This is a genomic window from Streptomyces sp. rh34 (genome assembly GCF_002551245.1).
Classification (GTDB): Bacteria; Actinomycetota; Actinomycetes; order Streptomycetales; family Streptomycetaceae; genus Streptomyces.
The window spans coordinates 1-50,439 of the sequence record NZ_NTGZ01000021.1; the positions used below are offsets into that span (position 1 = coordinate 1).

Here is a 50,439-nt window from a genome sequence, read left to right on the forward strand (position 1 = left end):
CTCGCACGCGGGCCAGGGGACGCGCAGCGTCTCCTCCACGCCCCGGCGCCGGGCCGACTCCAGCACGGCCCCGCGGTCGGGCGCCCGGTAGGCGATCCAGCCACCCCAGGTGCTGGCGGCGAGGTCACCGCCGGAGGGACCGGGGTCGATCCGCGCCGTCGCGAGCAGGGCCAGCCGGAACCGTGCCTCGGGCGGCAGTTCCATCCCGCGGTACGCCGCCGTGGCCTCGACGGTCGCCACGGTCACCGCTCCGCTGGAGCCCAGGCCGTACTTCCTGCCCCGGTCGTGCAGCCGGCTGCCGATCGTGATGTGCAGCGCGGACGCGGGCAGCCCGCGCTCGGCTCGCAGCCGGTCGGTGACCTCGACGGCCGACACCACGTGCGCCAGGGCTTCGTGCGCCAGCCGGTCGTCCCCCGGGCCGAGGCCGGTGAGCCGGTCACCGTGCCACCGCAGCCGCACCTCTTGAGTGAGCAGGTCCGAGGTGACCACGACATCGGCGCCCGCGCTGCCGGCGGCGGTCACCGTGGCGGAGACCTGCCGGTCGACCGCCACCAGGATCGCCGGGTTGCCCGGCTCCACGACCGCGTACTCCCCGGCGGCGAACAGTTTGCCCGGCGCGTGCCGGGTCACGGTGCGGGTCATGGTCACCGGACCCCGCTGTGCAGGCGGGCACCCGGACCGCGACCGGTGACGGCCACCCGGCACGACGCGGCGGCACGCACCGCCCCGGCGACCCGGTCCGCGTCGACACGCCGGCACAGCACCTTGACGTTGGGTCCCGCGTCGATCGTCGCGTAGGCCGGCACACCCGCCTGCCGCAGCTCCAGCACCGCGTCGAGCACGGTGAGGGAGGCAGGCGACAGGTAGCGCACCGCCGGGCGCGCGGCGAGCATCGTGGCGTGCATGCCGAGTGCGTTGCGTTCGGCGATCTCCCCGACCGCTTCGAGGTCTCCGCGCGACAGGGCCTCGCGCATCCCGGCCAGGTCCGCCCGGCTCGACTCGGCCCACGGCCGGTACAGCGGTGACGTCTGGACGGTCCGACTCATGGCCACCCGGCTGGAGATCGCCTTGGGGCCGGTGTCCAGCAGGGCGATCACCAGCGCCGGATCGAGTCCGGCGGGGACCTGCTCGGCGTAGGAGGCGAGGTCCCGGCCCCGGTCGTCCCCCGCGTCGTCCTCCGGCCCCGCGTACCAGACCGCGAACCCCCCGAAGACCGACCGGGCGGCCGAACCCGATCCGCGCCGGGCCAGTCGCGAGAGCCCGGTGGCGTCCAGCCGGAGCCCGTACGCGGCCGCCGAGGCCACGGCCAGGGCGGCGAAGCCGCTCGCGGAGGACGCCAGGCCCGCCCCGGTCGGGACCGAGTTGAGGGTGGTCACGACAGCGCGTTCGGTCCTCCCCGCCCGTGCCCGCACCAGGTCCAGGAACGCGGTGACGCGGCGGTGGAACCCGCCGTCGGCCGGTTCGCCGTTCAGCGTCACCTCGTCCGTCGGCACGGTCGGGTCCGGCCGTACGGAGGTGGTCGTCGGGAAGGCGTCCAGCGTCAGCGAGAGGCTGTCGGTGACGGGGAGGATGAGCCGCTCGTCGCGCTTGCCCCAGTACTTGACCAGGGCGATGTTCGGATGAGCGACCGCGGTGGCGCCGTCGTCCAGGACGCGGGCGTCAACGGGCATGTCCGGTGAACCTCTCGATCGGCACGACCCAGGTCTGCACGGCCCCGGCCTCACGCAGCCGCCGCTCGACCCGCTGGGCGTGCTCCGGCCCCTCGGCCGAGGCGATCACGCAGCCTCCCAGACCGCTGCCGCTGATCTTGGCGCCCAAGGCGTCCGCAGCGAGTGCCGCCCGGACCAGCGCGTCGATGCGGTCGGTGCTGAGTCCCACTCCGGCGAGCAGCTCGTGACAGGCGGTCAGCTGTCCCCCGAAGGCCGCGGCCCGGCCGTCGGCGAGGTCGCGCACGGCCCCGCGTGTCAGCTCCGTGGCCGCGGCGACGAATTCCTCCCCCGCTGCCGGGTCGCTCTCGAAGCCGCGCCTCAGCAGTTCGACGGCGTCCTTGGTCCGGCCGGCGACGCCGCTGTCCGCGACGACGATCCGGCCGTCGAACCCGATCCGCGGTTCGCGGGCGACGCCACCGGAGAGCAGCACTGGATACGGCGAAGCGGTGGCGAGGGTGTCGATGCCGCTCGCCCGGCCGTGCGCCACGTTCTCGGCGACCTGCACGAGGTCGAACACGGTTCCGGCGTCGAGTTCGACGCCGAAGAGGTCGGCGAGCGCGAGGACCACGGCCCGTGCGCACGCGGCGCTGGAGCCGAGCCCCCGGCCGGTCGGGATCACACAGTCGATGAGCACGTCCAGATGCGGGCGGTCGGTGATAGCCGCCGCCCGTTCGAATTCCGCCACCAGACTCCGGAGTCCGTCGGCGCCCTCCAGCACCACCGGTCCGGATGCCCCCGCCACGGTGAACGTGACGTCGCCCGCGGCGGCGGAGGGGTGCGAGGACTGTGCGGCGCTCGCCGTGACCGTCAGCTCCGCGACCGGAAGGGCCAGCGCCGGGGCCCCGTAGACGACGGCGTGCTCCCCCAGCAGAATCACTTTCCCGTGGGCACATCCGATGCCGAACTCTCGGCTTTTCGAGTTGCCCGGCGCGCCCTGTGCCGAGGTCGGCAAAGTCAACGCACTCAACTCCTTTTTCCCTGCGTCGAATTTCTCTGTCGAGAATCCATGACCGGATAGGGGCGGGCAACAGATCCATGGAATCGCCGGAAATGCGCGCATGACGTTCCCCGAAGGGGCGCGACTGAAGAGGCGAGTATTCCGGCGGATCAGCCGGCGAAAGCGGCACCGAGGTGGAGCGGCCGTTCCCCGGTCCGCCGGGGCGGCCGGGCCGGCGGGGTCGCCGCCGGCGCCGATCCACCGGCCACGGTCTCAGCGCCCCCCGAGGACGAAGAGGGCCAGGGCCACGTTCGTGAAGCCCATCGCCACACCGTGGTACGGCAGCGACAGCGCGTGCTTGCGCACGGCGGCGAGCGCTTCGTCGAACGAGCCGCGGGTACCCCGGGTGACCGTCCACATGAAGCGCTGCGTGACCCCCCAGACAACGGCGTAGAGGACCAGCCCCCAGGTGAAGCCGAACTCGAACCAGGCCGCGCCGAGGACGAGGAGCGCGCCGAGGGCCAGCATCGCCGACTGCACCACCATCGCCCCGCGGATCCCCAGGGCAAGGACATAGGTACGGATGCCGAACTGCTGGTCCTCCAGGTAGTCCTCGGCGTGGTTGGTGACGAACGTGCCCGTCAGCGCCAGCGACAGGCCGATGATGATCACGACACTGCCCCATTCCAGGCCGTGCTCGAAGGACCGCAGCGCGAACATGCCGGGGATGAAGACGCAACCGAACTGCAGGGTGGGCAGCTGCCGGATCCCGGCGCTCTTGAGATGCAGCGGGGGCAGCGAGTACTGGATGCCTGTCAGCCAGCCGGCGAACGCGATCGCCACCAGGTCCCAGTGGCCGGTGCGGACGGCGAGGAAGACCGACGCGCCGAGGTAGAGGGCTGTCGTGACCGCGATGTGGACGATGACCTTGCGTACGCCCAAGCCGTAGACGGCCTGGGGCTGGCGGGCCTTGTACGTGGCGTCCAGCCGGCGGTCGGCCAGCGCGTTCAGCATGTCCGCGAGCTGCATGTGGGTGACGCAGAACAGGAAGGCGACGATCGCGTTCACCGAGGCGAGTTCACCCCAGGTACGGGCTCCCAGCACGGTCGGCACGAGGCCGATGACCATGTGGATCGGGAGGAACTCGATCCGGCGGATGACGAGGGCGTACTTGAGGCGCGTGCCCAGGGGGGCACGTTCGACGGGCACGCCGCGAGAGTCGGTGAATACCTCGGCGAGTTGTGAGCCGAGTGTGGTGGCGCTCGTGCTGGACACGGAGTGCGTACCCTTCTCGTTCGGAACGAAAGAAGCAGGCGCTGGGACGGAGGGCCTGCCCGGGTGAGCGGGGCCGGCGTCGGTCACGACCGTTCGACGGCCGCGCGGTAGTCATCGGTGATGGTGCGAAGTTCGGCGGAGACGTCGCCGTCCAGGCGTTCGGCGAGCGCGCGTTCGGAGCGGTCCATCGCGCGGTTGGCTTCCACGATCGCGGTCGTGGCCGGCCGGCGGGCCGCCTCGTACCGGTGGAGCGCGGCGGCGGGATCACCGCCCCCGGACAGCTCGGCCGCCACGGCGACACCGTCGAGGACGGCCTGGCTCGCGCCGTTCGCGCCGATGGGATACATCGGATGGGCCGCGTCACCGAGGATGGTGACCCGCGAGTCGCCCCAGGTGGGCAGCGGGTCGCGGTCGACCATCGGGTAGTGCAGGATCTCGGGGCTGGCCGCGAGCGTCCCGCGGATGTCGAGCCAGTCGAACTCCCAGTCCGCGAAGTGCGGCAGCAGGTCCTCCAGACGCCCCGGCTCGACACCGGAGCCGGGGTCGCCGCCCTCGACAGCGGCCAGGCAGACCCAGTTGAGCAGGACGGTACCGCGCTCGGCGTGCCGTCGGGAGCACGGGTAGGCGACGAACCGGCCGGCCCGGTCGTCGGCGGCGATGATCATCGTCCGCCCGTCGATGAACGCGGGCAGCTCGGTCAGCCCTCGCCACATCCGCACCGCCGTCGTGCGCAGGGGCGGTTCGTCCGGGTGCAGTTGGGACCGCACCGCCGATCGCAGTCCGTCCGCGCCGATCAGCACGTCGGCCTCGGCCACCTCCGCCTCGCCGGACGGCGTGGTCGTGTGCACGAACACCCGGTCTCCGGCCTGGTGGAATCCGCGCACCTCGGTCGCGGTGCGGATCGCCCGGGCTCCGAGCCGCTCCTTCACGGCTTCGAGCAGCAGCATCTGCAACTCGCCCCGGTGGAGGGAGTACTGCGGCGCCGCATGACCCGCCGCCGCACCTCGCGGTTCGGTCCACAGGGTGGCCCCGCGGTGGTTCAGGTACCGGTGCTCGCGGGTGGGTATCCCCGTGGCCGCCAGAGCGTCACCGAGACCGAGTCCGATCAGCTCGGCGACCGCTGTCGGCTGGATATTGATGCCGACACCGAGCGGCCGGATCTCCGCGGCGGTCTCCAGGACGGTGGCGGGGAGTCCTCGTGCGTGCAGTGCGAGCGCGGCCGTGAGGCCTCCGATGCCCGCGCCGGCTATCACGATGGCGGTCTGTGCAGCCTTGCTCATGGCGGCTGTCACCCTTCTGCCCGGGGCGGGCGTGGGACGGGTCAGGCGGCGGTGACCGCCGAGACCACCGAGTACACGGCCGGCGCGGGCTTCCCGAGCGCGCCCGTGCGTCGCGCGTATTCCTGCGCGGCGGGGTCGGCGAGGGTGGTCTCGATGTCCTGCGCACTGCGCCACTGGACGTAGTTCACGACACGGCTGCCGTCCTTGGACGCGAGGATGTGCGCGGACACGAATCCGGGGCGGTGGCGGAAGACCTTCTCAAGTCCCTCGTTGAGTACGGTGACGAGTTCTTCCTGTTTCACCGGATCCACCTCGAAGACATTGACCAGAGTTACGAGATGGCCGCTCGGGCGAATTGTCGTCTCACTCATGACGCCCAAAATATCGACGGCCAAAAGCCTTGGACAACAGCTGCGTTGACTCATGCGGAATGCGCGTCGGGGGTAATTCGACCGAGTCGGCGCGGCCGGCGGAGCGGAAGTTCCGCCGGCCGCGCCCTGCCCTGGCTCAGACCGCCACGGGCACTGTCCGGCCGTCGAGGGTGAAGCCCTCGTAGTCGGCGGCGACGATCTCGTTCAGCCGCTGCCGGTAGGCGCCCAGGCCGCCGAAGAAGAACAGCGTGCGCCGCTTGCGGCCGGGAATGTTCGTGCCGAAGATCCAGGACTCGGTCTGCGCGAACAGGCTGTGCTCCGCCATCTCCCGGCACTGCGTGGTCCAGCCCTCCTCCGCGGCGGCGGTCGCCTCTATGCGGGTGATCCCGCGCTCCTCCGCCGCGCCGACCAGCCGCGCGATCCACTCGACCTGGGTCTCCAGTCCGGGCGGCAGGTTGCAGAAGACGCTGTTGGGGCCGAAGACCATGAACAGGTTGGGGAATCCGTTCATGGCGATGCCGAGGTAGCTGCTCGGAGCGTCGCCCCAGTGCTCCTCCAGCCGCACGCCGTCGCGCCCTCGTATGGCCACCTGGTGGTAGCCGCCCTCCATGGCGTCGAAGCCGGTGGCGAAGACCAGGACGTCCAGTTCGTGCTCGTTTCCGTCCTCGGTGACCACACCGGTCGGTGTGATCCTCGCTATCGGGGTCTCCTTGGTGGACACCAGGGTGACGTTGTCGCGGTTGTAGGTCTCGTAGTAACCGCTGTTGCAGATCGGCCGCTTGGCGTAGAAGTCGGTCGGCATGAGCTTGCGGGCCGTCTCCGGGTCCCGCACGGTCTGCTGGATCTTCGAGCGGATGAAGGAGGCGGCGGCTTCGTTGGCCGCCGGGTCGAAGGGAAGGTCCGCGAACGTGCCGAACATGAACCGGAAGCCGTTGCCCGCCTGCCACCCCTCCTCGAAGACGCGCTCGCGCTCGGCGGCGGAGACGCTCATCGCCGGCGTCAGGCTCTCCTCGAATCCGCAGCCGACCCGGGAGTCGAAGACCTGTTCCCAGATCTCGTCGTAGTTCTCCCGGACCTCCGCCAGGTACTCCTCGCTGAGCGGCCCGTCGCCGGAGGGAACGACGTACTGCGCGGAACGCTGGAAGACCGTGAGGTGCTCGACCGTCCTGGCAGCCGCGCAGATGAACTGCGTACCCGTGGAACCGGTGCCGACGACCCCGACGCGCTTGCCCGCGAGGTCCAGGTCCGCGGGCCAGGCTCCCGTGTGCACGATCGGGCCGGCGAAGGTCTCACGGCCCGGGATGTCGGGGAAGTTGGCGGTCGACAGCGGTCCGAGCGCGCTGACCACGTACCGCGCGGTGAACTCCTCGCCGCTGTCGGTCCGCGCGGTCCACAGCTGGGTCGGCCCGTCGTACGTCAGCGACTCGACGGCCGTGTCGAACTGGATGTCCTTGCGCAGGTCGTGCCGGTCGACGACCGCCTTCAGGTAGGCGAGGATCTCCGGCTGTGTGGCGTAGCGGGTCTTCCACTGCCACTCCCGCAGCATCTCCTTGTCGAAGGAGTAGCGGTAGACGATGCTGTCGACGTCCGCGGCCGCGCCCGGGTAGCGGTTCCAGTACCAGGTGCCGCCGACGTCGCCGGCCTTGTCGAAGGCTCGTACGGTGAGGCCGGCCTCGTCCCGCAGTTTGTGCAGCATGTAGATGCCGGCGATTCCGGCGCCGATGACGATGGAGTCCAGGTGGGTCGGTCGGTCCTTCATGGCTGCCTTTCGAAGCTTCGACGGGTGCGGGCGTGGGTGCCGAGGATCACGGCTGGAGCCTGGTGACATGCCATCCGGTGGCCGTCCGCTCGTATCGCAGACGCCGGTGCAGGCGGCTCTCCGCGGCGGACCAGAACTCCACGGAGTGCGGCTGGAGCCGGTATCCGACGAAGCGCTCCGGTCGCGGCAGCGGGACGTCCTCGGCCGCGAGCCGATCGGCTTCCTGCCGCAGCTGCCGGGGATCGTCGAGCGACTCGCTCTGCCTGGAGGCGGCGGTCATCGGGTGCAGACCGGCCGCGCGGCCGTGCCAGAGCCGGTCGTTCTCGTCGTCGTCCAACAGGGCCACGGGGCCCGAGAAGCACAGCTGCCGTGCGGTCTCCCGCCAGTAGAACAGGCCCGACGCCCATCCCGTCGTGGCGATCTCACGGCCCTTGCGGCTGGTGCTGTGCGTGGTGAACAGCAGTCCCTCGGTGGACGCGTCGCTGACGGCGACCATCCGGTTGGAGGGGCGGCCGGAGCTGTCGGTCGTGGCCAGGGCCAGGGCGTACGGTTCGCGGACACCACCCTCGATGGCCCCTCGCAACCAGGCGAGGGCCGGCTTCATGGGTTCGGGCGGCGGGTTGTCGTATTCCGGGAAGTCGAGGTCGACGACGCCGGTGATGCTTTCCAGTTCGCTGCTCACTTCTCCCCCGTCAGACGCGGATGGTGCCCTCGGCGGCGACGACCCCGTGGCCGCCGACCCGTACGCGGGCGATCTCTCCACCAGTGCCGACCGTCGCCTCGGCGACCATGATCGAACGCCTGCCGAGTCGGACCCCTTGGTGGATCTCGATGGCCCTGCCGTACGGGACCAGTCCGTGCCGGGCCAGGTGGATGGCGAGCGGACCGGCCGCGGAGCCGGTGGCCGCGTCCTCGACCACGCCGTACGCGGGCGAGAACATCCGGGTCTGCCAGTGCTCGCCGTCCGGGGCGAAGCAGTTCGCGGCCATGTCCTCGAACGCGGCCAGCGCCCGGTGGTCGGGGCGCAGGGCGTCCAGCGCGGCAACGTCGGGAAGGCCGACGAACACATGCCGGGGGCCGTTGCGGTAGATCTCCACCGGCAGGGTGGAGGAGTCGAGGCCCAGCGCCGCGAGCAGGGCGTCGGCGTGCTCGTAGGGGCGCCACTCGGGGATCGGCTGCTCCATCGAGGCATGCGCCCCGTCTCCGCCGGGAGCGCGGACGACCTCGAAGGGCACGACGCCCATCGCGGTCTCCAGCCGCAGCCGGTCCCTTCCGTGGTCCAGGGCGACCGCGACGGCGGTCCCGAGCAACGGGTGCCCGGCGAAGGGCAGTTCGTTGACGGGGGTGAAGATCCTGACCCGCAGGTCCGCGTCACCGGTGGTGGGCGGCAGCAGGAACGTCACTTCGGAGAGATTCATCTCCTGCGCTATCCGCTGCATCCGATCGGCGGTCAGGTCGCTCGCTCCGAAGAAGACCGCGACCGGATTGCCCCGGAGGGGCTCGTTCGCGAAGGCGTCGACGACGACGTACCGATGGGAGGCGCCGCGGCCGTGGCCGGACCCTCGCACCGCGGCCTGGACCTCGAACCGCTCGCGGTGCGTCACGGGAGCGCCGATCAGCTGTGCGGCCTTGTTCTCCGGAAGGTCGGCGGGACGCTCGCCGTCCCAGACCATGACCGCGCCCCAGCGGTTGCCTGCCCGGTCGGCGATCCAGAACTTCTCGTGCAGGCCGCTGACCTGCTTCCACTGTTCGACGACGCCGTCCTCGCGCAGGTGTCGCTCGAGGTCGTCCACCGTGGTGAAGGCGTCCTGAAGATCCCACCAGGCGATCTCCAGGTTCATGAGGTTCGTCCGTTCCCTTGGATTCATTCGCCCAGTACCCATTCCGTCATGTCAGTGAGGATGCGAGGCCCGTCGACCGTGAGCAGCGACTCCGGGTGGAACTGCAGCGACGCGAACCGGTGGCCGCGCAGCGCGTGTACCTCCCCGGTGTCCGGATCGCCGCAGATCTCCACCGGCACGCCCGCCTCCGTGTCCCGGCGGTCGGCGGCGGCACGGGCCTCGAAGGTGTTGTAGAAGGCCACGCGTTCGGGCTTGCCGAAGAGACTGATCCGCCGCTGCACGCCCTGGTTGGGCCGGGCGCGCCGCAGCACGGGGAGGCCGAGCCGCCGGCAGAGCACCTGATGGCTCAGGCAGACGGCCAGCATCGGACGTCGCCCGGCGAGCAGTTCAGCGATGACCGCGTCCAGGGCGGCGACCTTCGGATCGCCGGGGTCACAGGGATCACCCGGCCCAGGACCCAGGATGATCATGTCGTGGTCGCGGGTCTCGTACGGTTCGTCGAAACGCCGCACCGTGACGCCGAGCCCCAGCGCGCGCAGTTGGTGTTCGAGCATGGAGGTGAAGGTGTCCTCGGCATCGACGACCAGCACCTTGTGCCCGTCCAGCACGGTGGAGCGGGCGTATCCGACGGCGTCGGACGTGGTCCAGAAGCCGGCGATGCCCTCATTGCGCCGGCTCAGGGAGGAGAGCACCTCGGGGTGGGCGGCGAACCCTCGGCGGGGCTCCGTCTCCCCGAACGCCGCCAGCAGGGCCGAGGCCTTCGCCCGGGTCTCGGCCACCTCGCCCAGCGGATCGGAGTGGCGCACCAGGGTGGAGCCGACCGAGAGGGACAGGCGCCCGGCGGGGTCGATCTCGGCGGTGCGGATCACGATCGCCGAGTCCAGCGTGGGGCGGCCGGCCCCGTCGCTGCCGACCAGGCCGATGATGCCGCTGTAATAGCGCCGGCCGCCCGGCTCGTAGCGCTGGATCACCCGTGCCGCGTTCTCGACCGGGCTGCCGGTGACCGTGGGCGCGAACATGGTCTCGCGCAGCAGTTCCGGAACGCCCCGGTCCGTGCGCCCCTCGATGTGGTACTCCGTGTGCGCGACCCTGGCCATCTCCTTGAGGTGCGGGCCGGTCACCGACACCGTCCCGGGCAGGCAGAGCCGGCACATCATCTTCAGTTCCTCGTCGACCACCATGTACAGCTCCTCGGCCTCCTTGCGGTCGGCGAGGAAGTCGGTCACACCGCTCAGGGTCGGGCCGTCGGCCGGGTAGCGGTAGGTGCCGCTGATCGGGTTCATCCGGACGACGTCGTCGATCAGGCCGACATGGCGCTCCGGTGACGCCCCGACGATGGTGGATCCGGCGGTGCGCACCAGAAACGTCCAGTACGCTCCCCGCTCGGCCGCGAGCAGGTGGCGGAACGCCGACAGGGCGGCGTCCGGACCGGGATCGGCGACGTCGGCGATGTAGGTGCGCTTGATGACGAAGTTGGCTCCCTGTCCGGTGCCGATCTCGTCGACCAGCACCGATTCGACGCACTTGGCGTACTCACGGTCGTCCGCGTCGAAGTGACCGTTCTCCAGGCTTACTCGGCGGTCCGGCAGTCGGCGGAGCACCGAGGAGACCGGGTGGCGCTCCTCGGCCGTCACTCGCATCGCGAGGAGGGGCGCGCCGTCGTCGACCGCGGGATGACCGCGCTCGGCGAGCTGCCGGTAGGGGACCACGACCAGCATGTCGCTGGACGCGGTGCCGGCGGCCGGGCGGCGATCGAAGTCGATCGCCGCGAGCGACGCGGGATGACCGGTCTCCCCCGCGATCACTTGCACGTGTCGGCCGTGTTCGTCACTGCGACAGATCAGGGCGTAGTCCCCGACCGTGTCATCGAGCACGGCGTCGAGCAGATCGGCCGTCACGGCACGAGGTCCTCGGCCGTGGCGACCCTGGCGCAGCAGTCGGCGGCGTACTGGAGCGTCTGCCGGTGCCGGTCGGCGGAGAAGTCACCGATCGCGTCCCCGGCGAGGAAGACCTGTACGTCGTTGCTGTAGGCCTCAAGGGCGGTGGTGAGGATGCCGACGTGTCCGTACACGCCGCACACCACCAGTTGATCGCGGCCTTCGGCCCGCATCCGCTCCAGCAGGTCGGTGCGGAAGAACGCGCTGTAACGCCACTTCACGAACGTCCAGTCGTCGGCGCCCGGGGCCAGCTGGTCGGTGATCACGCGGTCCGCTTCCGAGCTGGTCATACCCGGCCCCCAGAAGTCCCGGAGCAGGCCCCGGTCCTTCGGCGTCATGCGGCCCGGCTGGGCGGTGTAGGCGATACGGACGCCCTGTGCCGCGCATCGCTTGCGCAGGGCGGCCGCGGTATCGACCAGCCGGGCGCGCATACCGGGTTCGAACGGCTCGAGGAAGTACCTCTGCATGTCGTGGACGAGCAGCACGGCTCGTTCGGGTCGGACGGTCCAGTCGACCACGCCGACGGGCATGTCCTGCCGGGTGGGCAGGTCGTACGGTTCGACTTCGATTTTCAGGCTCATGACAACCCCCGCCTCGTCAGAACAGATGCGCCACGCGGACCGCCCACGGCCGACCACGCCGCAACGACCTCGGCGGCTTGCGCCGGACCGAGCCTGGGGTCGCACAGGCTGGCGGCGCCCATGGCCGCCGGCACCGCGCCCGCGGGGCCCCCGACGCACTCGTCCACCGCGTACGGACTGGTCTCCAGATGGAGACCGCGGCCCTGCGCGCCCACGCCGTTCAAGCACTCCGAGAACCGGCGGACCTCGTCCACGGCCGTGGCGACGTGGCGTGTCTTGGTCCCGTCGGGGCGCTTGACGGTATTGGCGTGCAGGGGATCGCAGAGCCAGAGCACGGGGTGGCCCGCGTCCTGGACCGCGCGGGCCAGGGCGGGCAGCCGAGCGGTGACCAGGTCCGGGCCCATCCGCACGATCAGCGCGAGCCGGCCGGGGTCGCGATGTGGATCCAGACGGGCGCACAGTTCGACCAGCTCGTCCGGTGTCATGCCCGGCCCGACCTTGCAGGCGACCGGGTTGACGACCCTGGACAGCAGGTCCACATGGGCACCGTCGAGTTGCCGGGTGCGCTCGCCGATCCACGGCCAGTGGGTCGACCCGAGCAGCAGCCGGTCGTCTCCGGTCGGACGAAGCTGCGGCTGCTCGTAGTCCATCAGCAGCGCTTCGTGGCTGGTCCACAGCAGGTCCTCGGCCTCCCGCGCCTGCCAGTCCGCGTCGGCCCGCCATCCGAGGTGCTCCATCGCCTCGCGGGCCGTCATGAAGCACATGAGCAGCCGCAGGGGATCGGGCCGCCTGCTGTGAGCGTCCGGTGCGGGCAGGTTGACCATGTGGCCCCGGTAGACGGGGAGCCGGCCACTCCCGGGCGTCTCCTCGAGGGGACGCGAGCGGGGTTTGGCGAACTGGCCGGCGATCCGGCCGACCCGGATGACCGGCAGCCCCGATTCCGCGCCCAGCAGATCGGCGAGTCGGTGGACCAGGGCGGCCTTGGCCTCCATGGGGGACGCGCGGCATTCGTCGGGATGCTCGGCGCAGTCGCCGGCCTGCAGAACCAGAGCTTCACCGCGCGCCGCCGTCGCCAGCGCCCCGCGCAACGCGAGGACCTGTTCGGTGTCGACGAGCGAACCGGTGGCCGCCAGGACGTTACGGACCTGGGCAACCTGATGCCGATCGCCCCATTCCGGCTGCTGGGCAGCTGACATTGGTTGCTTCGAAGAAGCCTGACATTTCACGTTCGATCCCACCCCCGTAGGGTTGCCAGAGAACGAGATGCAGATTTCTCTTCCGATTTACGTCGGGATTCCCGCCCGGACGATTTTCGGCACCTCGATTCCCAGGGAACGGAACTGCTGGACGGGGTTCATGAATTCCCGCTGCCGCTTGATCTTTCCACCCTCGAAGGTGAAGTGGTGCAGGAAGTGATTCTCGTAGCGCCCATCCGGGTAACCAGGGAAGAGAATCTTTCCGACACCGTTGCACTCCACCCAGAACTGGTCCGGGTCCTGCGTGTCGAAGATTTCGATGTCGATCCACTGCCAGTCGGGGAAGCAGCGCAGGGACCACACCCCGTGCTCGGCCAGGCGGTCACGACCTCGGATGACGATGGGCTCACCCGTGTCCGTGGTCCAGAGACCGCCCTGTCCGTCCTCGGTGAACAATTCGTGACGCCGCAGGCGATCCTGACCGCGCGTGTTCATGTACTGCGAAACGATCTTGCGATTGTGCTCGCGCGTCCGGGTTGCTTCCTCGACGCTGACAAGAGCATTCGACTCAGACATTTTTCCCCCGCCTGATGAAGTTTTCGACGCTAGATGTTCGACGTCCGCCGGACAGTACCAATGCGCCCTCCGCGGCTGCAATTTTCGGCTGCCTCACGAGAATGCGCGCCTTCCGCTTGCGCTCTGCGTACTTTAAGCGGAGGCATGGATACCGATCATTCCGTGGCGGCCGGCCCGGGAATCTCGGCATTTCAGGAGCAATGGCCGAACACACAGACACGCCCGGGCGGCGGCGGGCATGGGCGAGTTCGCCCGGTCACGGGGTGGTCGAGCAGCGGCGGGCGCCGAGGGTTCCCGTCATCCCTGGCGGGGAGGCACGGCACAGGGCCGACAAGGTTACGAGAGAGCACCGAGTTCATCGATGCGTGACCGGAGGAACTCCCGCTCCACCGCGTTCGTGGTCCTCGCGAGCGCCTCCCGATAGGCGGCCCGTGCCTCGTCGAAGCGGTGCAGCCGACGCAGGAAGTCCGCCCGGGCAGCCGCGAAGTACTGGTAGTCGGTCAGCTTGGGTTCGGCGGAGAGTTCCGCCAGGCACCGCAGGCCGGCCTCCGGGCCGTACGCCTGTCCGACGGCGATGGCGCGGTTCAACGCCACCACCGGTGACGGCCAGATCCGCAGCAGGTCGTCGTAGAGGCCGACGATGCGGGACCAGTCGGTGGCCTCCCAGCTCGGAGCCTGCGCGTGCACGGCGGCGGTCGCCGCCATCAACGCGTACCGGGTCGGCGGCCGGTGCCGCGGGGCGGACGCGACCAGCCGTAGCCCCTCCTGGATCTCCTCGGCGTTCCAGAGCGTCCGGTCCTGCTCGGAGAGCAGTGCCAGCGAACCGTCGGGGCGAGTGCGGGCGCGGCGGCGCGCGTCGGTGAGGAGAACGAGCGCGAGCAGCCCCGCCGCGCCGGACTGGGCGGGCAGCAACTGGTGGAGTACGCGCGCGAGATGCAGCGCCCGCTCGATCAGGTCACGTCGCTGCAGTCGCTCACCGGAAGGCGCGGTGTGCCCGGTGCTGAAGACGAGGTGCACGACGTCCAGCACGGCGTCGAGCCGAGCGGGAAGCTCCTCGGGCGACGGTTCCCTGTAGGGGATTCCGGCGGCCTTGATCTTCTTCTTGCCACGGGTGATACGGGCCGCCATCGTCGGCTCCGAGACGAGCAGCGCCCGGCCGACCTCGGCGGTGGACAGACCGCACACCAGCCGCAGGGTGAGACCGACCCGGGTGTCGACATCCAACGAGGGGTGGCAGCAGGTGAAGATCAGCCGCAGCCGGTCGTCCGGAATATCGCGGTCGACGAGGTCCTGGTCCGCGGGCGGAGCGGTGTCGTCACCGGCCAGCAGCGGCAGTTTGCCGCGCAGGGTGTCGAGGCGGCGCAGGGCGTCCAGGGCACGGCGCCGAGCGACCGTGGTCAGCCATGCCTCGGGCCGTTTCGGCACCCCTTCCTCCGGCCACTGCCGCAACGCCTGCGCATAGGCCTCCTGGACGCACTCCTCGGCGAGGTCGAGATCCCGGGTGACGCGCACGGTGGCCGCGAGCACGAAGCCCCACTGCCTGCTGTGTGCCCTGGCGACGGCGTCCGCGACGGTTGCATCCATGGCCGCTCCGAGAACTCGGGTGTGCGGGTGACAGCGATTCAGGCGCCCGGCACGGAACGGATCGGCCTGACCTCGACCCCGCCGTTGGGCACGGGAATCTCCTGGGCCAGTCCGAGCGCCTCGGCGAGGTTCTCCGCCTCGATCAGGAAGTACCCGGCGACGACTTCCTTGGACTCGACGAATGCCCCGTCACTGATCCGAACACCGCCGTCGACGTCGCGCCGCACCGAGGTGGCCGTGGACGTCGGGTGGAGCCGCTGCCCCCGCTCCACGGCCGCCTCGTTGCGCCGCATGAAGTCCTGGAACCGGCCCACCAGCGCCGCTTCCTCCTCCGAGGGCAGCGCACTCGTCATGGGCTCGTCCTCGTACACCAACAACAAGTACTGCGCCACGTATCCGTGCCTCCCCCGTCGATGCCCGAACGGCTGCTCACGCTACCGTACCGATCAGCTCAGGGCCGGGATGATCTCGGCTCCGTAGGCGTCGATGGTCGCCTCCCGGGCGTCGTGCATGTTGTACAGCGCGAACTGGTCGACGCCCATGTCCCGCAGCGCCCGCAGCTTCTCGATGTGCGCCTCGGCGGGACCCAGCAGACAGAACCGGTCGACGATCCCGTCCGGGACGAAGGCGGTGTCCGGGTTGCCGGTGCGCCCGTGGTGGCTGTAGTCGTAGCCGGAGCGTCCGGCGATGTAGTCGGTGAGCTCCTCGGGGACCAGGCCGGAGTGCTCGCCGTAGCGGGCGACCAGGTCCGCCACGTGGTTGCCGACCATCCCGCCGAACCAGCGGCACTGCTCCCGGGCGTGGTCGAGGTCGTCTCCGACGTAGGCGGGGGCGGCGACGCAGATGGTGACGGAGTCCGGGTCCCGTCCGGCGTCGGAGGCCGCGTCACGTACCGCCTTGATCATCCACTCGGTGAGGAAGGGGTCGGCGAGCTGGAGGATGAAGCCGTCGGCCTTCTGCCCGGCCAGGGCGAGGGCCTTGGGCCCGTACGCCGCCATCCACACCGGCAGCCGCCCGTCCTTCACCCACGGGATCCGCACCGGCTGCCCGTCGACCGTCGCCTCCCGGCCCTCCGCGAGGTCCCGGATCACGTCGATGGCCTCGCCGAGGCGGGCCAGCGTGTTGGGCCGGCGGCCCGCGACGCGCATCGCGGAGTCGCCGCGCCCAATGCCGCAGACGGTGCGGTTGCCGTACATGTCGTTGAGGGTGGCGAAGGTGGAGGCGGTGACCTCCCAGGTGCGGGTGCCCGGGTTGGTGACCATCGGGCCCACGGTCATCCGGTCGGTGTGCTCCAGGATGCGGCTGTAGATGACGAACGGCTCCTGCCAGAGCACCGCCGAGTCGAAGGTCCAGCCGTAGCGGAAGCCGTTGCGTTCGGCGCGGCGCATCAGGCCGACGACGGCGGAGGCGGGCGGGTCGGTCTGGAGGACGAGTCCGAAGTCCATGGCGGGATCTCCTAGTCCAGGTACTGACAGGTGGCGCGGGGGGTGTACATGCCGTGTCCGGCACGACCGGTGAACTTCCGTCCGTCGATGACGAGTTCGCCGCGCGAGAGCACGGTCTCGACCTGGCCGGTGATGCGTTTGCCCTCGTACGCCGAGTAGTCGACGTTCATGTGGTGGGTCTCGGCGGAGAGGGTCTGCTCGGCGGCCGGGTCGTAGATGACGATGTCGGCGTCGGCGCCCGGGGCGATGGTGCCCTTCTTCGGGTAGAGGCCGAACATCCGGGCCGGGGACGCGCAGGCGATCTCGATCCAGCGGCGGCGGGTGATGTGCCCGTCCACGACGGCCTGGTGCAGCAGGTCCATGCGGTGCTCGACGCCCGGCATGCCGTTGGGGATCTTGGAGAAGTCGCCGCGGCCCATCTCCTTCTGACCCGAGAAGCAGAAGGGGCAGTGGTCGGTGGAGACGACCTGGAGTTCGTTGTTCCGCAGGCCCCGCCACAGGGCTTCCTGGTGTTCCTTGGGACGCAGCGGGGTGGAGCAGACGTACTTGGCGCCCTCGAAGTCGGGCTCGGCGAGGTTGTCGGTGGACAGGAACAGGTACTGCGGGCAGGTCTCCCCGAAGACGGGGAGGCCCTTGTGGCGGGCGGCGGCGATCTCCTCCACGGCCTCGTCGGCGGAGACGTGGACGACGTAGAGGGGGGATCCGGCGACCCGGGCGAGCTGGACGGCGCGGTGGGTGGCCTCGGCCTCCAGGGCGACCTTGCGGACGTCCCCGTGGTAGCGGGGGTCGGTGCGGCCCTCGGCGAGCGCCTGCTCGACCAGGACGTCGATGGCGATGCCGTTCTCCGCGTGCATCATGATCAACCCGCCGTTGCCGGAGGCCCGTTGCATGGCGCGCAGGATCTGGCCGTCGTCGCTGTAGAAGACGCCGGGGTAGGCCATGAACAGCTTGAAGGAGGTGACCCCTTCGGAGACGAGGAGGTCCATCTCCTTGAGCGAGGAGGGGTTCACGTCCGCGAGGATCATGTGGAAGGCGTAATCGATGGCGCAGTTGCCGTCGGCCTTCCCGTACCAGGCGTCGAGCCCCTCGCGCAGGGAGCGGCCCACGCTCTGGATCGCGAAGTCGACGATGGTGGTGGTGCCGCCCCAGGCGGCGGCCCGGGTGCCGGTCTCGAAGGTGTCGGCGGCGTACGTCCCGCCGAACGGCATCTCCATGTGGGTGTGCCCGTCGACGCCGCCCGGGATGACGTACTTGCCCGTCGCGTCGATCCGCCGGTCGGCGCTCCAGCTCGCGGCGGCGTCGGTTCCGTGGGCGGCGAGGGCGACGATCCGGCCGCCCTCGACGAGCACGTCGGCGTGGATCTCGTCGGACGCGGTGATGACCAGGCCGCCGTGGATGACGGTGCGGCTCATGGGTGTCTCCTTAACTCGGGGCGCCCGCCGGCCCTCTGGGCGTACGGCCGGGGCCGCCCCGCGCGGTTCGTGTACGTACGGGCTCCGCCGGGCGGGGGTCAGCCCGCCGCGTGCAGGGCGTCCGCGAGGATCGCCGCGCCTTCCTCGGCCTCGGCGACGGTCAGGGTCAGGGGCGGGGCGATCCTGAGGACGCTGGTGTTGTGGCCGCCGCCCTTGCCGATGAGCAGCCCGCCCGCGCGGGCCGCTTCGAGGACGGCCGCGGCGGCCTCGGGGTCGGCCTCGTCGGTGCCGGGCCTCACCAGTTCGATGCCGATCATCAGGCCGCGGCCGCGCACCTCGCGTACGGCGGGCGAGCCGGCGGCGATGCCCCGCAGCCGTTCGATGAGGAGCCCGCCGACGCGCCGCGCGTTGCCCTGGAGGTCGTGCTCCAGGAGGTACGAGAGGTTGGCGAGCGAGGCGGCCATGGTGATCGGCGAGCCGCCGAAGGTGGAGATGGAGTTGGCGTCGAGGCAGTTCATCACCTCGGCGCGGGCCACCACTCCCCCGACCGACATGCCGTTGCCGATGCCCTTGGCGAAGGTGAGGATGTCCGGCGGCCCGTGCTGGGCGTGCGCCTGCCAGCCCCAGAAGTGCTCGCCGGTACGGCCCCAGCCGGTCTGCACCTCGTCCGAGATCCACAGCACCCCGTGCCGGTCCAGGACCTCCCGGAACGCGGCGAACAGGCCGTCGGGCGGGGAGGTGAAGCCGCCGACGCCCTGGATGGGCTCGGCGATCAGGGCCGCGGGCCTGCGGGTGTGCCCGAGGAGGTCCTCCAGGTCGGCGACGCACGCCTGGATGAACCGCTCGTCGCTCAGCTCGGCGTACGGCCCCCGGCCGCGGACGCCGCCGTGGACGTACAGGGTCTGGAGCGGGGACAGACTCGTGGGCGACCAGGCCTGGTTGCCGGTGATGGAGACCGTGGAGAACGACCGGCCGTGGTAGCTGTTGCGCATCGCCAGGATCTGGTTGGAGCGGCGGTACGCGGTGGCGAGCAGCAGCGCGGTGTCGTTGGCCTCGGTGCCGGACGTGGTGAAGAAGACCCGGGCGTCGGGGATGCCGGAGAGGGTGGCGATCCGCTCGGCCATCTCCACCATGGGGCGGTTGAGGTAGAGGGTGGAGGAGTGGATGATCCGTCCGGCCTGCTCGGCGACCGCCTTGGTCACCTCGGGCAGGGCGTGGGCGGTCATCGTGGTGAGGATGCCGCCGAAGAAGTCCAGGTAGCGGTTGCCGTCCGCGTCCCAGACGTGGCGGCCCTCGCCGTGGGTGAGTTCCAGGGGGCGGCGGTAGTAGAGGGCCAGCCACTCGGGGCTGACGGCGAGGTGACGCTCGTGCAGTCCGGTCACGGCTCCACCAGCCCGTCGTAGGCGTCGGGCCGTCGGTCCCGGTAGAACGCCCACTGTTGGCGGACTTCCTCGATCAGGTCGAAGTCCAGGTCGCGGACGAGGAGTTCCTCTTCCTTGTCGCTGGCCACGTCCCCGACGAACTGGCCGCGCGGGTCGACGAAGTAGCTGGTTCCGTAGAAGTCGTTGTCGCCGTACTCCTCCTGGCCGACCCGGTTGATCGCGGCGACGAAGTACTCGTTGGCGACGGCTGAGGCGGGCTGTTCCAACTGCCAGAGGTGGCTGGAGAGTCCGCGCGAGGTGGCCGAGGGGTTGTACACCAACTGGGCTCCGCCGAGTCCGAGTTGCCGCCAGCCCTCGGGGAAGTGCCGGTCGTAGCAGATGTAGACGCCGACCTTGCCGACCGCGGTGTCGAAGACCGGCCAGCCGGCGTTGCCGGGCTTGAAGTAATACTTCTCCCAGAATCCCTTGACCTGCGGGATGTGGTGCTTGCGGTACTTGCCGAGATACGAGCCGTCGGCGTCGATCACGGCCGCGGTGTTGTAGTAGAAGCCGGACTGTTCGATCTCGAAGACCGGGACGACGACGACCATGCCGGTCTCACGGGCCAGGTCCCGCATACGCCTGACGGTCGGCCCGTCGGGGACCGGCTCGGCCCAGCGGTAGTGCTCGGGCTCCTGGACCTGGCAGAAGTAGGGGGCGTTGAACACCTCCTGGAAGCCGATGATCTTCGCGCCCTGCCGGGCGGCCTCGCGCGCGTGTTCCTCATGCTTGGCGATCATGGATTCGGTGTCGCCGGTCCAGGTCGCCTGGACGAGTGCGGCGCGTACGACGTGGGACATGAGCTGCTCCTTCGACGCGGCGTCAGAGAGCCTCTACGCGTTCTCTACGCACGTAGATCGGTGCATGGATGGAGAACGTAAGCCCCTCCGTCCGGCGGGGCAAGACCATCGCCGTGAACCGGCGGAGTCGATCATGTTTCGCACCCGACCGGTCCACAACGGATACGGCCCCGATCCCCGGTGGTGTTCAAGGCGACTCCGGGGGCCTCGGCCGCCTCGGCGGCGGCCGTGCTCAGAAGGTGATGGCGATCCCGGTGTGCGGACGCTTGCCGAGCCGCGCGACCGTCGCGGGCCAGTCGACGAGCCAGAACTTCCAGGTGTACTTGCGCGCCAGCAGTCTGCGCGCCGCGCGGGTGCCGTCCTCGTCGAGGAGCTTCGCGGCGCCCTCCGCACTGGGGGCCCCTTCGGCGATCCTGCCGCGTACGTCGCAGACGGTGACGACGACCTTGCCGTTGCCGCGCAGCCGCTTGACCTTCCACGAGTCGGAGCGGGTCCAGACGTACAGCACATCACCCTCGGCGGCGGCCCAGACGGGCGTGGCGACGGGTGTGCCGTTCTTCCGGTACGTGGTCAGGCTGACGTACTCGCTGCGCGCGAAGTCCTGGAGAGTCACGGCGCGACCCTACGCGCCCGGAGGGGCGACCTGCCGATCAGGGCGCGCCCCCAAGGCCCTACGCGATCAGCGGAGCGGCGGCCGGTTCCGGCGCGCAGCGGCCGAGGATCTCGTCCATGGAGAGGCCCAGCGCACCGGCGAGGGCGGCCACGGTGAAGAAGGCGGGCGTGGGCGCGCGGCCGGTCTCGATCTTCCGGAGGGTCTCCGCGGAGATTCCGGCGCTCGCGGCGACGGCGGCCATGCTGCGTTCCCCGCGCGCCGCACGGAGCAACATGCCGAGCCGTTCGCCACGCAGGCGCTCTTCGGGTGTCAGGGGGGTGCGGACCATGGGCCCATCGTACTACGGAATGCCATTTCTATACCGTCATTACTATACCGCTTCGACCGGTATAGTAATGGGCATGGTGCACATCAAGACAGACACATCCATCGAAGCGATGCGCGAGGCCGGCCGGGTCGTCGCGCAGATCCTGACCCGTGCGCGGGAGGTGGCGGCGGTCGGCGTGACCCCCCGCCACATGGACGAGGCGGCCCGCGAGGTGCTGAGCGGGGCCGGAGCCGCCTCCCCCTTCCTCAACTACAAGCCGCACTTCGCGGCCACCCCGTTCCCGGCCGTCATCTGCGTCTCGGTCAACGACGCGGTCGTGCACGGCATCCCCTCGGCCGAACCGCTGCGCGACGGGGACCTGGTCAGTGTGGACGCGGGGGCCCTCCTGGGCGGCTGGGCCGGTGACTCGGCGATCAGCTTCATCGTGGGAGAGGCCCGCCCGGAGGACACCCGGCTCGTCGACACCGCGTACGAGGCCCTGGCGGCCGGGATCGGCGCGGCCGTGGTCGGCAACCGGATCGGAGACATCGCCCACGCGATCGGCACGGTCTGCCGGAATGCGGGCTACGGCATCCTGGACGGCTACGGCGGCCACGGTATCGGCCGGTCCATGCACGAGGACCCGTCCGTACCGAACGAGGGACGGCCGGGCCGCGGCATGGCGCTCCGGCACGGCATGGTCCTGGCGATCGAACCCATGCTGATCGGCGGTGGCGGCGACGAGTTCCGCCACGACGAGGACGGCTGGACGCTGCGGACGACGGACGGCAGCCGAGCCTCGCACGCCGAGCACACGGTGGCGATCCGAGACGACGGCCCGCGCGTCCTGACCGCGCTGTGAGCACCGTACGGACCGCGGACCTCTCTGGGCCCCGCGCCGCCCGGCAGGCGGGAGTGTGACGACAGGGCCTAGGAGCGTCCGACGAACTCCCTGGCCAGGGACGCTCCCCGGCTCCGCGCCCGCGCGCGGCTCTCGATCGGGGAGACGCGGGAGTTCTTGAACGCGATGTAGGTGACCCCGGACTCGGCCCCTCCGGTCCACGGATCGGGGTCGATGCCCAGGTCCTTCGCCATGGCGTACGACGCCTCCCCGATGATGCCCGTGGGGCCGGTGTCGCCGATCACGCCGTATCGCACGCGGTCCCGGTACACGACCGCCACGACGCTGCCGCCGGTGAGCCCCGACTTCCGGTAGTCCCACACCTTGCTCGGGCCCGGCACGACCACGTGGGGGAGCGCGGCCGAGTCCAGGGGTTCGCCGCGGGAGGTCTGGAACGCGGTCTCCGGCAGGAAGTACGGATCGGTCCTCCGGTTGCAGGCCGCGGTCCTGCGGCCGTCGCAGTCGATGTCCATGTCCGCCTTCCAGAAGACGGCGTCCTGGGTGCCGCAGACGGGGACCGTGGCCTTCGCGCTGCCGCTGTCCGTGCGGTACGCGCCTTTCGAGATCCGGGCGCAGGCGCGGACCTCGGCCAGCAGTTCGGCGGCGGTCGCCGCGGTCGCGTCCACTCCGGCGGCGTCCACCTCGGCCGCTTCCGGCTCCTGGCCGGGGCCGGTTCCCGGGCCGGTGGCGGACGCGGGCAGCGCCGCCGCTCCGAGCAGCGCGGCGCCGCAGGCGGCGGATGTCAGGGCGAGCATGCGGGTGCGCATCGTGCGGAAGGCCCCTTCCCGTGGACGAGAGACCCGTACGGGTCCCCTGCGGCGGCGCGCCCCTCCCCGCCCGTCCCGGATCGGCCGGGTGGGCGCACGCCAAGGCCGCGGGGCCGGCACCGCGCGCTGTGTCGCGCGATACCGGCCCCGGGGCCTGCTTCGTCCGGCCGGCTCAGTGACCGCCGCCCGGATGCACCACCATGGCCGAGCCGCCGCCCCGGCGCACCTTTTCCGCCGCCGCCAGCCAGCGTCCGTCGGGCAGTCGCTGCACCCCGGTGACGGCCCCGATCTCCGAACTCTGCTTGAAGGAGTGGCCGAGCTTCTCCAGTTCCGCGCGGACCGGGCTGTTCCACAGGTCCGGCTCGATATCCGTCGTCGGCGCGTTGCGCTGGCTGGCGCGCGGCGCGGCGATCGCGTCGACCAGCGGGAGCCCCCGGTCCAGGTGCCCGGTGAGCGACTGGAGCACGGTCGTGATGATCGTGGCCCCGCCCGGCGAGCCGAGCGCGAGCACCGGCTTGCCGTGCTTCAGCACGATGGTCGGGGAGATCGACGAGCGCGGCCGCTTGCCCGGTCCCGGGAGGTTCGGGTCGTGCACCGCCGGGTTGGCGGGCGCGAAGGAGAAGTCGGTCAGTTCGTTGTTGAGCAGGAAGCCCCGGCCCGGCACGGTGATGGCGCTGCCGCCGGTGGACTCGATGGTCAGGGTGTAGGCGACGACGTTGCCCCACTTGTCGGCCGTCGTCAGGTGGGTGGTGTTCTCGCCCTCGAACGTGGTGGGCGCGGCCGTGCCGCCGGTGCCGCACCGCTCGGGGTCGCGCGGGTCGCCCGGGGCCAGGGGGCTGGTCAGCGCCTTGTCGTCCCGGATCAGGCACTCCCGCGCGTCGGCGAACCGCTGGCTCAGCAGCTCCTTCGTGGGGACGTCCTCGAACGCGGGGTCGCCGACCCAGCGCCCCCGGTCGGCGAACGCGATCCGGCTCGCCTCGATCAGGCGGTGCAGGTACCGCACCCGGTCGGCGCGCGAGAGGTCGGTGGACTCCAGGATGTTGAGAGCCTCACCGACGCTGGTGCCGCCGGACGACGAGGGGGCCATGCCGTAGACGTCCAGGCCCCGGTAGCTCACCTTCGTCGGGTCCTTGCGCAGGGTCCGGTAGGCGGCGAGGTCCGCGCGGGTCAGATCGCCGGGCCGCACCACCCGGGTGGCGTCCGGGTCGACGGGCGGCTTGCGCACCGTACGGACGATGTCGTCGGCCAACTCGCCCCGGTACAGCGCCCCGACACCCTCGCGGCCGAGCTTCTCGTACGTACGGGCCAGGTCGGGGTTCTTGAACACCGAGCCGACGGCGGGGAGTTCACCACCCGGCAGGAACAACTCGGCGGAGGCCGGGAAGTCGGCGAACCGGGCCTGGTTGGAGGCGGTCTGCGAGCGGAAGGTGCCGTCCACGACGAAGCCGTGCCGGGCCAGGCGCTCGGCCGGTTTCAGCAGCGTACGCAGGGACTTGCTGCCCCACGCGTCCAGGGCCCGCTCCCAGGTGGCCGGGGTGCCGGGGGTCCCGACACCGAGGCCGCTGGTCACCCCCTCCTGGAACGGGATCGGTTCGCCGTTCTCCAGGAAGAGCGAGGCGTCCGCGCTGCGCGGTGCGGTCTCGCGGCCGTCGATCGTCCGCACGGCGCGCTTCTTCGCGTCGTAGTGGACGAAGTAGCCACCGCCGCCGATGCCCGCCGAGTACGGCTCGGTCACGCCGAGCGCGGCGGCGGTGGCCACGGCCGCGTCCACCGCGTTGCCGCCCTTGCGCAGCACCTCGATCCCGGCGGCGGACGCGTCCGGGTCGACGCTCGCCACCGCTCCCCCGTGGCCCACCGCCACCGGGGACTTGGGCGGCACGGGACGCGGGGCGGTGGACGGTGCCGAGGCCACCGGGGCGGCGGCCCCCACCGACGCGACCACGGCGAGGACGGCCAACAGCGACGTGTTCCGGCCGACGGAACGGCGCATACGTACCTCCAGTCAACGGATCTCCCGCCGCAGGGTAGCCCCGGGGGAGCCGGATCGTCAGGACCGCCTCGAACGGCTACCCGGATGACCGATGCCCTGCGCGCGCCCATGACGGACGACGCGGGTGACGGCCACTCCGGTCGGCCAGTCGTTCCGGATCAGCCGGCCCGCGCGCAGCGTGGACCAGATGAGGCGGGCCAGATCTCCGTCCGTGTCGTCTCGGCCGTGCACGGTCGCGGTGAGGCTGCCGGGCACTGTGCGCAGCGCGGTGAGCAGGTACTCCGTGGAGGTGTAGGTGACGATGACGGATGCCGGGCCGAAGCATTCCCGCAACAGGTCGGGGTGGGTGCTCAGGTCGTCGGCTGTGACCGTGAGCAGTGCCGCCGCAGGGATGTGCGCGGATTGCCCGGTGCGGTGGCTGTCCGTCGGCGCGGCCCCGATGCGGCGGACGGCGGGGTGCGCGGCCAGGTCGTCGAGGGTCGCGCCATAGGCGTCGGCGATCCACGGTCCGCGCATGGGCGCCGAAGGGGCCGCCGAGATGGCCCGGTGGAGAGGTTCGTCCAGTCCATGGTCTTCGGGCAGGAAGAGCAGGCCCGGCTTGGTGCACAGCTGGCCCTGGCTGCGGGTGACCGACCCGATGTACTCGCCCTCCAGGTCCGCCCCGCGCGCGGCGAGCGCGCCGGGGGTGACGACCACGGGGTTGAGGGAGCCGAGTTCACCGTAGAACGGGATCGGGTCGGGCCGCTGGGCGGCTAGGTCGAACAGGGCCCGACCTCCGGCGGTGGAACCGGTGAAACCGACGGCCTGGACGGCGGGATGGGTGACCAGGGCGCGGGCCATGACCAGGAGATCGGCGAGGTGGACAGCCTTGGTGCGTGCGCGGCGCAGGCCGGTGCGGAGCTGGCGCAGGCAGCCGGGGTTGACCGCGGCGACGTAGTCGACTCCTGTCGACTCGATCTCCTCGATCTTGGCGTCGAGGACGCGTCGGGACTCCTTGGGGCGCAGCAGGGAGTACGTTCCCGCCGCGCCGCAGCAGGTGCCGGCCGAAGGCAGTTCGACGTAGTCGGCGACTTGGGTGAGCAGGTCGCGGGGGGCGGTCCAGACGCCCAGACCGTTGCGCAGGTGGCAGGAGTCCTGGAGGGCGACGCGGGCCCGTCGTCCGTCGACGCGCAGTTCACCGTGTCCGCGCTCGCCGGGGTCGCTTCCGGACAGGTGGTCGGAGAGCTCACGCACCCGGCCCTCGCCGAGTACGGAGGTGAGGTGGGCGGCGCACCCGCCGGAGGTGGCGACGATCAGGCCGGGCAGGTCCTGGCCCATGCGCCGGGCGAGTTGTTCGCCGGTGGTGGTGTCGCCGTTGTGGGCGTGCAGGGCGCCGCAGCAGCCCTGGTCCTTGGGGACGGAGAGTCCCGGGAGAAGGCGGACGGCGGCGCGGCTGATGCTCGGGAAGAGCACCCGCTCGAAGCAGCCGAGCATGAGTGAGCCCTCGGAGGCCGGCGCCTGCGGCACTGCTTTCGCTGTGCCGCGGATCCTCCCCAGGAGGCGCAGGGTCGCGCGGAGGCCGGCTCCGGTCATGAGGGGGCGGGCGAGCAGGGGAAGGCGGCGGCCGCGCCACTGGTGGTCGCGCCACTGTTCCAGGAGCCGGCCGTATTCGACGCCGGCGGGGCAGACGGGTTCGCAGGCACGGCAGCCCAGGCACTGCGATGCCTGTTCCTTGAGGGTGGGGTCGTCGGGCTGGAGGTCGCCGTCCTGGAGGGCGCGCATGAGGTTGATCCTGCCGCGGGGTGAGGACGCCTCGTCTCCGGTCTCGGCGTAGGTGGGGCAGGCGGGGAGGCAGAATCCGCAGGAGATGCAGCGGGAGAGCAGCTCCGGGTCGAAGACCGGGCCGGGGGACGCATCGCTGGTGCGGTCGTTCATGAGCCCAGCTTTCCGGATTGAGGATGCCGGCCGGGTCGAAGGCCGTCTTGAGGCGGCGCAGCAGGGCGAGTTGCTGAGCCCCCAGCTGGGCCTTGAGGTACGGGAGTTTCGCCGCGCCGACACCGTGTTCGCCGGTGATGGTGCCGCCCAGGTCGATCGCGGCGGCGAAGATGTCGGCGAAGGCCCGCTCCGCGCGAGCGATGCCGTCGGTGTCGTCCCGGGACTTCACGATGCAGGTGGGGTGCAGGTTGCCGTCTCCGGCGTGGCCGAAGGTGACGTGGTGGCGTGATGCGATCGTGCTGATGCGCTCGACCATCTCCGCGATGCGCGGGCGGGGCACCGTGGCGTCTTCCAGGATGGTCAGATCACCCAGCCGGGACAGGGTGGGCAGGGCGCAGCGTCGGGCGGCCAGCAGCGCTTCGGCCTGGGCGACCTCGGCGGCGGTGGTGACGTCCAGGGCTTGGTGGGCGGTACAGATGTCGCTCATGCGGGCCAGTGCTCGGGCGACGGCGTCGGGTTCGCCGTCGTCCCCGAACAGGAGCAGGGCGCCGGCGTCGGTGCGGAGCTTGAGTGGGCGAAGTTCTCCACCGCCTGGATGCAGGGCGGGTCGAGGAACTCGAGGGTGGCGGGCAGGATGCCCGCGGCGATGACGGCGTTGCCGGCGGTGGCGAGGTCGGGGAAGTAGGCGACTCCGGTGCCGGAGGTCGTGGGGGCGGGCCGCGGGGCGAGGGCCGCCGCCTCACCCTCCACGGAAGCGGCCGCCGGCACCGACGACACCCCCGGACTGAAGCCGAACGGAGAAAGCGAACCGCTCGCCGAGACCGGCGGCTCCGACCCCACGCTCCCGATCGGCATCGCGGCAGCCGTCCTCGCCATCGGCGGCGGCCTCCTCTTCGCCGCCCGACGCAAGCGCTCCTGACCCACCCGACCACAAGAACCGAGTAGACGTGGTGCCGACCCCACCCCCCGCTTCGGAGGGGCCGGCACCACCGCACGCCGACAGGCCCAGCGCCAGTGGTCCGACGCCACTGACAGAGTTGCCGCCATGGCGGACAGGCATCAGAGCAGAACGGAGCCCCCTGCGGCGAGCCGGTACCCGACCCCCCGCACGTCGCCTGGCGGAAACAGATGCGGGTGCGCGTACTGGACGCCGCTCGCGATCTGACCTGCGACGCCTTCTCTTTCAAGTCCTGCGTGTTGAACGAACCTGCCTCGGAATCAACCTCCCTTCGTCAGCTTTGACAGGCCATCGACGACTCCAACCCGTCCGCCGGCGCTGCCGCTGTCCGCCTGCTGGAAGTCGGCGGGCTGTCCAACCTTCCACCGTTCGATGTGCCTATTGAAGGGCCCCTCTGCTGAAGGGCCCCTCTGCACTCCGAGGGCGGTGTGGCCGGATCTCATGCGGATGTCCTACGAGTTACTGATTGTTCAGAACAGGGCTCGGAGCTCCGAAGGTGGATGCTGACACCCCTGACCGAGGGGTTCTGGTGGCTTCAGTGGTCTCCGCTCCCGACGGCAAGGCGTTTCGGCATGCGACCACTTCGCGACCCGGCTCGGCACGGGCGCGCTGAACCTCATGCTGTTCGGTGAACCGGCGTCGAGGGAGGAATGCCCGTTGGGCACTTGCTTCCGGCCAAGTTCGGCAAAGCGTGTGGATTGCGTGATCAGGCTGTGTAGTTTTCGAGCGATCCGGAGGCTTGATCCGTCGTCGGAACAGGCACTCCACGTCCCGGCGGTCTGCCGGCCTTTCCCATCGTTCTCGCAGACGGGCATCGTGATGAGTAGTCCGAGCACCGGAACATCTGGCACCACCCAGGCGACCAAGACGACGCCGTCGAGTACCTCGCCGAAGTTCGAAGTGGACAAGGCGATGCTCGACGGTCCCACGCCGAAGGACCTGCTTCCGACCACCGGCAACGATCGTCCGGTACCGCTCGGTGGTGCTCACCGACATCCCCGGAGCGAAACCCGGCCGCAAGCTGACCGGTGCCATCGACCTCGGCGAGGAGAACCTGCCGTTCTACGACCGGCCGGCCGAGGGCATGATCGTGACGACGGAGCAGAGTTGGTCGGCCCAGGGCGTCACGCTGGGTCGGCTGCTGCACAGCCTCGCTCTCGCACCCGGTGAGAGCACCAGGGTTGCGGTCGTCGACTGGCAGCGCAGCACCAAGGCCACCGGTACCGAGACGGCTTCCGAGAACGAAACCTTGGCCGGCACCACCGACCAGAACCGGTCGATCAGCGAGGTCGCGAACGCGATCGCCCGCGAGGAGCAGTTCGGCACGTCCCAGGCATCCCAGGCGAGCAAGTCGTCCAGCTCCGGCGGCAGCATCGGTGTCGCGTTATTCGGCATGGGGGCCGGCGGCAACTGGGGCGAGTCGTCGAACGCGGGCTTCACGACTGCCGTGTCGCGCTCCACCGGCGTGAAGTCGGTCGCGGAGGAGGCGGCGCAGCGCATCAGCGCGCGGACCCAGCAACTGGCGACCGCGGCCCGCAGCCGGAACATGACGGTCGTGCGTGAGACGACGCAGTCGGAGAAGGATCAGGTCGTCACCCGGGTGATCACCAACTACAACCACATGCACGCGATGTCGGTGCAGTACTACGAGGTCGTCCAGGTCTACAACGTGACGACCAAGCCGACCAAGCTGGAGCGCTGCCTGTTCATTCCGCTGCAGGAGCTCACCTTCAACTACTCCAGCCTCCAGCGGTACAAAGAGGTGCTCGCGTCCGTGGCGCCGGCCGACTGGGCGGCGAAGATCCGGGCCGCGAATCCGTTCGACACCACGGTGCGCAAGCTGGAGGCGTGCTCGGCACCGGAGACGCCGTCGGTCCCTCAGGTGTTCGACGGGGTGGATCTGGTGGACATCGCCGCATCGGTCATGGGTGTGTACGGGGTACGCAAGTCCGACGGCAGTCCGGTGAAGTTCGATCCCGTGGCCCGGCAGTGGAACCCGATACCCACCACCGGACTGAACAGCGAACTCATCCGTATCGCGCCGGGCAAGAACACCGTGTGGGCGCTCAGAAACGACAACCTGCTCGTGCAGTTCGACGGGACGACCTGGCGCCCCGACCCACAGGGCTGGGCGGGGCTGAGCCTCGCTTGTGGCTCGGACGGCACGCTCTACCTGGTCGGCATGGACAATTCGCTCTACCACCGCGACCCGAACGGCGTGCCGAAGAGCCTGAAGATCACCGCCGACGATGTGGCCGTCGTCGGGAAGAACAAGGCGTGGTACTGCCGACAGGGACAGACGTGGGAGCGCAGCGGTGCCAACTGGGTGGAGCGGACTCCGGCGCCGAACATACAGCGCCTGTCCTCCGGCCCGGACGGCGTGCTCTGGGGCATCGCGGCCGACGGCAAGGCCCACGTGGTGGAGGCCGGCGCGACGGCCTGGACCGCCCCCAAGTACTTCGCCGGGGTCCCCGGGCTGGTGGATGTCGTCTCGTCCGTCGGCGGAGACTACTGGGCGCTGACGAGTAACGGGTACATCCTCCGGCTGCTCACCGCCGCACGCGAGGCACCGGTCGCCTTCGACGTCCCGCCGAAGACCGACTCTCCCTACGCGTCCAAGATCGACGTCTGGTACGACGAGTTCGGGATACGCAGCCTCCGGGTCGTCTTCCCGGGCCACACCTTCCGCTGCGGCGACACCGGCGGGTCCGGCGTGCTGCAGCGCGCCTCGTACGCCTTCGGAGGCGCCGACAAGCTGATCTCCGTCGACGCCTGGTCCGGCACGGCCGCCCGTGGCAGCCTCGCCGGGCTGCGCCTGACGATGGCCTCGGGCGTGGCGAACTTCGGGATCGCCGAGACCACCACCGTCGCACCCGACCTGACCGAGGATGCCGGTGGCGCGGCCATCTGCGGGCTGTTCGGTTCGACGGTGAAGTCAGGCACCCGCACCTACGTCGCTTCGCTCGGTTTCCACGTGCGCGGCGGGAACGTGCCGCAGGTGGTTCTCGACCACCTGAACGACAATCGCCGCCACTACAGTCAGGCTGTGTGGGCCAACGCCGACGAGCTGACGCTCAGCCGCATCCTCGCCAACTACTCGTACACGCCGCCGGGCTCGAACGCCGCGCCGGTGCTACTCGGCACGCTGCTGGATCCGAAGCCGGTCGCCGCCACCGGCAACTATCTCGGTTTCCGGTGGAACTTCGGCAGTGAGCAGGAACGGGAGGCGTGGGCCAAGGCCCGCCAGCCGGGCGATGCCACCTTCGGGACGCCGGTGACCAACACCATCGCCATCGCCACCAAGGGTGTCTTCGCCGAGGCCGTACTGGGCCGGGCCAACTCGGCGGAGAAGATCGACCTCACCCGTTTCTGGAATTGGAAGGACTCGCCCATCCAGATCACGCCGGCCGACATCGCACCGGTCTCCACCGCGTCGCGGGCACAGAACCTCGACGTCACGGCGGCCGGTATGGGTGCTTCCCAGGCGAAGTTCACACCGATTGCGGCGATGCCCGACCCGACCGCCCTGCAAGCGGCGCAGGCCATGGTCACCGCGAACCTGTTCCGCGATATGAGCGGCCTCAGCAACATGAGCCAGGTGCTCACCAAGGGCATCGAATCCGCCGCCGGCAACGACAAGGACGCCGGCGAACGCGCCCAGGCCGCCATGAAGACCGCCACCGAACACCTGCAGAAGATGGCTCAGATCGCCGTCGACGCCGCCGGCAAGGCGGCACCGGCCATGACCGGCGGTGCCAGCAACCTCAGCGCCCTCGGCGGCATGCTGAATCAAGGCGGCAAGGACGATGAGCCGTCTGACGACGGGTCCGCAGCGGACGACTGACCACCGGCACCACGCGGGCCCGGGCCGCCGTCCGGGCCCACCCCCGCCCGGACAGCACGCCCCATCACACAGGTGTGCGGGAGATCCCCGGCCTGCACGCTTCGTTCAAGAACTTTCGTTGCAGAGTGAGTCGTAGTGCGGCCCTGCCGAGCGACCTGCGCCGAGGCGAACGCGCTGGATCTGGATGACTGCGCCGTGGACGACTTACCTGTCCGGGCTCTCCATGGGGGCGCGGCGTGGCCCTCGCCCGTTGACCGCGCTCGGCCTGGATCCGCGCACCGTCTGACGGTCGGCCGCCGCGGGACTCCGCTCGCCGTCGTGCTTACCGGTGACTACCGCCACGGCGTCCCCCAACTCCGGCTGCTATACGCCATGTGGCCGATCCGGGCCTGCGGGAAGCCCCCACCACACCCCGGGAAGAGTTTTGCTCGGTGGCGGCATCGCGTCCGCCTGATCGGATGATCTCTTCGCTTCTGGCGGCAGCCTGTCAGGAGGGCGCGCTGGCCCCGGAGGGCGGCTGCCCCCTCACTTTCCAGGGCGATACCGCCGGCAGCCCTCGCTCCGAGTCGGCGGGAGTAGCACCACACCGGAATCAGGCCACGCTGAGTAATGACACAATCACCGAAAGCCATCCAGGCGTGTTCGTCGAGAGAGGTCTCATGCGCATTCTGAAGAGGGTCCGGGTCGTTGCGGCAGCCCTGGGGGTGGTGGCCGGGACGCTGCTGGCTTCGGCCGGCCCGGGGACGTCGGTCTCGCAAGCGGCGACGCCCGCGGACGGTGCCGCCGCTGCGGCGTCGCGCATCTACGGCGTCGAGATCGTCAAGCAGGGCGGCGTGGTCGGCGACCTGCAGACCCAGAGTGTCCGCTGCCCGCAGCGCAAGGTACCGATCGGCGGAGGCGGCGAAACCAGCTTCGGCCACACCCCCTGGGGCCACGAAATCCAGCTCGTCAGCAGTGTGCCGCTGATCGAGGGCGGCCAGCCCGTCGGCTGGAGGACATCCGCCCACAAGGCCGTCTCCCTCGACATGACCCTGACGACCTACGCCGTCTGCGCCTACCCGCCCAGCGGATACCAGCTCGTTCAGAGCCCGGTCACGCCGTCCCCCTACGACACGCTGACCACGTTGTCGTGTCCGGCCGGGAAGGTCGCCCTGGGCGGAGGAGGTGAGGCCATCGGGTCTGGCTCCTGGCTGAGCAAGTCGTACCCCGCCCCGGTCAGCGGCACCGCCCAGCCCACCCAGTGGGCACTCGGCACCGCCGGATGGGATACGACCACCGCCGTGGTCCACGCGGTCTGCACCGACCCCGTCTACGCCCTGACCGTCACCCACTACAACGCCGCCTCCGAAAGCCCCTACGGCGGCCTGCTCAAGTGCCCCGCCGGGACTGTCGTCGCCGGTGGAGGCGCGTCGGCCAACGGGCCTTCGGCCAGCCTGTTCTCCAGCCGTCCCGCCAAGGCGGCCGAGACCGGCTCGCGCGACGGCTGGTGGGCCCAGGGGAGCGACAACCTGCAGAGCTCCAACATCGACCTCTACGTCATGTGCACCGAGCCCGTCTAGGTATCGCTCTTCGCTGAACCCAGGTGGTCGCCCGTCTGCGCCTCTGCGCAGGCGGGGGCCTCTTGGTCGGTCATGGGGACGACTTCACCGAAGCTCACCGGGTGGCGCAGCCCTCCCCCGGGCCAAGGGCGTACAGCAGGTGCGACGCAAGTTGCGCTTGGATGTTGTCCTTGGCTGCGGGCAGGGGTTCGGACCGGCCCGAAAGCCGCCAAGGCGAAGCCTGGTTCCTCACTCAGCCGCTCGCCGGCCGCGGCCCGCACGCCCGCCGTACTGTGAAACCTCGAGCCCAGGTGCTGGTCAATTGCCTCGGTGACCTGGGCGTCACCCCGCACTGTCACGCGCCTCGTGAGCGCCGCCTCAGTCAGGCCCGCTGGGCGGACAGTGATGATGGTTCATGGCGTCACCGACAGATCTGTCCCTTGGGCTGACTGACCGGAATCTCGTGTCCTTGCCTTGATCCGTCGGTCTGTTGGTGACGCCATCAAGGCATATCAAGGCGTCGGCCGCCTCGTGCGAGTGCCCTTCCGGGGCCGCCGCCTCAAGGGGTGGAGACGGCGCCACAACAGCACCCACGCCAAGATCCGCTGCCTCGGCGAGCAGGCCAAGGCCACCCTGAAGGCTGGCGCCTGCTACGGAAACCCCGCTGCGGCACCAACCGGATCACCGACATCGTGAAGGCCGTCCTGGTCCTTCACCACTCCTCAGCCTGAGGTTGGAGAAGACTCTGGCTGGGACCAGGTCAGCCTCTCCGCCGTCGCGGCCCGCGCCGAGGTGTCACGCCCCTCGGTGTACAAGGAGTTCGGCAGCCGGGCCGGCCTGGGGCGCGCTGGTAGTGCGGGAGACCCAGCGATTCCTGGCAGGAGTGGCCGACACCCTCCACCCCGGCGCGCCGGACACCCACGCCTGCCTCGCAGCCGCCATCCTGTACGTGCTCAGGGAAGCTGATCAACGGCCCCTGGTCCGTGCCGTGGTCACAGCCGCCCGCGAAGGCTCCGACAGCCTGCTCCCCTACCTCACCGCCCGAGGGGACCCCATCTTCGACGCCGGCCGAAGCCTGGTCCGGAAGTGGCTGGCCACGCGGCACCCGGAACAGGACACGGAAACGCTCGGCATGGCAGCGGACGTCATCGTCTGTATGACCATCAGCCGCCTCCTCCTGCCCGCCGGTGAGCCATGCCTCACCGCCGGGAGACTGACGACAGCGGCCCTGAAACTCCTGCACCCGAGCTGACGGGAGAAGCAGGGCGACCAGGGCCCACGGTGAGATGCCCGTACCACCCGGGCCGAACCCTTCAACCGGGTCGGGCCCCACCCCGCCGAGCGGCCGCACCGCCTCGGCGAACCGGTGCCGGCCTCGCACCGCCCGTCAGCACGGCTCCCGCGGCGTGGTCCGCCGTCGCCGACGATCAGACGGCACCCATGATCAGCCCCTCGATGGTGTGCTTCTGGGTGATGGGTGTCAGTTCGTCGACGACCGGGCAGTCCAGATGGCGGCGGACGCGCTCCGGCAGGCTCTCCCAGAACCGCCGCGTGACAGCGGCGTCGTGACGGTCGGCGTTGTCCGCGCCTGGTCCGTCGAGGCCGAGCACGAGGACGGGCCGGGCCTTGGCCGACTCGTTCCTGGTTCCGCGGTGGACCGTGAGCGCGGAGCGGGCCGAAATGTCCCCGCGCCGCGGGTACTTGCGCACGGCGAGCTGCTCATACCGGCCGTAACGTTCGCGCGGCGGGAACATCCCGTGCTCAAAATCGGGCGCGTCGTCCCACTGGGTCCCCGGTGCGATCTCGAAGGGCCCCATGTCCGGGTCCGTGTCGACCGCGGTGACATTGAACGCCAGCGATGTGAGGCGCCGCTCCGCCAAGGTCTCCGCGGGGATGGGGAAGTCGCGGTGCCAGGGCTGGTCCACCGCGCCTTCCAGCGGAACGTCGAATCCCAGCTCGACAATGCGGTAGTCGGGCCCCAGCACGGCTGTGGCCAGCGACCGGACCCACGGGTGATCGACGAGTTCGACGAAGCCGCTGAGCTGCTCCGGATGGATTTCGACGTAGTAGCGATGGGGCCCCCGGCCCACCGCACCGTCCGGCCGGGAGCGCGCTTCCTCGAAAGCGGCGTCGATGTCCTCGCGCAGCCGGTCGGCCCACGCCACGGCGAAGGCCCCCTTCAGCGCGGTGATGCCGTCCGCGTACAGGTTGGCCACGTCCTGCGTCACATCGACAGCGGCCTCGGCGGCGGGCCCATCGGGAATTGCGTGCACGGTCGTCCCTCGTCTCCTTGCGACAGAGCTTTCGACGTCAGCTTCACATCGATGCATGCAACGTTGCAATACCTTGGGTCAGGGTACTTGGCGCGGTGCTTCGCGGTGCGTGACAGGATGCCGAGGTGAGCAGTCGTCTGAAGGATGTGGCCGCCCGGGCCGGTGTCTCCGTCCGCACCGTGTCCAACGTGGTCAGCGGTTCCGCCCCGGTAGCGGCCGATACCCGCCGACGCGTCCAGGAAGCGATCGACGAACTCGGCTACCGCCCCAATCTCGCCGCCCGCAGCCTGCGCGCCGGCCGAACCGGCATCATCGGCCTGGCCATCCCCGAACTGCACTCCCCCTACTTCAGCGAACTCGCCGGCCTCCTGGTGGACGGGGCCCAGCGCAGATCGTGGACCGTCGTCATCGACCAGACACGTGGAGAAGCCCATGCCGAACGCCGTCTGCTCACGCCGGGCGGCGGACGCGTGGTGGACGGGCTCATCATCAGCCCCTGGGCGCTCGACCTCGCCGAACTCGCGGCCACCGAACTGACGGTCCCCCTCGTCCTGCTCGGCGAGCGGGGCCCTGGGGGAGCCGCGGACCGGATCGCCGTCGACAACGTCACCGCCGCCGACGAGGCCACCGACCACCTGGTCAGGATGGGCCGCCAACGCATCGCCGCCATTGGCCTGCAGCCCCACCTGCACAACGGCACCGCCCGCCTGCGCACCGAGGGATACCTGCGCGCCCTGGACCGTGCGGGGCTCCCCCGGCATCTGGACGCCCGGCGTCCCGTCAGCGCACTGCACCGCGCGGACGGTGCCCGCGCCATGGCCGAGTTGCTGGACATGCCGGACGCCCCCGACGCCGTGTTCGCCTTCAGTGACGAACTCGCGCTCGGCGCCCTCCACACCGCACGCCAACGAGGCCTGCGCGTGCCCGAGGACATCGCGATCATCGGATTCGACGACATCGAGGACGGCCGCTACAGCAACCCGCCGCTGACCACCGTCTCTCCGGACAAGCGACAGATCGCCGAGCGGGCCCTGCAATGTCTGGCCGACCGCATCTACAGCCCCGGCAACACCGTGCCCCCGCAGGAACTCACGATCTCCCACCGCCTGATCAGACGCGGCACCACCTGAACCGGCGACGCCACAGTCGCCGCGGCCTCGGTTCCGGGCGACTGTGGCGTCGGGCGACATCGAGGGCAGGCGTCAGGGTTCAGGGCGTGCGCCGGTGCTCGCGCGAGAGTGAGGAAACCCCAAGCCGGGCCGGTGCTCTTCGAGTTACGCCGTCAGGCCGCCCTCCCGGGGGGCCGGTGCGCCGGTCCACGCATTCCTCCGGACCGGGGAGTGAGGTTTCTCCGAGGAAAGGAAGGAACCCGACATGAGGGAAATGCCTCTCCCCTGGTGAGCACCCCTGTCCTGGAGGTTTTTACGTTGAGTTCCGCACGCCCGCGCATCCGTCGCTCCACCCCGGCCGGCCGGAGGACCCGGCTCGCCCTGACCGGGCCCGCGACCCTGCTCGCCGCCGCGCTCACCGCGTGCTCGGGCGGCTCCTCGGGCTCCACCGAGGTGGGCGGGGACGCCAAGGCGCCCGGCACCAGCGTCTCGGTGAACCTGAAGGGCAAGGCCGCGGCCCCGGGCGGACCGGTGAAGGTGACACTGGCTCACGGGAAGCTGGAGGCGGTGTCGGTGACCGCCGGCGAGGGCGGCGCGCTGGCCGGGAAGATATCCGCCGACGGCCGGACCTGGACATCCGACCGGGTCGCCGCGCCGGGCACCGCTTACACGGTCGAGGCGAAGGACACGGACGGCGGCAGCGACCGGGCCACGTTCGCCACCGCCGAGGCCGAGAAGGTCAACAAGCTCGCCCTCGCGCCGGGGAAGAACACGACCGTGGGCATCGCGCAGCCGCTGTCCGTCGTCTTCGACCACCCCGTGAAGGACAAGGCGGCCGTCGAGAAGGCCCTGAAGGTCTCGACGTCGAACGACACCGAGGGCTCCTGGGGCTGGCTGCGGGACCACTCGGGCAAGGACCGCGTCGACTGGCGGCCCAAGGAGTACTGGAAGCCCGGCACGAAGGTCACCCTGGACGCACAGCTGAACGGGGTCGACACGGGTACGGACGGCGGCTGGTTCGTCCGCGACTACATGACGACGTTCACGGTCGGCGCGGCCCAGGTGGTCGAGGTCGACCTCGACCGGTCCCGCCTCGCCCTGCACCGGGACGGGAAGCAGGTACTGAACGTCCCGATGTCGGCGGGCACCCCGGGCGGCGAGAAGGCCTCCTGGCGGGGCACGGCGGTCCTGATGTCCAAGGAGGGCACGATCAACATGCGCTCCGAGACGGTGGGCCTCGGCGACGCCTACGACAAGATGGTCGACTACTCGATGCGGCTGACCTGGTCCGGGATGTACGTGCACGCGGCCCCGTGGAACGCGGGCTATTTCGGTCAGGCCAACCGGAGCTCGGGTTGCGTCGGGATGAGCGACGCGGACGCCGCCGCCCTGTACGGACAGGTGCGGGTGGGCGACCCGTTCGAGATGACCGGCACACAGGCCAAGGGCACGGTCGCCGAGGGCAACGGATACGGCGCGTGGAACCTCTCGTGGGAGGACTGGGCGGCCAAGAGCGCACTGTAGTGACCCGGTAGCGCCCGGTCCGGGGCCGGAGCACTACTGACGCGACGTCCAACAATCGTTACCCTCACGCAACGCACCCGGTAGTTACCAGCGGTAAACAATCAGGGTTACCGTCGGGTCACTTTGCACTGACACGCGTGAGGAGTGACCCCGTGGCACGTCCGAAACCGGCACCGCGCACCACCGCTTCGATCACCACCGCTGTCGTCCTGCTCGCCGGGGCCGCGCTCGGCGCCGCCCCGGCCGCGACGGCGGCCCCCGGCACCGCACCCGCGGGCACGACCGCACAGGGCCTGACGTTCCACGACATCCCCGGCTCCGGGGGCATCACCCTGAAGGGCAACGTCTTCACGCCCGCCGGGGCGGCGGCCGGGGCAAAGCATCCGCTGATCGTCTTCCCGACGAGCTGGGCCATGCCGCAGATCGAGTATCTGGCCCAGGCCCAGAAGCTCGCCGACTCCGGTTACGTCGTGGTGAGTTACACCTCACGCGGCTTCTGGCTCTCGGGCGGGGAGATCGAGGTCGCGGGGCCGCCGGACATCGCGGACGCCTCCGCCGTCATCGACTGGGCGCTGCAGCGCACCTCCGCCGACCCGGACCGCATCGGCATGGGCGGCGTCTCCTACGGGGCGGGCATCAGCCTGCTGGCGGCCGGGCACGACCCGCGCATCAAGGCGGTGGCCGCGCTCAGCGGCTGGGCCGACCTGATCGACTCGATCTACAGCGGTCGCACCCAGCACCTCCAGGCCGCCGCCCTGCTCGGCGGCACGGGCCTGGTCACCGGCCGCCCCGGCGACGAACTGACGCGGACGCTCAAGGACTTCCTCGGGTCCAACCTGGAGAAGGAGCCGGAGATGATCGCCTGGGGGAAGAAGCGCTCCCCCGCGACGTATCTGGACCGGATCAACGCCAACGGCGCGGCGATCATGATGGGCAACGCCTGGGGCGACACCGTCTTCCCGCCCAACCAGTACGCCTCGTTCTACGACAAGCTCACCGGCCCCAAGCGGCTGGAGTTCCGCCCCGGCGACCACGCCACAGCCGAGGCCAGCGGCCTGCTCGGGCTGCCGAACGACACCTGGACGAGTACCCGCCGCTGGTTCGACCGCTATCTCAAGGGCGAGCGCAACGGCATCGACACCGAGCTGCCCGTCCAGCTCAAGTCCCGCACCGACCAGGGGTACGAGGGCTACCCGGACTGGAAGTCCGTGGGCGCGGTGAAGAACCGGATCCCGCTGGACGGCACCAAGAAGGTGTGGGCGAACGTCGACTCGGGAGCCAACGGCGGCATCGCGATCCTGTCCAACGCGCTGGACCAGTTCCTGAAGCTGCCGCCGACGGTCTCCGTGCCCCTGCTGCCACGCACCTTCGCGAGCGTGTGGCAGTCGGAGCGGTACGCCACCCAGCAGCGGATCCGGGGCACGTCCGCGCTGCACACCACGGTCACCGCCACGAAGCCGAGCGGCACCCTCGTCGCGTATCTCTACGACGTGGGGCCGCTCGGCATCGGCAAACTGGTCAGCAATGCTCCGTACACCTTCCACGGGCAGACACCGGGCCGGCCGTTCCCCGTCGACCTGGAGCTGTACTCCACGGCCTACGACGTCCCGGCCGGTCACCGGCTCGCCCTGGTGATCGACACCGTCGATCCGCTGTACATCGAGCACAACCCGACCGGCGCGCAGCTGACCTTCTCCTCGCCCGGCACGGACCCGAGTCATCTCTCGGTCCCGCTGCGCGAGAAGTGATCACCGACTGCTGCCGGGCGGGCAGGGCCCGGCTACTGGCCTCCCGGCAGCAGCGTCCCCGGTTCGGCCGGGGCCACCCCCACCGCCTTCGTCCTCGGATTGCGCCGCTGACGACGGGCCACCCAGGTGGCGAACCACGAGAGCAGCATGCACATCCCGATGTAGATCGGAGAGATCACCATCACGACGGGGATGAAGGGAAGATCGTAGTCGAGATTCGACGCGATCAGCTTTCCGGCGTGGAGGAATTCCTCGTAGGTGATCAGATAGCCCAGTGAGGTGTCCTTGAGCGCGACCACCAGTTGACTGATGATGGTCGGCAGCATCGCGCGTACGGCCTGGGGAGCCAGGACGAACGTGGTGACCTGTGTCTTGCGCATGCCGAGCGCGTACGCCGCCTCGCGCTGGCCCCGGTCCACGGAGTTGATCCCGGTGCGGAACACCTCCGCGAGGACGGAGCCGTTGTAGAGCGTCAGACCGGCGACCAGGGCGGGCAGCGGGTGGACCTGCAGCGCCACGAAGATGAAGAAGATCATCACCAGCACCGGCATGGCCCGGAAGAACTCGACCAGCAGGGTGGAGATCCAGCGCAGCACCCGGTGTTCGGAGAGCCGGCCGACCGCGAGGACCGCGCCCAGGGCGAGCGAGAGGACCGCGGCGTACGCGAACGCCTTGAGGGTGTTGCCGAGTCCGCGCAGCAGCAGTTCCTGGATGCCCTTGTAGGCGAAGGGCGACCACTTCTCGGCGGTGAACTGGTCGGTGTCGAAGAGCAGATGGACGATCCAGCCGAACAGCGCCAGGATCACCACCGTCGAGGCGATCCCGTACATCAGGTGCCGTTTACGGGTCACCGGGCCGGGGATGTCGTAGAGCGCGGTGGCCGCCGGCAGCGTGGGCCTGCGGGTGAGGGTCTTGGTCATCGTGCCACTCCCCAGCGCTTCTCCATCACGTTGAACACCGCGCTGATGGTCAGGGTGATGATCAGGTAGCCGACGGCGATCCAGATGAACGACCAGATGATGCTGTAGCCCAGCTCGTTGAGCGTCTTGTAGGTGCCGAGGAGTTCGGTGACGCTGAACGCCCCGGCGATCGCGGAGTTCTTCGCCAGCGCGATCAGCGTCGAGCCGACCGGCGGGATCACCGACCGGAACGCCTGCGGCAGCACCACCGCTCCCAGGGTCTGGCCGAAGTTCATGCCCAGGCTGCGGGCGGCCTCGCCCTGCCCCTTGGGCACGGTGTTGATGCCGGAGCGCAGCACCTCGCAGATGAAGGCCGAGGTGTAGCAGCCGAGCGCCAGCACCGCGAAGAACTGGAACGGCAGGACGAGCCCGAAGCGGGGCAGGCCGAGCAGGACCGCGAAGAACAGCAGTGTCAGCGGGGTGTTGCGGAGCACGGTGACCCAGACCGTGCCCAGCACCCGGAGGGAGCCGACGGGCGCGACCCGGAAGGACGCCATCAGGAAGCCGAGGACGAGCGCCAGCGCGGAGGCGTAGACGGTCAGCTCGACGGTGCCGAGGAAGCCCTTGCCGTAGAGGGAGAAGTTCTCTGTCAGTACATCCATGGGTGGGGCCGTCCCCTCAGGTCGCCGGGTAGCGGTCGATGGGCGGCGGGGTCGGCGCAGGAGATCCGGAGAGCCCCAGCGTCGCTTCGTACGCCTTCTTCCAGTTGCCGTCCTTCTCGTTGGCCTCCAGAGCGTCGTTGAGCGCGTCGCGCAGCGCGTTGTCCTCGCGCGGTACGCCGATGCCGTACGGCTCCTCGGAGAAGGGCTTGCCCACGACCTTCATCTCCTCGGGCGCCTTCGCCGCGAAGCCCAGCAGGATCGCGTCGTCGGTGGTGACGGCGTCGACCTGGAAGGTGAGGAGGTTGTCGACGCAGATCGAGTACGTGTCGTACGCGACGAGCGTCGCGCTGGGGTAGTCGGCGGCGATGCGCTGGTAGGGCGTGGAGCCGGCCGCCGAGCAGACGGTCTTGCCCGCCAGGTCCTGGGGCCCGTTGATGTCGTTCTCGTCGGTGCGCACCAGCAGGCCCTGGCCCGCCATGTAGTACGGGCCGGCGAAGCCGACGAGTTTCTTGCGCATGTCGTTGATGGTGTAGGTGCCGACGTAGTAGTCGATCTGGCCGTTCTGCAGGGCCGTCTCGCGGTTCGCGGAGGCGATCGTGCGGAAGCGGATCGTCTTCGGGTCGAAGCCGAGCGAGGCCGACATCATGCGGGCGATCTCGATGTCGAACCCGGAGTAGACCCCGCTGGCCGGGTCCTTCTCCCCCAGGTACGGCTGGTCCTCCTTGGCGCCGACCACCAGGTGGCCGCGCTTCTTCGCCCTGGTCCAGGTGCGGGAATCGGGCAGTTCGAAGCCGGTGTCGACCTGGTACACCGGCAGGGCCTCGGCCTTGGGGCCCTTGACCGGCGGGCTGCCGTCCTTGCCGCAGCCCGCGGCGAGTGCGGCGAGCAGGAGACCGGCCACGAGGGCGGCGGCCCTGCCCGTACGCGTGTTCCTCGTGCGCAACATGGAAGCCTCCCCTCAGTGCTTGAGGATCTTGGACAGGAAGTCCTTGGCGCGGTCGCTCGACGGGGACGTGAAGAAGTCCTCCGGGGTGCGGTCCTCGACGACGCAGCCGTCGGACATGAACACCACGCGGTTCGCGGCGGAGCGGGCGAAGCCCATCTCGTGGGTGACCACGACCATGGTCATGCCGTCCCGGGCCAGCTGCTGCATGACCTCCAGTACCTCGTTGATCATCTCCGGGTCGAGCGCCGAGGTGGGCTCGTCGAAGAGGAGCGCCTTGGGGTCCATGGCCAGGGCGCGGGCGATGGCCACGCGCTGCTGCTGGCCACCGGAGAGCTGGGCGGGGAACTTGTCCGCGTGGGCGGCCAGGCCGACGCGCTCCAGCAGTTCGCGGGAGCGCCGGTCGGCCTCCTCCTTCTTGCGCTTGCGGACCTTGAGTTGTGCCAGCGAGACGTTGTCCAGCACGGTCTTGTGGGCGAAGAGGTTGAACGACTGGAAGACCATGCCGACTTCGGCACGGAGCTGGGCCAGGCCCTTGCCCTCCTCGGGAAGGGGTCTGCCGTCGATCGTGATGCTGCCGGACTCGATCGTCTCCAGCCGGTTGATCGCCCGGCACAGGGTGGATTTCCCTGAGCCGGAGGGGCCGATGACCACCACCACCTCCCCGCGGCCGACGGTGAGATTGATGTCCTGAAGTACGTGCAACTCTCCGAAGTGTTTGTTGACGTCCCTCAGTTCGATCAACGGATCGACGGCCATGCGCTGCCCTACCCACTTGTCGCTGTGTCGAGGTCAGCGCAAACTATCCATCCCGAAAAGGGACTTCGCACCCGACACGCGTAAATGGCGCAAAAGGCTTTTTAACTGGATTAGGAGGGGAGGGCGGGCCACCGGCCCGCTCCCGGCTCAGTTCTCGGCGGACTCCGCGTACACCTGGGAGAGCTCGGGGCTGCCCGCCATCGCCCAGTCGAGACCGGCCGCGACGACGTCGATCTCCCGCCCGGACTCCAGCCGCACCACGGGCTGACCGCTCGGCCAGACGTCCCACGCGGCGCCCGGGACGGTCCGCACGATCACGGTCCCGAGGTAGAGACCGGCGTCGTTGCCGAGCCAGGGAAGCTCCTCGGGATCGTCGCGCCAGCGGGGCGGCAGCTGGTCGAGCGCGGCCAACGAGGCGGGAGTGTCGTCGAGTTCGAGTCCGTGCTGCCCCGCCCGGACGCGTAGCAGTTCGCATTCGGCGAGCAGTTCGGCCACACCGTCGGGGTCTGTCTCGACGGCGGCGGCGAGTGCGCCTGAATGCGTACCACCCTGACGCTTACGCCAGTTGTCCAAGAAAGGGATGTTCATACCACTAGGGTCCCATCCCGGCCAGGTTCCGCACCACAGGGCGCGCGGCGTTCACCGATCCCCCACCCCGCCCCGGCCGGGGATCCGATCAGTTATCTAAAGTACGCACATGAGTGCACACGCTTACGTTTCGGAACTGTTCTCGCTGGAAGGCCGGGTGGCTGTGGTCACCGGCGGCAGCTCCGGCATCGGCCGGGGGATCACCGGCGCCCTGGCCCGGGCCGGCGCGGGCGTCGTCGTGGTGGCCCGCCGGGAGGCGGAGCTGAGGGCGACCGTGGACGAGCTGACCGCCGAGGGCTGCCGGGCCGCCTGGGTGAGCGCGGACCTGAGCACCGCCGAGGGGGTGCACGCCGGGGCGGAGGAGGCCGCGGCGGCGTTCGGGGAGCCGGACATCCTGGTGAACTGCGCCGGGATCAATCTGCGCCCGCCGATGACCGAGCTCGCCGAGGACGTCTGGGACACCACGATGGCGGTGAACCTGAAGGCGCCGTTCCTGCTGGGGCAGCGGTTCGGTCCGGGCATGGCCGAGCGGGGGTACGGGCGGATCATCCACGTCACGTCGCAGCAGGCGCACCGGGCCTTCGTGAGCAGCGGCGCCTACGGGGTGTCCAAGGGCGGCCTGGAGTCGCTGACCCGTTCGCAGGCCGAGGCGTGGTCGCCGCACGGCGTCACCGTGAACAGCCTGGTGCCCGGGTTCGTGCTGACCCCGCTGAACGCACGCCTCCAGTCGGACCCGGAGAAGGTGGCCTCACTGGCCGCCCGGACGATGGTCGGCCGCAACGGGCTCGCGGAGGACTTCGCGGGGGCAGCGGTGTTCCTGGCGGGGCGCTCCTCGGCGTACGTCACCGGGCAGTCGGTGTTCGTGGACGGCGGGTTCTCGGTGCACTGAGGACCCGCCGCCCGCACCCGGGGCCGTCCGGTCAGGAGTTCTGCTGCCAGAGGGCGGCCGCCGCCTCGGTCACCGCGGCGTCCACGGCCGCCGAGGCGGCTTCCTTCTCCACGCCGAGGCCGGTCAGCACGCCGGAGCCGCCCTCGAACTCCAGCAGGGCCAGCAGGATGTGCTCGGTGCCGACGTAGTTGTGCCCGAGCCGGAGCGCCTCACGGAAGGTCAGCTCCAGCACCTTGCGGGAGTCCGCGTCGTACGGAATCAGCTCGGGTTCCTCGTCGGAGGCCGCCGGCAGTACGGCGGTCGCCGCCGCACGGAGGGTGTCCGGGGTGATTTCCTGGCCGACGAGGACCCCGACCGCGATGGATTCGGGCTCGGCGAGCAGGCCGAGCACCAGGTGGGCCGGGAGGATCTCGGCGTGCCGGGCGGCCCGGGCCTCGTTGTGGGCGGCCATGACGACGTTGCGGGCGCGCTGGGTGAAGCGGCCGAAGCCCTGGCTCGGGTCCAGGTCGGAGGCCCCGTCACCCTTCTTGGGCACGAAGCGCTTCTGGGCCGCCTGGCGGGTGACCCCCATGCTCCGGCCGATGTCCGTCCAGGAGGCGCCGGAGCGGCGCGCCTGGTCCACGAAGTGGCCGATCAGGTGGTCGGCCACGTCGCCGAGATGGTCGGCGGCGATGACCGCGCCGGAGAGCTGCTCCAGGGCATCGGTGTTGGACTTCTTGATGGCCTCGATGAGGTCGTCGAGGCGCACGGACGGGGTGGCGGGAAGAGGCTGCGTCATGCGTCAACCGTAGGTTGACACCTATCTGGTGTCAACCTTGGGTTGTCAGACCGACGCGCCTCCGCTCCGCGGATCCTGTCTCAGAGATCGAGGTCGACGACCACCGGAGCGTGGTCCGACGCGCCCTTGCCCTTGCGCTCCTCGCGGTCGACGTAGCTGTCCTTGACCGCGGCGGTGAACGGGGCGTTGCCGAAGGTGAGGTCGATCCGCATGCCCTTGTTCTTGGGGAACCTCAGCTCGCGGTAGTCCCAGAAGGTGTAGGCGCGGTCGTACTTGAGGGGGCGGGGCAGAACCTCGCTCAGCCCCTCAGCCTCCAGGGCCGCGAGGGCGGCGCGCTCGGCGGGCGTCACATGCGTGGCGCCGACGAACAGCGCCGGGTCCCACACGTCCTCGTCGGTCGGGGCCACGTTGAAGTCGCCCAGGACCGCGAACGGCAGGGCTCCCGCCGCGTCCGCCGCCGCGGCCTTCCGCAGGGCCTCCAGCCAGCGCAGCTTGTACGCGTAGTGCTCGTGCTCGACCTCGCGGCCGTTGGGCACGTACACCGACCAGAGGCGCAACGGACCGCAGGTCGCCGAGATCGCGCGGGGCTCCTGCACGCCTTCGTAGTCCGGGCCGTCGGGCAGCCCGGTGACGACGTCGGCGAGGCCGACGCGGGAGAGCAGCGCGACCCCGTTCCACCGGCCGGTGGCGTTGACCGCGGACTCGTAACCCAGCTCGGCGAGCGCGGCGGTGGGGAACTGCTCCGCCGTGCACTTGGTCTCCTGGATGCACAGCACATCGGTGCCGCTGCTCTCCAGCCAGGCCAGAAGCCTCGGCAGCCGGGCGGTGATCGAATTGACGTTATAGGTGGCGATGCGCATGGCAGCCAACCTAGCGGCTCCCACTGACAGTCGCCGGAGAGCTCACAGCTCGGTGACGCCGCCCGGGGCCAGCCGGCCGTGCTCGGCGCCGCCCAGGGCCCCGATCTGGTGGTCGTAGATCGGCCGTGCCAGATCGGTCAGCAGGGCGTCGTGGACATCGATGGCCCGTCGCGGCTTGACCTCGCGCACGTAGTCGATGACCTCGGAGATCTTGCTCCAGGGGGCCATCACCGGCAGCAGCAGCGTGTCCACGGGACGTTCGGGAACGGTGAGCGCGTCGCCGGGGTGGAAGACCGAACCGTCGACGAGGAAACCGACGTTGGTGATCCTCGGGAGGTCCGGGTGGATCACCGCGTGCAGCTCGCCGTGCACGGTGACGTCGAATCCGGCGGCCGCGAACGCGTCCCCGTCGCCCACGGTGTGCACCCGCCCGGGGAAGGCGGCCGAGAGCTGCTCGGCCACGCTGCGCAGCGTCCAGATCTCGGCCGCCGGATTCGCCTCCAGGCCCGCCCGCAGCCGCGCCTCGTCGAAGTGGTCCGGGTGCTCGTGCGTCACCAGGACGACGTCCGCGCCGAGCGCCGCGTCGTCCTCGGAGAAGCCTCCGGGGTCGATGACCAGGACCCGCCCCTCCTTCTCGATCCGGACGCAGGAGTGGGTCTTCTTGGTGAGGGTGAGTGCCCCGGGCGATGCGTTCATGGCTCCATCCTGCTACGCGGGCGGCGTGGTTTCCTCCTGGATCACGGCCTGCGCGACGGCGAAGGCGGCTCCGGCGGCCGGGAGCCCGCAGTAGACGGCCGTCTGGAGCAGAACTTCCTTGATCTCGGCGGGTGTCAGGCCGTTGCGCAGGGCGGCGCGGGTGTGCGCGGCCAGGCCCTCCAGGTGGCCGGAGGCGACGAGCGCGGTGAGCGTGATGCAGCTGCGGGTACGGCGGTCGAGGCCGTCCCGGCTCCAGACCTCGCCCCAGGCATACCGGGTGACCAGCTCCTGGAAGTCCTCGGTGAACCCGTCGGCCGAGGCGTTCACCGCGTCGACATGGGCGTCCCCGAGCACCTCGCGGCGTACCTTCGTGCCCTGCTCGTACCGGTCGTCCGGCGTCGGAGCGGAGGTCTCGGGTGTCGCGGCGGCCGGGGCGATCTCGGCCACCGGGGCGAACGGGGCGGCGGGCGTCGCGGGGCCGAGGACGAGCGGCAGCACCGGGATCGCGGCCGAGGTGTCCTGCTGCCAGGCGGTGGAGAAGTGCATCAGCAGCAGGTCGCTGACGGCGGCGGGCTGCTCGACCGGCGCGAGGTGCGAGGCGCCGGGGACGAGCGCCAGGCGGGCGTCCGGTATCCCGGCGACCAGCGTGCGGGCCTCGGCGGGCCCGGTGACCTGGTCCTCCGCCCCGACCAGCACCAGGGTGGGCACGCCGATCCGGCCCAGGGCGCCGCGGATGTCGAACGCCGCGAGCGCCTCGCAGGCGGCGATGTAGCACCCGGGATCGGTGGTGCGGACCATCTGCACGGCCCATTCGACGATGGCGGGCTGCGCGGCGGCGAAGCCGGGGGTGAACCAGCGCTCCGGCGCGGTGCGGGCCATCGGCTCCAGGCCGTTGGTGCGGACGATCACGCCACGCTGGCGGAACTCGTCGGCCGTGCCGAACCGGGGCGAGGAGGCGACGAGCGCCAGCGAGGCGACCCGGTGCGGGTGGCGCAGGGCCAGATCGGCGCCGACGGCCCCGCCGATCGAGCAGCCCGCGTAGCCGAAGCGCTGGACGCCCAGCCCGTCCAGCGTCGCGAGCAGCCGGTCGGCCAGATCGGCGACGGAGGCGGCGGCGTGCGCGGGCGCGCCGCCATGGCCGGGCAGGTCGTAGCGGAAGACCCGCCAGTGCTGGGACAGTTCGGGTATCTGGCGGTCCCACATGTGCCACGTCGTCCCGAGGGAGGGCCCGATGACCAGGACCGGGGCGTCCTCGGGCCCGTCGAAGCGGTACTGAAGCGTCCGGGGGGCGTCGCCCGGCCCCTGCGCTCCCCGCGCCTCCTGCGGACCAGGGGCCACCGGGCCCGGGACGGCCTGCGGGCCCGGGACGGCCTGCGGGCCGGGCGTGGACGGCGACCCGAAGGCGGCCTGCGGTGCGGAAGCAGCCTGCGGGGCCGGTGCGGCCTGCGAGGCCGGTGCGCCCCCCGGTACGGGGGCGGCCTGCGGGGCGAGCGGGTTCGGGGCCGGCTGTGCGGTCACCGGGGCCTGCGGGAATCCGGGCGTCCCGCTGCCGCCGGGGGCCGGGTAGGGCGCCGGGGCCGCCGACAGAGGCACGGCGTCCGGCCCCTGATGCGGGGCCGGAACCGCCTGATGAGGCGCTCCGGGGTGCGGGGCTGGCCCACCGGCGTGGGGGGCCGGCACGGACTGCGGGGTCGTCTCGCTCACTTCGCTCACTCGCTCCAGGTTACTGAGCGCCCCTCCGGCCCCCGGGTCAGGGGGTCGCTGCCGATACGACATACACGACAGGACTGGCCGGGTCGGTCATATTGACCGTGATGTTCTGGGTGGGGCGCGGCTTCTTGTTGCTGTGCGTGGTGCTGGCCCAGTGCTCACCCGGGCCGAAGGACCAACCGGCGATCCTGATGTCCCGGGGGCTGATGTCGATCGTGTCGGGCTCCAGCGCCGCGCGTCCGGTGCCCACCCCGGTCAGGAAGCGGTCGAGACCGGCGGAGGTCGTCCGGAACTTCGCGTACATCCGGCTGGCTTTCCAGTTGTTCGTCTCGTAGTACTGGACGCCCTGCCCGTTGCCGGGGATCGGGATCTCGAAGATCCGGCGCTGCATCTTGGAGGGCCAGCCCTCGCGGAGCCCCTGGGCGGCCGCCTCGGCCTCCTTGTCCTGGCCCGAGCGGCGGCTCTGACCGGCCGAGATCAGCAGATAGCCGGCCGGGATGCCGATCAGCAGCACGATGATCGTCGCAGTGATGAAACGCCGCTTGAACACATGCCGCCGGTCCTCGGGCGGCTTGCCCTCGCCGTCGCCCGCAGACTCCGACTGGTGCGGCACCACGGGGTGCTCGGCTGCGATCATGATCAGGTCGTCCTCAAGGTGCTGCGGTGACGGCGTTCTGAAGAGTGGACGCCGGAACGGGCGGCTGCGGTTCAGTCAGCGGTACGGGTGGACCGCGTGTTGCGGATGGTGCTCGCCGCCTGGTCGTAGATCTGGGCGTACCGCTCGTACCGTTCGACGCGACGCCGGTTGGCCCGGCGGAATCGGCGGGCGACCAGCCGGGCCAGGTCCGCGGCGCCGACCATACCCGCCTCGGGGCCGAGCTGCGCCTTCGCGATCCGGGCCTCGGGGCGGTAGCCGCGACCGGTGAGGTGACGCTTGAAGGCGTCCCTGGCGGGGCCGATCAGGAGGTCGTCGGCGGCGCTGACACCGCCTCCGATGACGAAGCAGGAGGGGTCGAGGGCGGCGGCCAGGTTGGCGATGCCGATGCCGAGCCACTGGCCGATGTCCTGGAGCAGCTCGATGCACATCGCATCGCCCTCGCGGGCCAGTTCGGTGATGAGCGGGCCGGTGATGTCGGGGATGTGGCCCTTCACCCGGTCCAGCAGGTAGTGCGCGACCGGGGAGTCGGCGGCGGCCAGTTCCCTGGCCTCGCGGACCAGGGCGTTGCCGGAGCTGTACTGCTCCCAGCAGCCCCGGTTGCCGCAGGGACAGCGGTGGCCCGAGGGCACGACCTGCATGTGGCCGAACTCACCGGCCACGCCGTACTTGCCGCGCTTGACCTGGCCGTCCTCCAGGATCGCGCCGCCGATGCCCGTACCGAGGGTGATCATGACGAGGTGGTCCTCGCCCCGGCCCGCGCCGAAGCGCCATTCCGCCCAGGCGGCGGTGTTGGCGTCGTTGTCGACCATGACGGGGACGACGAGGCGCGACGCGATCGCGTCGCGCAGCGGCTCGTCGCGCCAGGCGAGGTGCGGGGCGAACAGGACCTTGGAGCGGTCGGCGTCCACCCAGCCCGCCGCGCCGATGCCCACCGCGTGGACGTCGTGGCGGTCGGAGAGGTCCAGGACCAGCTCGACGATGGTGTCCTCGACGACCTTGGGGCTCTTGGACTTGTCGGGCGTCTCGGTGCGGAGCTGTTCCAGGATGTTGCCGTCGGCGTCGACGACGCCCGCCATCACCTTGGTGCCGCCGATGTCGATCCCGACCGTGGGGACCCGGGGGGCGGTGAGGTGCGAGCGGCGTTCCTTGGTGCCGACGGTCTTGAGGACGGTGGCGCGGGCGGAGCCGCGGTGTGCGAAGTCGCGGTACGTGCTCATCGTCCCTGCGGGGTCTGGGGGGGCCGGGCCGCTGTCGCGGCCGGCGGCGGACGGCGCCCGCCGGGCTCGATTCTGCCACTGCCCGGCACCGGCGGGCCGGTGGGCGGGGTCGGCCGCGCCGGGGCGGTCGCCGCTCAGGGGGTCTCGCCCTTCGTGCCGTGGGCGCCCGG

46 protein-coding genes and 3 pseudogenes are annotated in these 50,439 nt (G+C 70.6%); 11 read left to right on the forward strand and 38 right to left on the reverse strand.

Features of this window, described 5'->3' with window-relative positions:
- The 21 genes from CR470_RS07200 to CR470_RS07300 form a co-directional block, all read right to left on the reverse strand.
- Window positions 1-642, reverse strand: a 642-nt coding sequence (locus tag CR470_RS07200; protein ID WP_107489449.1) for a phosphomevalonate kinase, incomplete at its 3' end; no start/stop codon positions are given.
- 2 nt (window positions 643-644) lie between these two features.
- Window positions 645-1,670 carry a diphosphomevalonate decarboxylase gene (gene mvaD, locus CR470_RS07205; RefSeq protein ID WP_097866728.1) on the reverse strand — a complete coding sequence of 342 codons (1,026 nt, stop codon included), beginning with the start codon at window positions 1,668-1,670 and terminating at the stop codon, window positions 645-647.
- Window positions 1,660-2,586, reverse strand: coding sequence for a mevalonate kinase (gene mvk / locus CR470_RS07210; RefSeq protein ID WP_257138478.1), 927 nt, complete (start codon window positions 2,584-2,586; stop codon window positions 1,660-1,662). The genes mvaD and mvk overlap by 11 nt, the downstream gene beginning before the upstream one ends.
- Window positions 2,587-2,919: 333 nt before the next feature.
- On the reverse strand, window positions 2,920-3,921 hold the full coding sequence (locus CR470_RS07215; protein WP_097866730.1) for a UbiA family prenyltransferase: 1,002 nt from the start codon (window positions 3,919-3,921) through the stop codon (window positions 2,920-2,922).
- Window positions 3,922-4,004: 83 nt separating this feature from the next.
- On the reverse strand, window positions 4,005-5,201 hold the full coding sequence (locus CR470_RS07220; protein WP_097866731.1) for an FAD-dependent monooxygenase: 1,197 nt from the start codon (window positions 5,199-5,201) through the stop codon (window positions 4,005-4,007).
- A gap of 41 nt (window positions 5,202-5,242) precedes the next feature.
- Complete coding sequence (locus CR470_RS07225; protein ID WP_097866732.1) at window positions 5,243-5,572, reverse strand: antibiotic biosynthesis monooxygenase family protein; 330 nt, start codon at window positions 5,570-5,572, stop codon at window positions 5,243-5,245.
- A 136-nt stretch (window positions 5,573-5,708) separates the two neighbouring features.
- Window positions 5,709-7,331 (reverse strand): flavin-containing monooxygenase, encoded by a 1,623-nt coding sequence (locus CR470_RS07230; RefSeq protein WP_097866733.1) that lies wholly within the window; start codon window positions 7,329-7,331, stop codon window positions 5,709-5,711.
- Between the two features lie 46 nt (window positions 7,332-7,377).
- A complete protein-coding gene (gene phzG / locus CR470_RS07235; protein ID WP_097866734.1) occupies window positions 7,378-8,013 on the reverse strand; it encodes a phenazine biosynthesis FMN-dependent oxidase PhzG in 636 nt (211 codons plus the stop codon).
- A 10-nt stretch (window positions 8,014-8,023) separates the two neighbouring features.
- Window positions 8,024-9,172, reverse strand: coding sequence for a PhzF family phenazine biosynthesis protein (locus CR470_RS07240; RefSeq protein ID WP_097866735.1), 1,149 nt, complete (start codon window positions 9,170-9,172; stop codon window positions 8,024-8,026).
- Window positions 9,173-9,195: 23 nt separating this feature from the next.
- Entirely contained in the window at window positions 9,196-11,070 is a 1,875-nt protein-coding gene (locus CR470_RS07245; RefSeq protein WP_218923754.1) for an anthranilate synthase family protein, read from the reverse strand.
- Window positions 11,067-11,690: an isochorismatase family protein gene (locus CR470_RS07250; RefSeq protein ID WP_097866736.1), complete on the reverse strand. Its 624-nt coding sequence runs from the start codon at window positions 11,688-11,690 to the stop codon at window positions 11,067-11,069. The genes CR470_RS07245 and CR470_RS07250 overlap by 4 nt, the downstream gene beginning before the upstream one ends.
- Window positions 11,687-12,928 (reverse strand): 3-deoxy-7-phosphoheptulonate synthase, encoded by a 1,242-nt coding sequence (locus CR470_RS07255; protein WP_306667790.1) that lies wholly within the window; start codon window positions 12,926-12,928, stop codon window positions 11,687-11,689. Before CR470_RS07255 ends, CR470_RS07250 begins: the two co-directional genes overlap by 4 nt.
- A gap of 45 nt (window positions 12,929-12,973) precedes the next feature.
- Entirely contained in the window at window positions 12,974-13,462 is a 489-nt protein-coding gene (locus CR470_RS07260) for a PhzA/PhzB family protein (RefSeq protein WP_097866738.1), read from the reverse strand.
- Window positions 13,463-13,798: 336 nt separating this feature from the next.
- The gene (locus CR470_RS07265) at window positions 13,799-15,046 is read right to left on the reverse strand and encodes an RNA polymerase sigma factor (RefSeq protein ID WP_097866739.1); all 1,248 of its coding nucleotides are present in this window, start codon (window positions 15,044-15,046) and stop codon (window positions 13,799-13,801) included.
- A gap of 38 nt (window positions 15,047-15,084) precedes the next feature.
- Window positions 15,085-15,438, reverse strand: coding sequence for a YciI family protein (locus tag CR470_RS07270; protein ID WP_143663781.1), 354 nt, complete (start codon window positions 15,436-15,438; stop codon window positions 15,085-15,087).
- A 54-nt stretch (window positions 15,439-15,492) separates the two neighbouring features.
- Window positions 15,493-16,491, reverse strand: coding sequence for a TIGR03842 family LLM class F420-dependent oxidoreductase (locus tag CR470_RS07275; protein WP_097866741.1), 999 nt, complete (start codon window positions 16,489-16,491; stop codon window positions 15,493-15,495).
- Between the two features lie 11 nt (window positions 16,492-16,502).
- Window positions 16,503-17,903: a dihydropyrimidinase gene (gene hydA / locus CR470_RS07280; RefSeq protein WP_097866742.1), complete on the reverse strand. Its 1,401-nt coding sequence runs from the start codon at window positions 17,901-17,903 to the stop codon at window positions 16,503-16,505.
- 98 nt (window positions 17,904-18,001) lie between these two features.
- Window positions 18,002-19,285: an aspartate aminotransferase family protein gene (locus tag CR470_RS07285; protein ID WP_097866743.1), complete on the reverse strand. Its 1,284-nt coding sequence runs from the start codon at window positions 19,283-19,285 to the stop codon at window positions 18,002-18,004.
- Entirely contained in the window at window positions 19,282-20,124 is an 843-nt protein-coding gene (locus tag CR470_RS07290) for a nitrilase-related carbon-nitrogen hydrolase (protein WP_097866744.1), read from the reverse strand. Before CR470_RS07290 ends, CR470_RS07285 begins: the two co-directional genes overlap by 4 nt.
- A gap of 232 nt (window positions 20,125-20,356) precedes the next feature.
- Window positions 20,357-20,737 carry a PPOX class F420-dependent oxidoreductase gene (locus CR470_RS07295; RefSeq protein ID WP_097866745.1) on the reverse strand — a complete coding sequence of 127 codons (381 nt, stop codon included), beginning with the start codon at window positions 20,735-20,737 and terminating at the stop codon, window positions 20,357-20,359.
- A gap of 58 nt (window positions 20,738-20,795) precedes the next feature.
- A complete protein-coding gene (locus CR470_RS07300) occupies window positions 20,796-21,065 on the reverse strand; it encodes a helix-turn-helix domain-containing protein (protein WP_050357385.1) in 270 nt (89 codons plus the stop codon).
- A gap of 73 nt (window positions 21,066-21,138) precedes the next feature.
- Here CR470_RS07300 and map point away from each other — a divergent pair, with 73 nt between their 5' ends.
- Entirely contained in the window at window positions 21,139-21,906 is a 768-nt protein-coding gene (gene map, locus CR470_RS07305; RefSeq protein WP_097866768.1) for a type I methionyl aminopeptidase, read from the forward strand.
- A gap of 68 nt (window positions 21,907-21,974) precedes the next feature.
- On the opposite strand, the gene CR470_RS07310 is transcribed toward map, so the two are convergent.
- The 5 genes and pseudogenes from CR470_RS07310 to CR470_RS40055 all read right to left on the reverse strand — a co-directional run bounded on the left by CR470_RS07310 (window position 21,975) and on the right by CR470_RS40055 (window position 27,393).
- A complete protein-coding gene (locus CR470_RS07310) occupies window positions 21,975-22,712 on the reverse strand; it encodes a glycoside hydrolase family 75 protein (protein WP_097866746.1) in 738 nt (245 codons plus the stop codon).
- A 172-nt stretch (window positions 22,713-22,884) separates the two neighbouring features.
- Window positions 22,885-24,702 carry a gamma-glutamyltransferase gene (gene ggt / locus CR470_RS07315; RefSeq protein WP_097866747.1) on the reverse strand — a complete coding sequence of 606 codons (1,818 nt, stop codon included), beginning with the start codon at window positions 24,700-24,702 and terminating at the stop codon, window positions 22,885-22,887.
- 57 nt (window positions 24,703-24,759) lie between these two features.
- On the reverse strand, window positions 24,760-26,616 hold the full coding sequence (locus CR470_RS07320; RefSeq protein WP_097866748.1) for an aldehyde dehydrogenase family protein: 1,857 nt from the start codon (window positions 26,614-26,616) through the stop codon (window positions 24,760-24,762).
- A 73-nt stretch (window positions 26,617-26,689) separates the two neighbouring features.
- Window positions 26,690-27,217: pseudogene (locus CR470_RS41275) on the reverse strand (FAD-linked oxidase C-terminal domain-containing protein); the annotation flags it as partial.
- Window positions 27,100-27,393, reverse strand: coding sequence for a hypothetical protein (locus CR470_RS40055; protein WP_218923756.1), 294 nt, complete (start codon window positions 27,391-27,393; stop codon window positions 27,100-27,102). The pseudogene CR470_RS41275 and the gene CR470_RS40055, both read right to left, overlap by 118 nt.
- Here CR470_RS40055 and CR470_RS39080 point away from each other — a divergent pair.
- From CR470_RS39080 to CR470_RS07350, 6 genes and pseudogenes are all read left to right on the forward strand, one after another.
- A complete protein-coding gene (locus CR470_RS39080) occupies window positions 27,323-27,535 on the forward strand; it encodes an LAETG motif-containing sortase-dependent surface protein (RefSeq protein ID WP_257138483.1) in 213 nt (70 codons plus the stop codon). The genes CR470_RS40055 and CR470_RS39080 overlap by 71 nt on opposite strands.
- 1,018 nt (window positions 27,536-28,553) lie before the next feature.
- Complete coding sequence (locus tag CR470_RS39440) at window positions 28,554-31,418, forward strand: hypothetical protein (RefSeq protein ID WP_257138481.1); 2,865 nt, start codon at window positions 28,554-28,556, stop codon at window positions 31,416-31,418.
- A gap of 659 nt (window positions 31,419-32,077) precedes the next feature.
- A complete protein-coding gene (locus CR470_RS07335; protein ID WP_143663784.1) occupies window positions 32,078-32,977 on the forward strand; it encodes a hypothetical protein in 900 nt (299 codons plus the stop codon).
- A 477-nt stretch (window positions 32,978-33,454) separates the two neighbouring features.
- A pseudogene (locus tag CR470_RS40385) lies at window positions 33,455-33,687 on the forward strand (transposase family protein); the annotation flags it as partial.
- A gap of 22 nt (window positions 33,688-33,709) precedes the next feature.
- Window positions 33,710-33,922 (forward strand): annotated as a pseudogene (locus tag CR470_RS07345) (TetR family transcriptional regulator); the annotation flags it as partial.
- Entirely contained in the window at window positions 33,840-34,208 is a 369-nt protein-coding gene (locus tag CR470_RS07350; protein ID WP_143663785.1) for a hypothetical protein, read from the forward strand. The pseudogene CR470_RS07345 and the gene CR470_RS07350, both read left to right, overlap by 83 nt.
- 175 nt (window positions 34,209-34,383) lie before the next feature.
- Here the strand turns inward: CR470_RS07350 and CR470_RS07355 are convergent, their stop codons facing one another.
- Window positions 34,384-35,229 (reverse strand): phytanoyl-CoA dioxygenase family protein, encoded by an 846-nt coding sequence (locus CR470_RS07355; RefSeq protein WP_257138482.1) that lies wholly within the window; start codon window positions 35,227-35,229, stop codon window positions 34,384-34,386.
- A 125-nt stretch (window positions 35,230-35,354) separates the two neighbouring features.
- On the opposite strand from CR470_RS07355, the gene CR470_RS07360 reads away from it, so the two are divergent.
- From CR470_RS07360 to CR470_RS07370, 3 genes are all read left to right on the forward strand, one after another.
- Window positions 35,355-36,359: a LacI family DNA-binding transcriptional regulator gene (locus CR470_RS07360; protein WP_097866753.1), complete on the forward strand. Its 1,005-nt coding sequence runs from the start codon at window positions 35,355-35,357 to the stop codon at window positions 36,357-36,359.
- Window positions 36,360-36,656: 297 nt separating this feature from the next.
- Complete coding sequence (locus tag CR470_RS07365; protein WP_097866754.1) at window positions 36,657-37,862, forward strand: L,D-transpeptidase; 1,206 nt, start codon at window positions 36,657-36,659, stop codon at window positions 37,860-37,862.
- Window positions 37,863-38,014: 152 nt separating this feature from the next.
- Entirely contained in the window at window positions 38,015-39,610 is a 1,596-nt protein-coding gene (locus CR470_RS07370; RefSeq protein WP_097866755.1) for a CocE/NonD family hydrolase, read from the forward strand.
- Between the two features lie 32 nt (window positions 39,611-39,642).
- Here CR470_RS07370 and CR470_RS07375 read toward each other — a convergent pair whose 3' ends face one another.
- The 5 genes from CR470_RS07375 to CR470_RS07395 all read right to left on the reverse strand — a co-directional run bounded on the left by CR470_RS07375 (window position 39,643) and on the right by CR470_RS07395 (window position 43,461).
- Window positions 39,643-40,530 carry an amino acid ABC transporter permease gene (locus CR470_RS07375; protein ID WP_097866756.1) on the reverse strand — a complete coding sequence of 296 codons (888 nt, stop codon included), beginning with the start codon at window positions 40,528-40,530 and terminating at the stop codon, window positions 39,643-39,645.
- On the reverse strand, window positions 40,527-41,171 hold the full coding sequence (locus tag CR470_RS07380) for an amino acid ABC transporter permease (protein WP_097866757.1): 645 nt from the start codon (window positions 41,169-41,171) through the stop codon (window positions 40,527-40,529). Before CR470_RS07380 ends, CR470_RS07375 begins: the two co-directional genes overlap by 4 nt.
- 16 nt (window positions 41,172-41,187) lie before the next feature.
- Entirely contained in the window at window positions 41,188-42,117 is a 930-nt protein-coding gene (locus tag CR470_RS07385; RefSeq protein ID WP_097866758.1) for a glutamate ABC transporter substrate-binding protein, read from the reverse strand.
- 12 nt (window positions 42,118-42,129) lie between these two features.
- Window positions 42,130-42,873, reverse strand: a complete 744-nt coding sequence (locus CR470_RS07390) for an amino acid ABC transporter ATP-binding protein (RefSeq protein WP_097866759.1) — start codon at window positions 42,871-42,873, stop codon at window positions 42,130-42,132.
- A 147-nt stretch (window positions 42,874-43,020) separates the two neighbouring features.
- Window positions 43,021-43,461: a DUF6278 family protein gene (locus CR470_RS07395; RefSeq protein ID WP_097866760.1), complete on the reverse strand. Its 441-nt coding sequence runs from the start codon at window positions 43,459-43,461 to the stop codon at window positions 43,021-43,023.
- A 109-nt stretch (window positions 43,462-43,570) separates the two neighbouring features.
- On the opposite strand from CR470_RS07395, the gene CR470_RS07400 reads away from it, so the two are divergent.
- Complete coding sequence (locus tag CR470_RS07400; protein WP_097866761.1) at window positions 43,571-44,350, forward strand: SDR family NAD(P)-dependent oxidoreductase; 780 nt, start codon at window positions 43,571-43,573, stop codon at window positions 44,348-44,350.
- Between the two features lie 31 nt (window positions 44,351-44,381).
- Here the strand turns inward: CR470_RS07400 and CR470_RS07405 are convergent, their stop codons facing one another.
- The 6 genes from CR470_RS07405 to CR470_RS07430 all read right to left on the reverse strand — a co-directional run bounded on the left by CR470_RS07405 (window position 44,382) and on the right by CR470_RS07430 (window position 50,269).
- The gene (locus tag CR470_RS07405; RefSeq protein WP_097866762.1) at window positions 44,382-45,128 is read right to left on the reverse strand and encodes a Clp protease N-terminal domain-containing protein; all 747 of its coding nucleotides are present in this window, start codon (window positions 45,126-45,128) and stop codon (window positions 44,382-44,384) included.
- 80 nt (window positions 45,129-45,208) lie between these two features.
- Window positions 45,209-45,988, reverse strand: a complete 780-nt coding sequence (locus CR470_RS07410; RefSeq protein WP_097866763.1) for an exodeoxyribonuclease III — start codon at window positions 45,986-45,988, stop codon at window positions 45,209-45,211.
- A 42-nt stretch (window positions 45,989-46,030) separates the two neighbouring features.
- Complete coding sequence (locus CR470_RS07415) at window positions 46,031-46,684, reverse strand: MBL fold metallo-hydrolase (RefSeq protein WP_097866764.1); 654 nt, start codon at window positions 46,682-46,684, stop codon at window positions 46,031-46,033.
- A 12-nt stretch (window positions 46,685-46,696) separates the two neighbouring features.
- Window positions 46,697-48,022 carry a bifunctional 3-oxoadipate enol-lactonase/4-carboxymuconolactone decarboxylase PcaDC gene (gene pcaDC / locus CR470_RS07420; protein ID WP_097866769.1) on the reverse strand — a complete coding sequence of 442 codons (1,326 nt, stop codon included), beginning with the start codon at window positions 48,020-48,022 and terminating at the stop codon, window positions 46,697-46,699.
- A gap of 412 nt (window positions 48,023-48,434) precedes the next feature.
- Complete coding sequence (locus CR470_RS07425; protein ID WP_097866765.1) at window positions 48,435-49,031, reverse strand: hypothetical protein; 597 nt, start codon at window positions 49,029-49,031, stop codon at window positions 48,435-48,437.
- A gap of 71 nt (window positions 49,032-49,102) precedes the next feature.
- Window positions 49,103-50,269 (reverse strand): ROK family glucokinase, encoded by a 1,167-nt coding sequence (locus CR470_RS07430; RefSeq protein WP_097866766.1) that lies wholly within the window; start codon window positions 50,267-50,269, stop codon window positions 49,103-49,105.
- Window positions 50,270-50,439: the final 170 nt, after the last annotated feature.

Excerpts from the sequence above, each read along its gene's own strand:
- CR470_RS07230 (WP_097866733.1), bottom strand. The coding sequence starts at position 7,331 with ATGAAGGACCGACCGACCCACCTGGACTCCATCGTCATCGGCGCCGGA.
- CR470_RS07430 (WP_097866766.1), bottom strand. The coding sequence starts at position 50,269 with ATGAGCACGTACCGCGACTTCGCACACCGCGGCTCCGCCCGCGCCACC.
- CR470_RS07320 (WP_097866748.1), bottom strand. The coding sequence starts at position 26,616 with ATGAACGACCGCACCAGCGATGCGTCCCCCGGCCCGGTCTTCGACCCG.
- map (WP_097866768.1), top strand. The coding sequence starts at position 21,139 with ATGGTGCACATCAAGACAGACACATCCATCGAAGCGATGCGCGAGGCC.
- ggt (WP_097866747.1), bottom strand. The coding sequence starts at position 24,702 with ATGCGCCGTTCCGTCGGCCGGAACACGTCGCTGTTGGCCGTCCTCGCC.
- CR470_RS07220 (WP_097866731.1), bottom strand. The coding sequence starts at position 5,201 with ATGAGCAAGGCTGCACAGACCGCCATCGTGATAGCCGGCGCGGGCATC.
- CR470_RS07385 (WP_097866758.1), bottom strand. The coding sequence starts at position 42,117 with ATGTTGCGCACGAGGAACACGCGTACGGGCAGGGCCGCCGCCCTCGTG.
- hydA (WP_097866742.1), bottom strand. The coding sequence starts at position 17,903 with ATGAGCCGCACCGTCATCCACGGCGGCCTGGTCATCACCGCGTCCGAC.
- CR470_RS07390 (WP_097866759.1), bottom strand. The coding sequence starts at position 42,873 with ATGGCCGTCGATCCGTTGATCGAACTGAGGGACGTCAACAAACACTTC.
- CR470_RS07275 (WP_097866741.1), bottom strand. The coding sequence starts at position 16,491 with ATGGACTTCGGACTCGTCCTCCAGACCGACCCGCCCGCCTCCGCCGTC.
- CR470_RS07380 (WP_097866757.1), bottom strand. The coding sequence starts at position 41,171 with ATGGATGTACTGACAGAGAACTTCTCCCTCTACGGCAAGGGCTTCCTC.
- CR470_RS07400 (WP_097866761.1), top strand. The coding sequence starts at position 43,571 with ATGAGTGCACACGCTTACGTTTCGGAACTGTTCTCGCTGGAAGGCCGG.
- CR470_RS07335 (WP_143663784.1), top strand. The coding sequence starts at position 32,078 with ATGCGCATTCTGAAGAGGGTCCGGGTCGTTGCGGCAGCCCTGGGGGTG.
- CR470_RS07415 (WP_097866764.1), bottom strand. The coding sequence starts at position 46,684 with ATGAACGCATCGCCCGGGGCACTCACCCTCACCAAGAAGACCCACTCC.
- CR470_RS07260 (WP_097866738.1), bottom strand. The coding sequence starts at position 13,462 with ATGTCTGAGTCGAATGCTCTTGTCAGCGTCGAGGAAGCAACCCGGACG.
- CR470_RS07310 (WP_097866746.1), bottom strand. The coding sequence starts at position 22,712 with ATGCGCACCCGCATGCTCGCCCTGACATCCGCCGCCTGCGGCGCCGCG.
- CR470_RS07300 (WP_050357385.1), bottom strand. The coding sequence starts at position 21,065 with ATGGTCCGCACCCCCCTGACACCCGAAGAGCGCCTGCGTGGCGAACGG.
- CR470_RS07240 (WP_097866735.1), bottom strand. The coding sequence starts at position 9,172 with ATGAACCTGGAGATCGCCTGGTGGGATCTTCAGGACGCCTTCACCACG.
- CR470_RS07225 (WP_097866732.1), bottom strand. The coding sequence starts at position 5,572 with ATGAGTGAGACGACAATTCGCCCGAGCGGCCATCTCGTAACTCTGGTC.
- CR470_RS07375 (WP_097866756.1), bottom strand. The coding sequence starts at position 40,530 with ATGACCAAGACCCTCACCCGCAGGCCCACGCTGCCGGCGGCCACCGCG.
- CR470_RS07290 (WP_097866744.1), bottom strand. The coding sequence starts at position 20,124 with ATGTCCCACGTCGTACGCGCCGCACTCGTCCAGGCGACCTGGACCGGC.
- CR470_RS07250 (WP_097866736.1), bottom strand. The coding sequence starts at position 11,690 with ATGAGCCTGAAAATCGAAGTCGAACCGTACGACCTGCCCACCCGGCAG.
- CR470_RS07395 (WP_097866760.1), bottom strand. The coding sequence starts at position 43,461 with ATGAACATCCCTTTCTTGGACAACTGGCGTAAGCGTCAGGGTGGTACG.
- mvaD (WP_097866728.1), bottom strand. The coding sequence starts at position 1,670 with ATGCCCGTTGACGCCCGCGTCCTGGACGACGGCGCCACCGCGGTCGCT.
- CR470_RS07265 (WP_097866739.1), bottom strand. The coding sequence starts at position 15,046 with ATGGATGCAACCGTCGCGGACGCCGTCGCCAGGGCACACAGCAGGCAG.
- CR470_RS07405 (WP_097866762.1), bottom strand. The coding sequence starts at position 45,128 with ATGACGCAGCCTCTTCCCGCCACCCCGTCCGTGCGCCTCGACGACCTC.
- CR470_RS07410 (WP_097866763.1), bottom strand. The coding sequence starts at position 45,988 with ATGCGCATCGCCACCTATAACGTCAATTCGATCACCGCCCGGCTGCCG.
- CR470_RS07425 (WP_097866765.1), bottom strand. The coding sequence starts at position 49,031 with ATGATCGCAGCCGAGCACCCCGTGGTGCCGCACCAGTCGGAGTCTGCG.